This window comes from Sorangium sp. So ce363, assembly GCF_051520435.1.
Lineage (GTDB): Bacteria > Myxococcota_A > Polyangia > Polyangiales > Polyangiaceae > Sorangium > Sorangium cellulosum_B.
Genome location: NZ_CP150333.1, coordinates 9,581,729 through 9,639,399, shown reverse-complemented (window position 1 = coordinate 9,639,399; position 57,671 = coordinate 9,581,729). Strand labels below are relative to the sequence as shown.

At 71.9% G+C, this 57,671-nt stretch carries 42 protein-coding genes (1 of these 42 cut by a window edge); 13 read left to right on the top strand and 29 right to left on the bottom strand.

Features of this window, described 5'->3' with window-relative positions; translation table 11 throughout:
- Positions 1–116 precede the first annotated feature (116 nt).
- Together WMF12_RS36240 and WMF12_RS36235 are read left to right on the top strand one after the other, a co-directional pair.
- Positions 117–722 (top strand): 5-formyltetrahydrofolate cyclo-ligase, encoded by a 606-nt coding sequence (locus WMF12_RS36240; RefSeq protein ID WP_437741276.1) that lies wholly within the window; start codon positions 117–119, stop codon positions 720–722.
- 1 nt (position 723) lies between these two features.
- Positions 724–3,345 (top strand): hypothetical protein, encoded by a 2,622-nt coding sequence (locus WMF12_RS36235; RefSeq protein ID WP_437852561.1) that lies wholly within the window; start codon positions 724–726, stop codon positions 3,343–3,345.
- 447 nt (positions 3,346–3,792) lie between these two features.
- Here the strand turns inward: WMF12_RS36235 and WMF12_RS36230 are convergent, their stop codons facing one another.
- Positions 3,793–4,122 carry a PilZ domain-containing protein gene (locus WMF12_RS36230; protein WP_044966576.1) on the bottom strand — a complete coding sequence of 110 codons (330 nt, stop codon included), beginning with the start codon at positions 4,120–4,122 and terminating at the stop codon, positions 3,793–3,795.
- 237 nt (positions 4,123–4,359) lie between these two features.
- Between WMF12_RS36230 and WMF12_RS36225 the strand changes: the two genes are divergently transcribed.
- Positions 4,360–4,536 carry a hypothetical protein gene (locus WMF12_RS36225; protein WP_157907138.1) on the top strand — a complete coding sequence of 59 codons (177 nt, stop codon included), beginning with the start codon at positions 4,360–4,362 and terminating at the stop codon, positions 4,534–4,536.
- Positions 4,537–5,359: 823 nt separating this feature from the next.
- Complete coding sequence (locus tag WMF12_RS36220; protein ID WP_437852559.1) at positions 5,360–7,177, top strand: hypothetical protein; 1,818 nt, start codon at positions 5,360–5,362, stop codon at positions 7,175–7,177.
- A gap of 189 nt (positions 7,178–7,366) precedes the next feature.
- Here the strand turns inward: WMF12_RS36220 and WMF12_RS36215 are convergent, their stop codons facing one another.
- From WMF12_RS36215 to WMF12_RS36200, 4 genes are all read right to left on the bottom strand, one after another.
- Positions 7,367–13,024: an AAA family ATPase gene (locus WMF12_RS36215; RefSeq protein ID WP_437852557.1), complete on the bottom strand. Its 5,658-nt coding sequence runs from the start codon at positions 13,022–13,024 to the stop codon at positions 7,367–7,369.
- A 568-nt stretch (positions 13,025–13,592) separates the two neighbouring features.
- The gene (locus tag WMF12_RS36210; RefSeq protein WP_437852555.1) at positions 13,593–15,647 is read right to left on the bottom strand and encodes a M3 family metallopeptidase; all 2,055 of its coding nucleotides are present in this window, start codon (positions 15,645–15,647) and stop codon (positions 13,593–13,595) included.
- 225 nt (positions 15,648–15,872) lie between these two features.
- Positions 15,873–17,012: an acyl-CoA dehydrogenase family protein gene (locus WMF12_RS36205; protein ID WP_437852553.1), complete on the bottom strand. Its 1,140-nt coding sequence runs from the start codon at positions 17,010–17,012 to the stop codon at positions 15,873–15,875.
- A gap of 73 nt (positions 17,013–17,085) precedes the next feature.
- A complete protein-coding gene (locus tag WMF12_RS36200) occupies positions 17,086–17,643 on the bottom strand; it encodes a CAP domain-containing protein (RefSeq protein ID WP_437873928.1) in 558 nt (185 codons plus the stop codon).
- 402 nt (positions 17,644–18,045) lie between these two features.
- Here WMF12_RS36200 and WMF12_RS36195 point away from each other — a divergent pair, with 402 nt between their 5' ends.
- On the top strand, positions 18,046–19,236 hold the full coding sequence (locus WMF12_RS36195; RefSeq protein ID WP_437852551.1) for a hypothetical protein: 1,191 nt from the start codon (positions 18,046–18,048) through the stop codon (positions 19,234–19,236).
- Between the two features lie 94 nt (positions 19,237–19,330).
- Here WMF12_RS36195 and WMF12_RS36190 read toward each other — a convergent pair whose 3' ends face one another.
- Positions 19,331–20,374, bottom strand: a complete 1,044-nt coding sequence (locus WMF12_RS36190; protein ID WP_437852549.1) for an AraC family transcriptional regulator — start codon at positions 20,372–20,374, stop codon at positions 19,331–19,333.
- Positions 20,375–20,451: 77 nt separating this feature from the next.
- Here WMF12_RS36190 and WMF12_RS36185 point away from each other — a divergent pair, with 77 nt between their 5' ends.
- Positions 20,452–21,477: a Rieske 2Fe-2S domain-containing protein gene (locus WMF12_RS36185; protein WP_437852547.1), complete on the top strand. Its 1,026-nt coding sequence runs from the start codon at positions 20,452–20,454 to the stop codon at positions 21,475–21,477.
- A 283-nt stretch (positions 21,478–21,760) separates the two neighbouring features.
- Here the strand turns inward: WMF12_RS36185 and WMF12_RS36180 are convergent, their stop codons facing one another.
- The 5 genes from WMF12_RS36180 to WMF12_RS36160 form a co-directional block, all read right to left on the bottom strand.
- A complete protein-coding gene (locus WMF12_RS36180; RefSeq protein ID WP_437741267.1) occupies positions 21,761–22,231 on the bottom strand; it encodes a response regulator in 471 nt (156 codons plus the stop codon).
- A gap of 634 nt (positions 22,232–22,865) precedes the next feature.
- Complete coding sequence (locus WMF12_RS36175; protein ID WP_437741266.1) at positions 22,866–24,248, bottom strand: sigma-54-dependent transcriptional regulator; 1,383 nt, start codon at positions 24,246–24,248, stop codon at positions 22,866–22,868.
- Between the two features lie 135 nt (positions 24,249–24,383).
- Positions 24,384–25,859 carry an ATP-binding protein gene (locus WMF12_RS36170; RefSeq protein WP_437852545.1) on the bottom strand — a complete coding sequence of 492 codons (1,476 nt, stop codon included), beginning with the start codon at positions 25,857–25,859 and terminating at the stop codon, positions 24,384–24,386.
- 132 nt (positions 25,860–25,991) lie between these two features.
- The gene (locus WMF12_RS36165; protein WP_437852543.1) at positions 25,992–26,993 is read right to left on the bottom strand and encodes a flavin-nucleotide-binding protein; all 1,002 of its coding nucleotides are present in this window, start codon (positions 26,991–26,993) and stop codon (positions 25,992–25,994) included.
- Positions 26,990–27,613, bottom strand: a complete 624-nt coding sequence (locus tag WMF12_RS36160; RefSeq protein WP_437741262.1) for a glutathione S-transferase family protein — start codon at positions 27,611–27,613, stop codon at positions 26,990–26,992. The genes WMF12_RS36165 and WMF12_RS36160 overlap by 4 nt, the downstream gene beginning before the upstream one ends.
- Before the next feature lie 147 nt (positions 27,614–27,760).
- Here WMF12_RS36160 and WMF12_RS36155 point away from each other — a divergent pair, with 147 nt between their 5' ends.
- Entirely contained in the window at positions 27,761–28,663 is a 903-nt protein-coding gene (locus WMF12_RS36155) for a LysR family transcriptional regulator (RefSeq protein ID WP_437852541.1), read from the top strand.
- A 41-nt stretch (positions 28,664–28,704) separates the two neighbouring features.
- Here WMF12_RS36155 and ahpF read toward each other — a convergent pair whose 3' ends face one another.
- Together ahpF and ahpC are read right to left on the bottom strand one after the other, a co-directional pair.
- Positions 28,705–30,267, bottom strand: a complete 1,563-nt coding sequence (ahpF, locus tag WMF12_RS36150; protein ID WP_437852539.1) for an alkyl hydroperoxide reductase subunit F — start codon at positions 30,265–30,267, stop codon at positions 28,705–28,707.
- Positions 30,268–30,350: 83 nt separating this feature from the next.
- On the bottom strand, positions 30,351–30,914 hold the full coding sequence (ahpC, locus tag WMF12_RS36145; RefSeq protein ID WP_437710813.1) for an alkyl hydroperoxide reductase subunit C: 564 nt from the start codon (positions 30,912–30,914) through the stop codon (positions 30,351–30,353).
- Between the two features lie 133 nt (positions 30,915–31,047).
- Between ahpC and WMF12_RS36140 the strand changes: the two genes are divergently transcribed.
- Together WMF12_RS36140 and WMF12_RS36135 are read left to right on the top strand one after the other, a co-directional pair.
- Positions 31,048–32,013, top strand: coding sequence for a hydrogen peroxide-inducible genes activator (locus WMF12_RS36140; protein ID WP_437741259.1), 966 nt, complete (start codon positions 31,048–31,050; stop codon positions 32,011–32,013).
- A 110-nt stretch (positions 32,014–32,123) separates the two neighbouring features.
- Entirely contained in the window at positions 32,124–32,984 is an 861-nt protein-coding gene (locus WMF12_RS36135) for an EI24 domain-containing protein (protein WP_437852537.1), read from the top strand.
- 55 nt (positions 32,985–33,039) lie between these two features.
- Here WMF12_RS36135 and WMF12_RS36130 read toward each other — a convergent pair whose 3' ends face one another.
- The 5 genes from WMF12_RS36130 to WMF12_RS36110 all read right to left on the bottom strand — a co-directional run bounded on the left by WMF12_RS36130 (position 33,040) and on the right by WMF12_RS36110 (position 38,938).
- Positions 33,040–34,209, bottom strand: coding sequence for a prohibitin family protein (locus tag WMF12_RS36130; protein ID WP_437852535.1), 1,170 nt, complete (start codon positions 34,207–34,209; stop codon positions 33,040–33,042).
- Between the two features lie 68 nt (positions 34,210–34,277).
- Positions 34,278–36,185, bottom strand: coding sequence for a PAS domain-containing protein (locus WMF12_RS36125; protein ID WP_437852533.1), 1,908 nt, complete (start codon positions 36,183–36,185; stop codon positions 34,278–34,280).
- Positions 36,186–36,300: 115 nt separating this feature from the next.
- Positions 36,301–37,086 (bottom strand): ABC transporter permease, encoded by a 786-nt coding sequence (locus tag WMF12_RS36120; protein ID WP_437748080.1) that lies wholly within the window; start codon positions 37,084–37,086, stop codon positions 36,301–36,303.
- Between the two features lie 5 nt (positions 37,087–37,091).
- Positions 37,092–37,898 (bottom strand): ABC transporter permease, encoded by an 807-nt coding sequence (locus tag WMF12_RS36115; RefSeq protein WP_437741253.1) that lies wholly within the window; start codon positions 37,896–37,898, stop codon positions 37,092–37,094.
- Positions 37,895–38,938, bottom strand: coding sequence for an ABC transporter ATP-binding protein (locus WMF12_RS36110; protein ID WP_437741252.1), 1,044 nt, complete (start codon positions 38,936–38,938; stop codon positions 37,895–37,897). The genes WMF12_RS36115 and WMF12_RS36110 overlap by 4 nt, the downstream gene beginning before the upstream one ends.
- 115 nt (positions 38,939–39,053) lie before the next feature.
- Between WMF12_RS36110 and WMF12_RS36105 the strand changes: the two genes are divergently transcribed.
- Entirely contained in the window at positions 39,054–41,453 is a 2,400-nt protein-coding gene (locus tag WMF12_RS36105) for a protein kinase domain-containing protein (protein WP_437852531.1), read from the top strand.
- 56 nt (positions 41,454–41,509) lie between these two features.
- Here WMF12_RS36105 and WMF12_RS36100 read toward each other — a convergent pair whose 3' ends face one another.
- Positions 41,510–42,691 (bottom strand): FIST signal transduction protein, encoded by a 1,182-nt coding sequence (locus WMF12_RS36100; protein ID WP_437852529.1) that lies wholly within the window; start codon positions 42,689–42,691, stop codon positions 41,510–41,512.
- 133 nt (positions 42,692–42,824) lie between these two features.
- Here WMF12_RS36100 and WMF12_RS36095 point away from each other — a divergent pair, with 133 nt between their 5' ends.
- Positions 42,825–43,580, top strand: coding sequence for a PP2C family protein-serine/threonine phosphatase (locus WMF12_RS36095; RefSeq protein WP_272104357.1), 756 nt, complete (start codon positions 42,825–42,827; stop codon positions 43,578–43,580).
- Positions 43,581–43,612: 32 nt separating this feature from the next.
- Positions 43,613–43,930, top strand: coding sequence for a hypothetical protein (locus WMF12_RS36090; protein ID WP_437741249.1), 318 nt, complete (start codon positions 43,613–43,615; stop codon positions 43,928–43,930).
- Between the two features lie 63 nt (positions 43,931–43,993).
- Here the strand turns inward: WMF12_RS36090 and WMF12_RS36085 are convergent, their stop codons facing one another.
- The 6 genes from WMF12_RS36085 to dnaB all read right to left on the bottom strand — a co-directional run bounded on the left by WMF12_RS36085 (position 43,994) and on the right by dnaB (position 54,368).
- Positions 43,994–46,051, bottom strand: coding sequence for a PrkA family serine protein kinase (locus tag WMF12_RS36085; RefSeq protein ID WP_272104360.1), 2,058 nt, complete (start codon positions 46,049–46,051; stop codon positions 43,994–43,996).
- Positions 46,052–46,311: 260 nt separating this feature from the next.
- Entirely contained in the window at positions 46,312–47,508 is a 1,197-nt protein-coding gene (locus WMF12_RS36080; RefSeq protein WP_437852527.1) for a YcbK family protein, read from the bottom strand.
- A 273-nt stretch (positions 47,509–47,781) separates the two neighbouring features.
- Positions 47,782–48,771: an L-threonylcarbamoyladenylate synthase gene (locus tag WMF12_RS36075; RefSeq protein WP_437852525.1), complete on the bottom strand. Its 990-nt coding sequence runs from the start codon at positions 48,769–48,771 to the stop codon at positions 47,782–47,784.
- A gap of 801 nt (positions 48,772–49,572) precedes the next feature.
- Positions 49,573–52,377, bottom strand: a complete 2,805-nt coding sequence (locus WMF12_RS36070) for a hypothetical protein (protein ID WP_437852523.1) — start codon at positions 52,375–52,377, stop codon at positions 49,573–49,575.
- 44 nt (positions 52,378–52,421) lie between these two features.
- Entirely contained in the window at positions 52,422–52,850 is a 429-nt protein-coding gene (locus tag WMF12_RS36065; RefSeq protein WP_437852522.1) for a hypothetical protein, read from the bottom strand.
- Between the two features lie 15 nt (positions 52,851–52,865).
- On the bottom strand, positions 52,866–54,368 hold the full coding sequence (gene dnaB / locus WMF12_RS36060) for a replicative DNA helicase (RefSeq protein ID WP_437741241.1): 1,503 nt from the start codon (positions 54,366–54,368) through the stop codon (positions 52,866–52,868).
- Between the two features lie 496 nt (positions 54,369–54,864).
- On the opposite strand from dnaB, the gene WMF12_RS36055 reads away from it, so the two are divergent.
- Positions 54,865–55,791 (top strand): PfkB family carbohydrate kinase, encoded by a 927-nt coding sequence (locus WMF12_RS36055; RefSeq protein ID WP_437852520.1) that lies wholly within the window; start codon positions 54,865–54,867, stop codon positions 55,789–55,791.
- A 115-nt stretch (positions 55,792–55,906) separates the two neighbouring features.
- Here WMF12_RS36055 and rplI read toward each other — a convergent pair whose 3' ends face one another.
- The 4 genes from rplI to pth all read right to left on the bottom strand — a co-directional run.
- The gene (gene rplI / locus WMF12_RS36050; RefSeq protein ID WP_437741239.1) at positions 55,907–56,359 is read right to left on the bottom strand and encodes a 50S ribosomal protein L9; all 453 of its coding nucleotides are present in this window, start codon (positions 56,357–56,359) and stop codon (positions 55,907–55,909) included.
- Between the two features lie 10 nt (positions 56,360–56,369).
- On the bottom strand, positions 56,370–56,690 hold the full coding sequence (rpsR, locus tag WMF12_RS36045) for a 30S ribosomal protein S18 (protein WP_012239546.1): 321 nt from the start codon (positions 56,688–56,690) through the stop codon (positions 56,370–56,372).
- A gap of 3 nt (positions 56,691–56,693) precedes the next feature.
- Complete coding sequence (gene rpsF / locus WMF12_RS36040) at positions 56,694–57,233, bottom strand: 30S ribosomal protein S6 (RefSeq protein WP_437852518.1); 540 nt, start codon at positions 57,231–57,233, stop codon at positions 56,694–56,696.
- A gap of 108 nt (positions 57,234–57,341) precedes the next feature.
- Positions 57,342–57,671, bottom strand: partial view of an aminoacyl-tRNA hydrolase gene (gene pth, locus WMF12_RS36035; RefSeq protein WP_437852516.1) — the 3' portion only. Its footprint extends 342 nt past the window's final position; the window shows 330 of its 672 coding nt (coding positions 343–672); its start codon lies off the right edge, out of view; its stop codon occupies positions 57,342–57,344.

Below are 57,671 nucleotides of genomic sequence, written 5' to 3'. Positions count from 1 at the left end.
CCGTGCAAGAGCGCCACACCTGGGGCCAACTGCGCCACCTCACACCGATTTCGCACATGGCGGTTCCCCGGCCCGGGGCGGCTCTCTAGGATGCGCGCCGGAGGAACCACCGAGCCATGGACCCCGACGCCGAGGCCGCCCTGCGCTACCGCGCCAAAGCCGAGCTGCGGAAGCGCGCTCGGGCCGTCCGCAGCTCCATCCCCCTCGACGCCATCCTCGAGCGATCGCGCCGGATCCAGCGCGCGCTCGCGGAGCTGCCGGCCCTCGCCGCGGCCCGGCGGGTCGCGCTCTTCTACCCGATCGAGGGGCGCAACGAGGTCGACCTCAGGGAGCTCGATCCGCTGCTGCGCGCCCGCGGCGCACGGGTCGCGTACCCCTCCATCGACCCCGAGTCGCGCGCCATGACCTTCCGCTTCGTCGAGGACCCCGAGGCCATGGAGGAGCGCGGCCTCGGCTTCCGCGAGCCCGACGCGACCGACGAGGAGGCCGCCGCGCTCGACGTCATCGTCGTGCCCGCCCTGCAGATCGACGCCCGAGGGCACCGGATCGGCTACGGCGTCGGCTACTACGACAGCACCCTGCCGCGCTTCTGCCCCCCGGCGCATGCGGTGGGCGTCGTGTTCGACTTCCAGCTCGTCGCCGAGGTGCCGGCGACCCCGGGCGACGTCCCGCTCGGGACCATCGTCACCGACGCCCGCGTGCTCGCCGCCGAACCCGCCTAGGATGCCCAGGGCGCAGGTGGGAGAGGACAGCGCGAGCGACAGGCCCGTCCTCCTCGCGGCCATCGCCTCGGGCGCGATGATCGCCCAGCAGGTCGCCGGCCGGGCGACCCGGGACGCCCTCTTCCTCGCCAGCTTCGGCGCGGCCGACGTCCCCAAGGTCATGGCCGCCGGCGCGGCCCTGTCGTTCGGCGCCGTCGTCCTGCTCTCGCGCGCGCTCCTCCAGCTTTCCCCCGCGCGCGTCGTTCCGGCCACGTTCGTTGCGAGCTCCGTGCTCCTCGCCCTGGAGTGGGCCCTCGCCCGGCGCGCGCCCGGCGCCGCCGCCCTCGTCTTCTACCTGCACATCGCCGTCTTCGGCGCGACCCTCATCTCCGCCTTCTGGTCGCTCGTCAACGAGCGCTTCGACCCCCACACCGCCCGCCAATCCATCGGGCGCATCGCGGGCGGCGGGACCGTCGGCGGCGTGATCGGCGGCCTGTTCGCCTGGCGCGCCAGCCGCCTCATCGACGCTCCGACGATGCTCCTGGCCCTCTCCGCGGTGAGCGCGCTCACCGCCTGGGCCACCCACCATCTGGGCGCCAGCCTCGCGCGCGCGGCCGGCGCCACCGGCGGGGCGGGGCGCACCGAGGTTGAGGCGGGGCGCACCGAGGTTGAGGCGGGGCGCACCCAGGTTGAGGCGGGGCGCACCCAGGTTGAGGCGGGGCGCACCCAGGTTGAGGCGGGGCGCACCGAGGTTGAGGCGGGGCGCACCCAGGTTGAGGCGGGGCGCACCGAGGTTGAGGCGGGGCGCACCCAGGTTGAGGCGGGGCGCACCGAGGTTGGCGCCGGCGGGGCGGGGCTCGCCGCGCTGCGCGACAACAGCCACCTGCGCGACCTCGGCCTGCTCGTCGGGCTCGGCGCCGTGAGCGGCGCGCTGTTCGACGTGGCCCTCAGCGCCGAGGCGGCCGCCGCGATGACCGACCGCAACGCGCTGCTCTCGTTCTTCGCGCTCTTCCACCTCTCGGTGAGCGTGCTCTCGTTCCTCGTGCAGTCGCTCGCCGCCACCTTCTCGCTCGACCGGCTCGGGCTCGCCGCCACCATCGGCATCCTCCCGGCCGCGGTCGTCGCGAGCACCCTCTCCCTCGTGGTCGCGCCGCGGCTCTGGGCCGCCTCCATCGTCCGCGCGACCGAGGCGGTGCTCCGGAACTCGCTGTTCCGGTCGGGCTACGAGCTGCTCTACACGCCCCTGCCCCCGGACCAGAAGCGGTCGATCAAGACGCTCATCGACGTCGGCTTCGACCGCATCGGCACCGCGGCGGGCAGCGGCCTCGCGATGGCCCTGCTCGTGCTCGCCCCGGGCGGGTCGCTCTCGCTGCTGCTCGGCCTCGGCGCGGCGGCCGCGGGCGTCACGCTGCTCTTCACGCCTCGGCTGCACCGGGGTTACGTCGCCGCGCTCGAGGGCAGCCTGCGCTCCGGCGCCGTCTCGCTCGACCCGACGAACGTCGTCGACGCGACCACCCGCCGCACCCTGAGCGGCACCGTCGACGCGCTCAGCCGCGACAGGGTCCTCGTCGAGCTCGCCGCGCTCCGGAACGCCGCGGCAGCGCGGCACGACGCCGGGCGCGCCTCCGCCGACGGCGAGCGCACGTCGCACCCTGGCCCGCCGCTCTCCGGCCGCTCGCCGCTCTCCGGCCGCGCGTCGCTCTCCGGCCCCGCTCCCGGGGACTCGCCGCGGCCTCCGGCGGGTGATCGCAGGGGCGTCGACGGGCCGCTGTCCGCGCGCGCCGCGTCGGCCGCGCTGGCGTCCGATCCGGTGCTCGCCGCCACGGCCGACCTGCGCTCCGGCGATCCCGAGCGGATCCGCCGGGCGCTTGTCCGGGAGCCGGACCCCGCGCTCGTGCCGCACCTCCTCCCCCTCCTCGAGCGCGAGGGGCTCACCTCCGAGGCGATCCGGGCGCTCCGCGCCGTCGCCCCCCGCGCGACCGGCCAGCTCGTCGACGCGCTCCTCGATCCGTCCGTGAGCGTCGCCCTCCGGCGCCGCATCCCGCGGGTGCTCCAGGCCTGTCCCACCCAGCGCGCCGCCGACGGCCTGATCCTGGGCCTCGCCGACGAGCGCTTCGAGGTGCGTTTTCAGTGCGGCGTCGCGCTCGCGCGGCTCCTCCAGCAGCGCGCGCCGATCCACCTGCGGCACGACGACGTGATCGAGGCGGCGATGCGGGAGATCGCGATCGGTCGCCGGGTGTGGGACGCCCAGCCCCCCAACGTCGCGCCCTCGGTCGAGGCGCCGCTGGCCGAGCGATTGCTCGTCGAGCGGACGAGCCGCAGCCTGGAGCACGTGTTCCGTGTCCTCTCGCTCTGTCTCGAGCGCGAGCCGCTCGAGATCGCCTACAGGGCGCTCCACGCCGACGACGCCCATCTCCGCGGGACCGCGCTCGAGTACCTGGAGAACGTCCTGCCGGCGCCCATCCGCGAGAGCCTCTGGCCGTACCTGGGCGCCCGCGCGCCCGCCCCTCCCGAGCCAGGCGTCGCCGAGCCGCGCGCGCCGCGCCTGCCCGAGCACGCGCTCGACGAGCTTCGCCGCTCTGCCGCCAGCATTCCGCGGGCGTCGATCTCCGCTGCGCGCCGACGACGTGAGCCACGCACGTAGCGCGTGCCCCACCGCTCGTCGCTCCAGCGAGCGACAAAAAGAAAAAAGCGTCGCCGGGGCCTAGGGGGGGAGAGGCCGCACCAGCAACGCTCGTCCGTGAACTAGCAGCTCACATGCCACTGCGAGAAGACGGAAATAGATTTAAAATTCGCATAGATGTCCCGGGCACATCCTCCCGGTGTTGCAATCCTGCGATTTCACCCTTGCAGGCGAGCATCGTGTCGGGGACGTCCCCCACCGGTCGTCTCAAGGCGTTCACCCCCGGCCGTCTGCCCCATCTCCAGCGGTTTCCGCCCCCCTCTGCACCATCCAGAGCCGCAGCAGAGCGGCGGTCTCCCGCACAGGAGACGGGCCCAGATCGGCGTTTTCGGCGCGCAAGCGCACTCCGGTGCGCTGAGCACCGAAAACGTCGAGGTGGGCCCGTATCCGAAGCGGGAGACCGTCGCTCTAATGGAGGGGTTCGTGGCGGTGGGCGCGCTGGTCGAGGTGCTCGGCGATGGTGAGCCGGTCGGCGTCGCTCATGACGACGAAGCGGACGGCGAGCAGGTTGTCGCGGTCCCAGACCGGGCGGGCGCGCAGCCGGATGGGGCGCCCGACCCCGAGGTCGAGCTCGAACGGGGTCACGGCAGGCAGCGCCCGGCCTGCCAGCGCGGGCGCGCGCTCGACGACCATCCCCGTGGGGGAGAGATCGATCGCGCGACACCGGTGCCGGTGGCCATCGACGAGCGCCGAGACGGGGAAGTCGACCTGCGCGCGCGCGCCCTGCCTCCGATCCATGGGAGCCTCCTTGGTGTCCTCGTGACGCGGCGAGCCTAGGTCGCGGGGCTCGTCCGGGCCAAACATCGGGCGGGCGAGCCGCGCCGTCCGCTCGCGGCGCCGGGGCGCGATCTCGGCGCGGTCCGCTCGCGGCGCCGGGGCGCGATCTCGGCGCGGTCCGCTCGCGGCGCCGGGGCGCGATCTCGGCGCGCGCGGGATCGGTGCGATATGCTGGCCCGGCGAAAGGAAGGTGTGGCGATGCCCACGTGCCGGGAATGCGATAACGAGGTCGACGAGCTCAAGACGATCAAGGTCGGAAGCAAGAAGAAGAAGGTCTGTGAGGACTGCGCCGACCGCGCGGCGCAGGAGGGCGCGATCGCCGAGGAGAGCGAGGCGGTGGTGCAGCAGATGATGGGCTTCAAGGGGAGGCGCTGACCGCTCGCCCGCTCGCGCGCCCGCCGATTCCCGCCCATCTCCCCCGCGCGGCGAGCAGCGCGATGCCGCGCGGACGCCGCCGATCTCCCCGTCGAACGCCGGCCCGTCGTCCTTCTCCACGATCTCCCGCGAGCCCGTGTCGCGCGCGTCGACCGCGGCAGGCCAGCCGCGACGCGCATAGCGGATCCTCCGCCAAGCGATCGAGCAGGGCTGCGAGCTGTTTTCTTGCTTGCGGTGCAGCGGTGTCGCCGAGGAAGCGCGCGACCTCCCTCGGGTCACAGGCGCCGCGGCCGAGATAGCGAATGCAGGGGTGAGGTAGGTAAAGGTCGTTGACCGACATGGAGAACCCTGTCGCATTGGGGGTTCACCCACATTTCCCGGGGATTTCGTCTGCATTCAAGCGAGCGAACGGCCACTTCTCTATACCTTCCTTACATCAGCGGACGGACTGCGCATTGCAGTTTTGCATCGAAAATTTGCAACCGTGATGTGAAAAACGGCCGAGGTGTGCGACCTAATTGGGTGTTCGTTTCGTTTTCGAAAGCATTTCGTCTTGACCCGTCGTGTTAATCCGGGAATAAGTTGTTTCACGAGAGCGCCGGTATCCACCCCTCTGGTGCTGAATGGTCTGCACCGATGGTTCGCGGCGCGAAGGCACGCAGCGGGAGGCTCCTCTTCTGCCCCCTGATGCTTTCGCCCGTTACGGTCCTGTTCACCACAGGGGTTCGACGACGCCGGGGGAGAAAAAGCCATGCATTCGATTTCTCAAGGCTTTGGGTCGCGGTCGTTTGCCGCCGGTAAGGTCATCGCTTCCCTGATAGCGATGTCTATCGTCGGCTTCGGCTGCGCGCCGCTCGACGAGGACGTGACCGCAGAGGAGCTGGACGCGGAGGAGCAGGCGGCCGGCACGACGTATCAAGTCGGTCCCACGCGCACCTACAAGACCATCGGTGAGGTAGCCAGCAGACTGCAGCCGGGCGACGTGGTGGAGGTCGACGGCAACGCGACGTACTCGGGTGACATCAGGCTCACGAAATGGGGCACGCCCACCTCGAAGATCACGATCCGCGGCGTTCGCGTCGGCGGGAAGCGCCCCGTCCTGAGGGGCGGCACCAACACGATCGAGATCAACGCGAACCACATCGTCTTCGAGGGGTTCGATGTGACGGGCGGCACCTCGAGGTGCATCTTCCAGCACGGGCACGATGTCACGATCCGTGACTCCGTGATCCACGATTGCCCATCGCACGGGATCCTGGGCGCCGACAGCGATTCGGGTACGCTGTTGGTGGAATACGTGGAGGTCTATAAGTGCGGTGCCGGTACGACGAAGCACCCGATCTACATCGCAACGGATGAGACCGCTTACCCGGGTTCCGTGTTCCGGATGCAGCACAGCTATGTCCACGATGCAATCGGTGGCAACGCGGTGAAGACCCGCGCGGAGCGGAACGAGATCTATTACAACTGGATCGAGGGCGGGCTCTACAAGGACCTCGAGCTCATCGGCCCCGACGGGCAGGATCCGGGGCTCGCGCGGGAGGACTCCGATGTGGTCGGCAACGTCTTCCGCAAGACGCATACGCAGTTCGTGATCCGCGTCGGCGGCGACGGCACGGGCGACACCAACGGGCGGTATCGGTTCGTGAACAACACGTTCCTGCTGATGGCGGGGTCGAGCGCGGCGATCCACCTGTTCGATGGCATCGAGAGCATCGAGCTGCACAACAACATCTTCCATCGCGTCGGGGGCGGGAGCGTTCAGGTCTTCCGTGACGACGCGAGCTGGACGACCGGCAGCCCGCTCATCAAGGGCGTCAACAACGCCGTGCCCACGGGCACGACGGTGCCTTCCGGCTTCACGGGGACGCTGATCGTGAGCGATCCCGGCTTCACGAGCATCGGCAACCGCGACGTGACGCTGCTCTCGACGAGCCCGCTGCGGAACGCGGGCGTCAGCTCGACGACGGGGATCTCGGGGCGCACGTTCCCGTCGCCGCTCGCGATGCCGCTGTACCACCCGCCGAAGGCGGGGCTCGCGGCCGTCGGCTCCGCGCAGCGGCGGACGGCCGTGGGCGCGGTCGACATCGGCGCGTTCGAGTTCGGGACGACGACCACGACGCCGACGCCCACGCCGACGACACCGACGCCCACGCCGACGACGCCCACGCCCACGGCGCCGGTGTGCTCGGTCGTCAACGCTGGCCAATGGTTCAATTCGCAGCTGCCTTCGACCCAGCGGGGCACCTTCACGGCGACCTGGGACGTGACGCCGAGCGCGTCGAAGATCGACGCCGTGGTCGGCCTCTCGAGCGGCTCCGCGAGCCAGTGGACCCAGCTCGCCGCGATCGTCATCTTCGACGAGGAAGGCAATGTCCGGGTCCGGAACGCCTCGAGGTACCAGGCGCTCCGGGTGTTCCCGTACACCGGCGGGACGACCTATACGGTCCGGATGGTGGTCGACGTGGCGGCGAAGCGGTACTCGGTGTACATCCGGCCGAAGAACGGCACCGAGGTGCAGCTCGCGAGCAACTACGCGTTCAGGTCCGAGCAGGCCAGCGTCGCCTCGCTCGCGAACTGGGCGATGACGCAGACGATCGGAACGGCCACGCTGTCGGCCTGCAACTTCAAGATACAGTGATGGCACGGGGGCCGGCGCGATGCGCGCCGGCGCTTCTTTGGGGCGGCCGTCCGAGGGGGCCCGGCGCGGGGAGACGGTGTTCTTCGCGCGGCGCGGGGGCCCCGCCGGGGTACGCGCTCACCCGGTTCCTGATCGGGCGGCTCCGGCCGCGAGCGATGTCGAGAGGCTCCTCGCCAGGCGTCGAAGAGCTCAGCCGTCCTTCCGCGGACCGGAGCATGGGAGCTCGACCGTGAACGCAGCGCCTTCGCCGAGCTGGCTCTCGACGCGGATCGAGCCGCCATGCGCCTGGACGATCGAGCGGGAAATGTAGAGCCCCAGGCCGAGCCCACCATAGTGCCTGGTGGAGACGGCGCGCGCGAAGCGCTCGAAGATGCGCGCCGTCTGGGCCGTCTCAATGCCGATGCCATGATCCTTGACGACGAGCCGCGAGATCCCTGCGTCGTGACCGATATGGATCTCGACGGGCTTGCTGGCCCCGAATTTGATCGCGTTGGAGAGCAGGTTGGTCACCACCTGATCGAGCCGCGACCGATCCCAGAAGCCCACCGCGGGCCCCTCGTCGTGGATCGACACCGCGCACCCGGCCCGCGCGAGGTTGAGCTCGAGGCGCGTGACGACCTCGCGGACGACGGCCGCGAGATCGACCTCCGCGAGGTCGAGCGGGAGCTCGTTCGTGTCAATCTGGGAGACCTCGAGGAGCTCGTCGATGAGGCGGTTCAGCCGCTGGCCCTGCGCGTGGGCGAGCTCGATGCGGTTCCGCAGGGTCGAGGACTCGAGGGGCCCTGCGGCGCGACCTGCCTTCAGCATCGCCTGGAGCGCGAGCGTGAGCGACGTCATCGGGGTGCGCAGCTCGTGGGACGCCACCGACAGGAACTCCTCGCGCAGGCGCAGCGCCTCCACGGTCTGGCGGTGGAGGCGCGCGTTGTCGATCGCGATCGCCACGCGGCGCGCGAGCTCCTCCGCGAGGCGGAGGTCCGCGCTCCCATAGCGCCCCGGCTTGGCGGAGCCGAACGTGATCGCCCCGATCGGCTTTCCCCTGGCGATGAGCGGAACGGAGAGCGCGGACTGAATCCCCATCGCGCGGATGAGCCTCGCATGCTCGCCGTCGGCGCAGTTGGCCCGGATCTCGGCGTCCGTGAGCGTCGGCAGGAGCACCGGCTCTCCCGTCCGCATCGCGCGGGCCGCCGGGCTCCGCGAGCCGGGCCGGAGCGGATTGAGCCTCGCGAGCTCCCCAAGGAACACCTGCTCGGCCGGATCGGCGTTCATCCCCGCGATCCGCTTCACCTCGGCATCTTCGATGACGTCGATCACGAAGGAGTCGGCGAGCTCGCGGACAGACAGCGAGGCGAGCCTTCCCAGGACCTGCTCGTAATCGATCGACCCGTTGAGGAGCACGCTGGCCTGGGCGAGGAAGGCCATCCGGCGCTCCGCCTGCTCCGCCGCCGCCCGCGCCGCCTGCTCCTCGGCAAGACACAGGGCGCTGTTCAGCGAGATGGCCGCCTGGGCGGCGAGGAGCTCGAGCACCTCCGTGTGCTCGCTCGTGAAGGCGCCGGTGACGAGGTTGTTCTCGAGATAGAGCATACCGACGAGCTCAGCCTGCCTGAGGATCGGCAAGCACAAAACCGATTTGGGCCGGGTCCGGGCGATGTGCTCGTCCGAAGAGAACGTCGGCGCCTCGGCGGCGTTCGCGAGGAGGACGTGCCGCTTTGTCCGCGACACATAGGTGATGATCGAGGCCGGCAAGAGCGGCGAGGGCGTCGCCGGCAGCGAGCGGAGGAGCTTCACGGAGGCCGCCTCTTTCTCGTCGAGGAGGGCCTCGGCTTCGATCGTGAGGCCGCCTTTTCGGCAAAGGATCACGTATCCCTTCTGCGCCCCGGCCTGCTGGATCACGACCTCGACTAGCCTGCTCAAGAGGTCGTCGAGCACGATCTCGCGCGAGATGGCCTGCGACGCCTTGACGACCGACAGCACGTCGAGCCGCTCGGCCCCGACCGCGAGCGTGGCGGTGGGCGCGAGCGACCTCCGCTCGACGAGCCCTGGGTAGAGCCTGTCGAGCTGCCTCACCTTGCCGTCGGCCCCCCAGCGCACGTAGCGGGCGCGGGCCTCGCGCAGGTACCCATCCGCGATCTGGTCGAACCCGCGCGCGCGGTAGAAGCGCGCGGCCGTCTCGTAGGCGATTGCCTCGTTGTTGACGAAGCCGTTGTCACGGGCGGAGCGGATTGCCTGCTCGTACAGGTGCGCCGCCTTCTCCGCCTCGCCGCCGAGGCGCGCCTCTTCTGCGGCGACCAGCGCCGCGCGGCTCCCGAAATTCTCGGGGCAGCTCGAAGCCCAGGCTTCGAGCTGCCGAAGATGAGCGAGCAGCGCTTCGCGGTACGACCGCCGATCGTCAGGCGAAGCCTCGTCATGATGGGCGGCCAGCGCCAGCGCGCGATAGAAATGGTACTCGGCCCTTTCAAAAACGAACCCGGTTATCCACAGGATCGGCTCTGCCACCGCAGCGGCCGCCAGGGCGGACGCATAGTCGCCGGCATAGAACCGCGCCTCCAGCTTGCGGATCCAGTACCAGCACTTGGCCATCAGCAGGGACGGGTCGCCGGCGAGGTGCGCCTCGAACTGGTTTTCGTCGAATTGCTCGTCGTTGAACGAGGAGAACGACGGCGAAAGCCCGCGCAGGGTGCGGATGAGCCGCTCCTTGCCGACGCCGACGTCGATGAAGAGCCCGAACCTCGCCTTCCGTGTGAGGGCGAGCGATCGCTCGGCTTCCCGTTGCGTCTCATCGAGCGGTTCCCCTCCGGCAAGGAGCAGCGTGACCACACACTCGGAGATGCCGCCGGCAATGGCCAGGTCGCCGGTCTCCACGGCCGTGCCGAGGGCGCGCCGGAGCCACTCGATGCCGCCGCGAAGCGGTTTTGTCCAGGGATTGATGGCCATCCCGAAGAAGGCGTAAACGAAGGCGCGGAAGCGGAGCTGCCCGCGTTTCTCCAAGAGATCAAGCCCGAGCTTGCCGAAGCGAAACCCCGCCTGATAGTCGCCGAAGAACGGGCCGAGAAGCGAGCCGAGATATGTATAAGCGAGGCACGAGCCGTCGCAGTGGCCATGCTCGAGGCTGAGGTTGACCATCCGACAGGCCACGAGGCAGAGGAGCTGTTCGTCGCTATATGCCGCCGGCATCATGAGCACCGTGAGGACGTCCATTGTCGTCTGCCAGCGCGCGTCTGTCACCGGCGGCAGGTCGAGGAGCTCCTCGATCGGGCGACTCCCGAGCTGCCCCTGCATCGACTCGTATTCGTGCCGTACGTCCTCCCTCGTCGGCTGCGGTGACCACTCGATTCCGATGCGCCGGAGATAGTGCAGGCCGGCGTCGATCGCCCGATCATTCCGAGTCTGTGTCGCGTAGAGAACGATCTGCACGCAAGCGACGGCGCCCGCGTCGATGAGATCCTTGGCCTTACGCGCGAGCGTACGGAGCCGCTCTTCCGCCGCCTCGAACGAGCCCGTCAGGTACTCGCACTCGGCCCGGTTGAGCTCCAGCGCGAAGGTGAGCTCGTACCGTCGGTCCCAGCTGTCTCCTGCCAGCAGCGCCGAGCCGGCGGCGAGGTACCTGAGCGCCGAGGCGTAGGCCGTCGACCTCTTGGCGCGTTTGCCGGCAATGAGCTCGAGCTCGGCCACCCGCACGCGCTCGTCTCGCGACGTGATCAGCGCGGCGCCGCGGTCGAGCTGGTTCACGATCTCGAAGATCTTCTCCTCGAGCTCCTCCGCCGCGGTCCGCGACAGGAGCAGCCTGCCGATCTCGAGGTGCGCCGCGGCGCGCTCGCCTTTGGGGACGAGCGAATAGGCTGCCTCCTGGACGCGGTCGTGGGCGAATTGGTACGCGCCCTCCAGGCGGAGGATGAGCCCGGCGCGCACGGCCGGCGAGAGATCCTCATAGAGATCCTGCTCCGAGCGGCCGAAGGCGCGGGTCAGGATGGAGATCTCCGCGGTGCTCCCCACACAGGCGAGCTGCCTCAGCGCCTTCTGGGTTCGCTCAGGGAGCCGCGCGAGCTTCTCGACCATCAGGTCGATCACGTTGTCGGTGACGCCCTTGGCGTAGATCTTCGCCATGTCCCACCGCCACGCCTCCGCGAGCGCGTCGAGCTCGATCAGGCGCTCGTCGTGGAGCGCGGTGAGGAGCTGGATCACGAAGAAGGGGTTGCCGGCCGTCTTCTCCTCGACGAGGCGCGAGAGCGGCGCGGCGCGCTCGCGGGAGCAATGGAGGGTATCGCTGATGAGCGCGGTGAGGTGCTCGCTGGAGAGCGGGCCGAGCACGATGTCGGCGACGCGCGCGCCCTCCTTCCGCACCCTGTCGAGCGCCAGCGTGAGCGGGTGCGAGGGGGGCACTTCGTTGTCACGGTATGCCCCGATAACGAGGAGATGGCGCGCCTCGGCGCGGGTCATCACATCCTGAAGGAGCTCGAGGCTCGCCGGGTCGGCCCACTGGAGATCGTCGAGAAAGAGCGCGAGCGGGTGCGGCCTCCGGGCGAAGACGCCGATGAAGCGCTGGAACACGCGCTTGAACCGGCTCTGCGCCTCGGCCGGCGGCAGCGAAGGGACGTTCGGCTGCCGGCCGATGATGAGCTCGACCGGCGGGATCACGTCCACGATGAGCTGCCCGTTCGCGCCGAGGGCCGAGAGGAGCCGCTCTTTCCAGGCGGCGATCTTCTCCTCGCTCTCGGCGAGGATCTCGTCAACGACCCCGGTGAACGCCGCGACGATCGTGGCATAGGGGACGTCGCGCTTGTATTGCTCGAACTTCCCCGAGGCGAAGAAGCCCCGCTCGCGGACGATGGGCTTCTCAAGCTCACGCACCAGCGCCGATTTACCGATGCCGGCGTGGCCGGAGACCAGCAAAAGCTCGGGGACTCCATCGCGGACAACGCGCTCGAAGGCGCAGAGCAGCTCGGAAATCTCCCTGTCGCGCCCGTAGAGCTTCTGCGGGATCTGGAAGCGGTCGGATACGTCCCGCTCGCCGAGGGGGAACGGCTCGATCGTGCCGCGGGAGCTCCATGGCTCGAGGCACCGCTCCAGATCGTGCCGGAGCCCGCGAGCGCTCTGATACCTGTCCTCGGCCTCCTTTGCGAGCAGCTTCATCAGAATGGCCGAGACGACGTCCGGCACCCAGGGCGCGCTCTCCGCGGGGGGGATGGGCGAGCGGGCGATGTGGCAATGCACCCACTCCAGGGGATCGGTCGCCTGGAAGGGCAGCTCGCCGGTGAGCATCTGGCAGAACGTCACCCCCAGCGAGTAGAGGTCGCTCCGCTCGTCGGGCGCTCGGTTCATTCGTCCGGTCTGCTCGGGCGACATATAGGGCAGCGAGCCCTCGATCTGCCGGAGGCTCCCGCTCTCCTGCCGATGGCACGGCAGCGTCGAGGCGAGCCCGAAATCGATGAGCTTGACTTCGCCCGTCGTGGGGTGGACGAGGATGTTGTCGGGCTTGAGGTCTTTGTGGACGACGTTCCGCTGATGGATATCCGCCACAGCCGAGACGATCCGGATTGCGAGCCGCAGGAACTCCGCGATGTCCATCGGCGGGCGGACCGCCCGATCGAGCGACTCGCCGCCGAAGTCTTCCATGACGAGGGCCGGCCTGCCTTCGTAGGTCTCGAGGGCGATCGGCCTCACGGCGGCCGGGATATTCAGCGCGCTCTCGATCGAATATTCGTTCTTCAGCCACGTGAGGTGCTGCGAGCGGTGCTGCGGGGCGAGGACCTTGAGGACGACCGGCTGCCCGTCTGCGGCGCGGACGCCGCGATAGAGCACAGCCCCCTTGCTCGTGGAGAGGACCTCCTTGATGACGTACGTCGTATCCATCCTTTTCCCACCAGCCCAGGAGCCACCTCGGCCGGCATTGCCCCGTGTATCCGTGAGTATCGTCGCGACCCCCTGAGAGCACGTCTAGCAGCAGTTGGCCTGATTTTTGCTGTTGAACCCGGCCGGCGGCCTAACATCGGGCGGGCTGATGGGGGCGGCAGCAGCGGCGGGATGGTGGGTTCAGTGGTGGGCAGCAGGGCGGATTTCGCCGCCGCGTGGGACAGCCGACGCGTCATCAGCCGCACCATCGTCACAGAATGCGGCTCTCATCCTCGCGAAACGCGACGTCGAGCACCCAATGGCACTGGTTCTCGATCGACCAGTGGTCACGGATCAGGGATGCCATCGTTTTGCACTGGTCCGCGCGCGGGAGCTGATGAAGAAGTGTGCTTGCGCGCGGCGCCGGTAGCGCGTGTCCTGAGGCTGAGGTGTCGGGGAGCCGTGGGGGGCCGTGAGCGCCTTGGGAGCGGGGCCCGCGGCCCGTGAGGGGCCGTGGGGGCGTCGTGGAGGACCGCGGCGCTGGGGGGCCCGGGGAGCCGCCCGAAGGCTCAGGGCCCGCCCAGGGGGCTCAGGCGAGCCCGCTGCGCTGGAGCAGGGCGTCGAGGGTGGGCTCGCGGCCGCGGAAGCTCCTGTAGAGATCCATCGGGTCCTGCGTGTCGCCGAGCGCGAGGATCTGGCTCCGGAACGCGTCGCCCACCTTCCGGCTGAACAGACCCTCTTCCAGAAAGCGGGAGAAGGCGTCGGCGTCCAGCACCTCGGCCCATTTGTACGAGTAATAGCCCGCTGCGTAGCCCACCGGGCTCGAGAAGAGGTGCGAGAAGCCGGCGATCATGGCGTAGCCCTCGGGCAGCGGGACAGGCGAGTAACGCCCGAGGACCTCGCGCGCGAACTCGACGACATCGCCCTGCTCTCCGGTCCAGTCCATGTGGAGCGCGAGGTCGATCTCGGCGAAGCCGAGCTGCCGCATCGTCGCGGCGCCCGCGCGGAACGTGCGGGCCGCGCGCATCCGCTGGAGCAGGTCGTCTGGTACCGGCGCGCCCGTCTCGTGGTGGCGCGCGAAGAGGTCGAGCGCGTCCCGCTCCCAGCACCAGTTCTCCATGATCTGCGAGGGGAGCTCGACGAAGTCCCAGGCGACGTTGGTGCCGGCGAGGCTCCGGATCGGCACCCGGCTCGAGGCGTGGTGCATCATGTGGCCGAACTCGTGGAACAGCGTCTCGACCTCGCGGTGGTTGAGCAGCGCGGGGCGGCCGCCGACCGGCGGGGTGAAGCTGCCCGCGAGGACCTCGAGGTGGCGCGCGTCCTCGCCGGCCGCGCGCCCGTCCTCGCTCGGCGCGCCCGTGACGAGCCCGTGCATCCAGGCGCCGTCGCGCTTCTGCTCGCGCGGCACGAAGTCGAGATAGAAAGCGGCGCTCTGGGCGCCGTTCGGCTCGACGAGCTGGTAGGCGCGGACGCTCGGGTGCCACGTGGGGGCGGCCTGCCAGGGCGCGATGCGCACGCCGTAAAGGCGGTGGGCGATCTCGAACAGGCCGGAGACGACGCGATCCAGCGGGAAATACGGGCGGAGCGCCTCGTCGTCGAAATCGTAGCGGGCGCGGCGGAGCTTCTCGGCGTAGTAGGCGACGTCCCACGGCGCGAGCGGCGGCGCGTCCGGGCCCTCGATCTCGCGGCGGAAGGCGGCGAGCTCCTCCTTCTCGCGGGCGAAGACCGGCTCGGTGCGCGCCCGCAGCGTGTCGACGAAGCGCCGCGCCGCGGCGCCCGTCTTCGCCATCCGGTCCTCGAGCACGAGATCGGCGAAGCTCGCGTAGCCGAGCAGCCTCGCCTTCTCCCCGCGGAGCTCGAGGATGCGGCGGATGAGCGGCCGGTTGTCGTGGTCGCCCTCGGTCGCCCGCGTATTGAAGGCGCGGTAGAAGCGCTCGCGGATAGCGCCGTCGTCGAGGTGCGTGAGCACGGGGATGTAGCTCGGCGCCTGCAGCGTGAAGCGGTAACCCTCGATGCCCCTGTCCTTCGCGCCCTGACGAGCCGCCTCGACCGCGCTCGGCGGCAGGCCGGCGAGGCGGGCAGCGTCCTCGACCACGAACTCGAAGGCGTTCGTCGCGTCGAGCACGTTCTGCGAGAAGCGCAGGGTGAGCGTGGCGAGCTCGACGTCGATCTCGGAAAGGCGCTTCTTGCCGGCCGGGTCGAGCTCGGCGCCGCTCCTCCGGAAATCGTCGAGGGTCTTCTTCAGGAAGCGGTGCCGTGGGCCCGTCAGCGCCGCGGCCTCGGGCGTGGCCGCGTACGCCTTGAGCGCGCCGTAGACGCCCTCGTTGAGGGCGATGCCGCTCAGGAACTCGCTGACCTCCGGCTGGACGGCGTTGTACGCGGCGCGCAGCGCGGGTGTGGTGGACGTCGATTCGAGGTGCGAGACGACGTTCATGGCGCGGTCGAGCCGCTCGGTGACGGCCTCGAGCGCGGCGAGGGTGTTGTCGTACGTGCGGGGGCCGGGCGCCGCGACGAGCGCGTCGAGCCGGGCGCGGGCGTCCTGGAGCAGCGCGCGCACCGCGGGCTCCACGTGCTCGCTCCGGATGCGATCGAACGGGATCTCGAAGCCGAGAATGAGCAGGGGATTGTCGGTCGCTTCGGTCATATCGTTCCTGGTTGGGCTTGAGGGGCCGGCGGACGGGCGCGGGCCGGCGACCCTCGGCCGGTCCGCGCAGCCCTACCTTGGTAAAGGCGCCGGCGAGGGTTGGCCAGTAGTTCGTCGTCCAAGTTCTTCCATGTTGGATGGGAAGGGGCCGAGCACCCTCCCCGGGGGCCTGATGCCACGGCGAGGGAGGAGCTTGGTGAGACGAGGTGAAGCGCGGGCGAGCGGCTAGACGCCCAGCCACCGCGCGACGATCGTGGCGAGCACGTCGGACGTCCCCGAATGGATGCTGCCGCCCAGGGCGTCGTCGATGGCGGAGGGGAGGCCGCTCTCCTCGAGGTAGCCAGCGCCGCCGCGGAGCCGGAGGTCGTCGAGCGCGGACGTCACGGCCGAGTCCGCCGTGTGCCACTTCGCGAGCGCGGCCTCGGCCTGGCCGCGCTCGCCCTGGTCCAGCGCCCACGCGGCGCGGTAGATGAGCAGCCGCGACGTCTCCAGCCGCAGCTTCATCTGCGCGAGGCGGTGCGCGACCGCCTGGTGGCGGGCGATCGCCTGGCCGCCGATCTCGCGCTCGCGGGCGAAACGGACGGCCTCGCCGAGGGCGCGCTCCATGGCGCCGAGGCGGAAGGCGAGGATGAGCGCGCGCTCGAAGGTCATCGCGATCTGGAAGACGGCGAGGCCGGCGCCGGCGCGGCCGAGGAGCGCGTCGTGGCCGACCTCGCAGCCGGCGAACGAGACGGGCGCGAGCCGCGCGCCCCGGAGGCCCGCGGTCGCGAGCGGCGCGCCGGGGAGGATGCGCGCGGCGCCCTCGCCCGCGGCGCGGGGGACGAGCAGCGCGGTGAGGCCGCGCGCCGGGGCCCCTCCGGCGCGGCCGCCGCCGTCGCGCGCGATCGCGAGGTACACGTCGGCCCGGTCGGCCCAGGTCACGTACCGCTTGTCGCCGGTGAGCCGGTAGCCGGCGTCCGTGCGGTCGGCCCTCGCCTGCACCGACGCGACGTCCGAGCCCGCGCCGGCCTCGGTCGCGGCGACCGTCGCCATGCACGCGCCGCTCGCCATCCGCGGCAGCCACGCGCGCTGCTGCGCGGGCGTGCCCACCCGCGCGAGCAGGAGCGCCACGCCGAAGAGGTGCGCCCCCGCGGCGAGCAGGACGCCGCCGTCGCGCAGCGTCGCGCCGAGGCCCTCGTAGGCGAGCGCCGTCGTGACGAGGTCGAGGCCCTCGCCGCCGAGATCGCGGGCGATCGGCAGGCCGAGGGCGCCGCCCCGGGCGAGGACGCGCATGCGATCGTCCGGGGCCGCGGCGTCGGCCTCGGCGCCGAGGGCGCGCATGCGGTCGTGGACGGCGCGCTGGGAAGGGGTCCACCCGAAGTCCATCGCCGCTGCGATACCAGAGCCGGCGAGGGGCGGGGAGGATGACGAGGACGGCGCGCGCCGCCGGCGCGCGGGCTCAGTAGGGGCGCTCTCCGGCGAAATTGCCGGGAGGATCGTAGTTGCACACCCAGATCTGCCAGGTGCCACCGCCGAACGGCGAGCCGGTCGTGCAATCGGCGACCCCGCAGCCGAGCCGCAGGGAGTCGGCCCATACCACCTGAGTGTAATGGCCGCAGGTGGAGCTGCAGGCATTGCTCGCAAGGTCGTAGTTGGCCGCCTCGTCGACCCACGAGGCGACAACATCCTCCGGTGTGGGTGATGAGCCGGTCGACGCGAAGATGTTTTCTCCATAATCGCTCGCGCTATGGCCGAACATGCACTGGGCGGCATAGGCCTGAGCCACCGCGGCGATCTCGGGCGACCACAAGAGAGGGGGCACCGGCTGATCGGCGGGCGGGTCGACGGCGGCGCGCGCGGCATTGTGGGCCGCCGTCATCCCCGTCATCCTGGGCGGCTCGCCGGCGGCCTGGCCGCTCGTCGGGCTCTCGTCGTCGGACGAGGCGCCGCAACCGGCCGTCAGGGCGAGCACGAGAGAGAGCTGCACGAACCGGGGGAGCCGTGGGCCGAGCGTCATCACGGGGCCATTGTCCTACGGCTCGGCCGAGCTCTGCAACGGCGATTCGATGATGGCTGGTTGAACCCACGACGTGCCGTGTCATGGCGCGCCCTCTGCCCTCCCCTGGACGGCCGCGAGCGGGCGTTCTTCCTACCTCTGCCGTCGACATGAACATCAACAGATCTCGTCGTGGATGGCTCCCGTGCTGACGGGCTTCGCCCTAGGGTGACGTCGAGACGAGCAACAATTCCGCAGCATGGGCCTTGTCATGTGGGTCGATCTATGAACTATTGTCGCCCTGCTTCGGAGGCGGCTGCAGGCCGAGCTCGGAGGCGAGCGTGCTCCCTCATGGGGTTTCACCGCTCTCCGTGGCAGTCCCGCACCAGCGGCACGCCCGACAAAGAACGAAGGAGTTTCCCGATGAATATCCGTGTGACGTGGCGAATCGCGGCATTCCCGCTGGCGCTGGCGGGGCTCTCCGTCATCCCGGCGATGGGGTGTGACAAGGTCTCGGAGCTGCAGAGTGACATCTGCTGTCGCGACTTCACGCCGGGCGCCGATCTCGCCACGGTGGAGTGGGGTCTCGAGGGCGAGGCCGAGCTCAATTATGGTGCCTTCATGCAGTCCGTGTCGGACTTCACGGGCGCCGCGGGCGCCATCGTGGCGGACGTGACGAGCGCCTGTCAGGCGATCGCGCTGGACCTCGGCGCGGACGTGGCGACGATCACGGCGACGAAGCCGAACGAACGGGCGGAGCAATGGTGTGAGCTCGCCGTCGACGCGCTCGGGGACGCGACGGCCGACCTGTCGATCACCTTCCAGCCGCCGAGCTGCACGGTCGACGCGAGCGTACAGGCGAACTGCGAGGCGAGGTGCAGCGCCAACGTCGAGTGCCAGCTGACCCCGGCGGAGATCGTCGCGCGCTGCGATCCCGGTCAGCTCTCGGGGCGGTGCGAGGGGAAGTGCACCGGCTCGTGCGAGGGCTCGGCCAACCTGGCGGTCCACTGCGAGGGGACGTGCCAGGGGACGTGCGAGGGCACATGCGACGGCGATTGCTCCGCGACGACTGCCGGCGGCGACTGCCGCGGCGAGTGCCAGGGCACCTGCACGGGCGAGTGCCGTGGCTCGTGCTCGTTCGCGGCCGAGGCAGAGGTGCAGTGCAACGCCGATTGCTCGGGCTCGTGCGACGTCCAGTTCAAGGCGCCGAAGTGCAGGGCCGAGCTCAAGCCGCCGAGCGCCGAGTGCCAGGGGTCCGCGGAGTGCAGCGGCTCCTGCGAGGCGAGCGCGAGCGCGAAGGCCAGCTGCAAGGAGCCCGCGGTCAACATCGAGGGTGGGGCCGACGTCGAGGCGGCGATCGCGACGCTCAAGGCGAACCTGCCGCGGCTCCTCGTCGTCGCGCACGCGCGCGGCGAGCTGCTCCTCGCCAGCGCCGAGGCGGTGGTCCAGGCGGGCGGCAACCTCGAGGGCGCGGCCACCGGCAGCGTGAAGGCGGGGGCGTGCCTCATCCCGGCCACCAACGCGATCACGCAGGCGGTCGAGAACATCCAGGCGGGCATCACGGGCAGCGGCAGCGTGATGGCGAAGCTGGAGATCGCCCCCCCCGGCCCGTGAGCGCAGGGCCCGTGAGCGCAGGCCCGGCAGCGGCGCAGGCCGCGGCCGGGCGCGCGTGAAGGAGCCCGTCAGGCCAGCCGCTGGCGCAGGCCGCTCACCGCGGCGCTGCGCCCCTGGTCCGGGCGCGGAACGCCTCCGGCGTCACGCCGGTCCAGCGCCGGAACGCCCGGTGGAACGCGCTCGGCTCGGAATAGCCGAGCAGATACGCCACCTCGCCGATCGCCATGTCCGCGTCGAGGAGCGCCGCAGCGCGGCCGCGCCGGACCTCGTCGAGCAGGGCGTGGACCGACGTCCCCTCGTCGCCGAGGCGGCGCTGGAGCGTCCGCGGGCTCATCCGCAGGCGCGCCGCGAGCGCGCCCAGGTCGGCCCCCTCGCGCAGCCGCTCGCCGAGGAGCGCGCGCACGCGGTCGGACAGCGCCGGCGGCGCCGCGCCCGGCAGGCGCGCCGCGGCGGCGCTCATGTGGCGCTCGAGGAACGCGGCGAGCGCCTCGTTCGCGTGCGGTAGCGGACGGGCGAGCTCTTCGACCGGCAGGACCAGCTCGGTCGCCGGCGCCCCGAACAGCACCGGCGAGCCGAGCCGCCGCGCCTTCTCCTCCGGATCACCCTCCGGCGCGTGGCGAAAGCGCACCGCGAGCGCCTGGATCGGCGCGCCGCACATGCGCCCGGCGTTCACGAGCGCGTCGAACGCGAACATCTCCGCGAGCTGGCCGTGGGCCGGCCGGTCGGGCCCGAAGGGCACGAACCCGAGGTGCGCGCGGCGCCCGCGGATCTCCAGCGTGTAGCGCTCGCCCTCGTTCCAGATCTGCTGGTAGCGGAGCATCCGGCGGAACGACTCTCCGAGCGTCGGGCTGCTCATGGCCAGGAAGCCGAGCGCGTCGAAGTGCTCCGGCTCGAAGCGCGCCGCGAAGTCGAGGCCGAGGTGCGGATCGGCGGACGCCGCCACGGCCGCCTCGATGAGCGCGTAGAACGCCGCGAGCGGCACGCGGGCGTCCGGATCGGCGAGCGCCGCGCCGGCGAGCCCCGCGGCCTCGAGCAGCGCCCGCCGATCCGCCCCGCGCTCCGCGGCGTGGTCCGCGAGCTGCGCGGCGGTGCGGGCCCAGATCGTCGGGGCGGGCGCCCGCGGGGCCTGGCGCCGCATGTCAGCCCTTGTGGCGCGCGCTGTCACTGCTCCCCGGCCGGGCCGGCCCCAGGCTTCCGGGCGATCGGAGGAGCATCATGCGAAAGCACGGCATCGAGGAAGGTCGCGGCGCGTTCGTCGAGGGCGCCTGGTACATCATCGCGGACGCGGCCTGCGTGGGCAAGCGGCCGGTCGCCGTCGAGCGCTTCGGGACGCGGCTCGTGCTGTTCAGGGACGAGCGCGGCGCCCTGGTCGTGGCGCGGGCGCGCTGCCCGCACCGCGGCGCGGACCTCGGCCTGGGGCGGGTCGTGGACGGGGCGATCGAGTGCCCGTACCACGGCTTCCGGTTCGCCTCGGACGGGCGCTGCGTCGCGATCCCGTGCGAGGGGCGCGGCGCGAGCGCGCGCGGCGCGGGGGATGCGCTCGCGCTGACCCGGTACGAGGCGCGGGAGCACCGGGGTTTCGTGTGGCTCTTCTGGGGCGAGCGGCCGGCCGAGCTGCCGCCGGTGCCCTGGTTCGATGGCCTGCCGCCGGACGAGCGGCACGCCCACACGGCGTCGATGGACTGGGACGTGCCGTTCGCGCGCGCGATGGAGGGCATGCTCGACTTCCACCACCTGCCGTTCGCGCACCGCCCCTGGGTCCCCGGCGTCGGCGCGATGCTCGACCCTTGCGAGGTCCGCGTCGAGGGCGACGTCATCCACGCCGAGGCGGTGCTGCGCCACGACGACGGGGAGCCCTGGGACGGTCGTCGGGGGTGGAGGTTCGAGATGGAGGTGCGCTTCCCGGGCGTGGTGCGCCTCTCGTTCGGGAAGCGCGTGGTGGGCATGGCGGGGTGCGCGCCGATCGACGCGGAGCGGACGGCGATCGTGGGGCGGTACTACGTGCCGATCCCGGTGATCGGGCGGCTGCTCGCGTGGCTCGGGTTGCGGGCGGAGTTCTGGCTGATCCAGCCGGGCGACGAGCGGATGCTCGCGTCCTCGGAGCCGCGCGACGCGGATCTCGACGCGTGCCGCTTCGTGCGCGCGGACGCGGGGATCCTCGCGTGGCACAAGATGCGGCGGGCGCGGCTGAAGGCGCAGCGCGCGGGGGAGCCGCGCCGGCTGCCGGTCGAGGCGGGGTGAGGCGGCGCCGGGCGACTCACGATCGCACGGATCTGCTCCACGACGATGTTGAAAACCTATCCAACGGTCAACTGGCGCGCTCCTGACAAGGGTTGTGGGTAGGCCAGCTGCTCGTCGATAGGCGCTCCCACCTACGCGCCATCTCGTGATGTCCGTGATCGCGAGATGCTCCCCAGCAGGGTGCCGGCTCCGATGAGCGCTTTGGTGATCGGCGTCGTGGCAAGTGCCGCGGGCCCATGGGTGTGACCGCGGCGTGGGGCGGCGCGGGTGGCTGCGTGGTGCGTCAGCCGCGCATCGAGACGAGCGTCTGGACCACGAGCCGCAGATCGTCCACGTCGAGCGGCTTGTCGAGCACCGCGTCGGCGCCCAGGCGGTAGGCCTCCGCGTGTGTCTCCGGGTCGCCGAACGCGGTGATGAGGACCACCGGCGTCGTCCAGTCGTCGCGGCGCAGCCCGGCCAGCAGATCGAGTCCGCTCGCGCCTGGCATCCGGATGTCGCTCACCACGACATCGACCGGGCCGCCGTTCCCGGAGACGAGCGCTTCGCCCATCAACTCGAGGAGGTGTTTGGCGTCATGCGCCTCCAGGACCTCGTAGCCGTCGCGGCGGAGGGCGGTGGCGAGGAGCAGCCGCAACTCCCTGTCGTCTTCGGCGAGCAGCACGCGGATGGGGGGCGCGCCGGGGTGGACGCGCGGCACCGGCTCAGGGGGCGTATTCAGGATCGAGGCAAGACCGCGCATCGAGTCGGGGGGCATCGGGCTCTCTCCTTGGTGAGAGGCCTGTATTGCAGGCCGCGTGCCGCCCACCGGCGGCCGTCCCGAACCGACCGGGGTTGGGGTGGCTGGAACCGACCGGGGTTGGGGTGGCTGGAACCGACCGGGGTTGGGGGGCTGGCCGGAACCGACCGGGGTTGGGGTGGCTGGAACCGACCGGGGTTGGGGTGGCTGGAACCGACCGGGGTTGGGGGGCTGGCCGGAACCGACCGGGGTTGGGGTGGCTGGAACCGACCGGGGTTGGGGTGGCTGGAACCGACCGGGGTTGGGGGTGGCTGGAACCGACCGAGGTTGGGGTGGCTGGAACCGACCGAGGTTGGGGTGGCTGGAACCGACCGGGGTTGGGGTGGCTGGAACCGACCGGGGTTGGGGGTGGCTGGAACCGACCCGGGTTGGGGAGGCTGGCCGGAACGGCTGGAACCGACCGAGGTTGAGGCCGCAGGCGCCGACCCAGGTTGCGGCGGACGACCCAGGTGGCGGCGGACTGCAGTGGGACTGGCGGCGACCCCCCGCGTGGGCCATCCGGGGTGGGGCGTCGTTCCCCGCCCGGGGTATTCCTCCGCGCCTCGGCGTGGGCTTCGAGCTTCAGGTCGCCCGACCCACCCCGCCCACCCTCTCAGCTCCCCTTCGTCCCCCCGGCGCCCGGCTCCCACCGCTCCAGCTTCCGGTGCAGCGTCTTCCGGTCCAGCCCCAGGATCCTCGCCGCCAGCGTCTTGTTCCCGCCCGCCGCCTCGAGCACCCGCAGGATGTACCGCCGCTCCACCTCCTCGAGCGGCACCAGCTCGGACGGGTCGTCCCCCGCCACGAGCACGTGCGACGGCCGGTGCTCCCGGATCTTCGCCGGCAGGTCCTCCACCGTGATCTCCGGGTACCCCGTGAGCGCCACCGCCCGCTCCATGCAGTTCTGGATCTCCCGCACGTTGCCCGGCCACGTGTACGCGAGCAGCCGCTCGGCGGCCGCCGGTGACAGGCCGACCACCTCCTTGCCCCAGCGCGTGGCGAAGTCCTCGATGAAGCGCTGCGCGAGCAGCAGCACGTCGCTGCCCCGCGCCCGCACGGGCGGCAGCTCCACGTGGAGCACGTTGATCCGGTAGTACAGGTCCTCCCGGAAGCGGCGCGCCTCGACGGCCTCGTCCAGGTCGCGGTTCGTCGCGGCCACGATGCGCGCGTCGAACGGCACCTCCGCGCTCCCGCCCACCGGGCGCACCCGGCGCTCCTGGAGGGCGCGGAGCAGCTTCGGCTGCACCGCGAGCGGCAGCTCCCCGATCTCGTCGAGCAGCAGCGTCCCGCCGTTCGCCTCGACGAACAGCCCGGAGCGCGCCGCGCGCGCGTCGGTGAACGCCCCCCGCACGTGCCCGAAGAGCTCGCTCTCGATCAGCGACTCCGGCACCGCCGCGCAGTTGATCGCCACGAACGGCCCGTCCTTGCGGCGGCTCCGCGCGTGCATCGCCTTCGCGACGACCTCCTTGCCCGTCCCGCTCTCGCCGGTGATGAGCACCGTCGCGTCCGCGTCGGCGATGCGCTCGATCAGGTCCTGCACGCCCCGCATCGCGGCGCTCCGGCCGATGAGGTCCGGGAACCCGCCGGGCCCGGCCACGGCGCGGCGCAGCCGCCGCACCTCGGCCTTGAGCGCGTGGTGCGCGATCGCCCGCTCCAGCGCCAGCGCCAGCGCCTCGATGTCGACCGGCTTGGTCACGTAGTCGTACGCGCCCGCGCGGATCGCCTGCACCGCGGTCTCGATGCTGCCGAACGCGGTGATCACCATGACCGGCACGTCCGGCCGGATCTCGGCCGCCCGTCCGCAGACCGCGATCCCGTCCATCCCGCGCATGTTCAGATCGGTCAGGATGACGTCGAAGCCCTCGTCTGCCTCGAGCAGCGCGAGCGCCTCCGCCGGTGAGGTCCGGGTCGTCGCCTCGACGCCGCGTGACCGCAGGTCCGCCGAGAGCCACGCGCACATCGCCTCGTCGTCGTCGATGATCAGCGCTCGCCTGCCCATCGTCACCTCGATGGCTCGCCCGCCATCTCTCCTCGATAACTCGCGTAGTACAGCGCCCCGCCCGCGGCCAGCCGCGGCGCGGCGGCCGCCCGGTCAGCCCGCCCTCGCCCTCAGCCCGCGGCCGCCGGGCTCGCGTCATCCTGCGTCATCCTGGCCGCTCGGCGGGAGGTACACCGTGAACGTCGAGCCCTTGCCGAGCTCGCTCTCCACGTCGATCCAGCCCCCGTGCTCGCGCACGATCCCGTAGGACACGCTCAGCCCGAGGCCCGTGCCCTCGCCGACGTCCTTCGTGGTGAAGAACGGCTCGAAGATGCGGAGGATGTTCTCGGGCGCGACCCCCTCCCCGCCGTCGGTCACCCGGACGGCGACGTGCTCGCCCTCGGCGCCGCCGTGGTCGGCCGGCGGGCGCGCGCGGGCGCGCTCCACCCGCACGGTGAGCTCGCCGCCCCGCTTCATCGACTGCATGCCGTTCATGATGAGGTTCGTGAGCACCTGCTGCATCTGCCCCGAGTCCACCTCGGCGCGCGCCGCCCCGCCGCTCGCCTCGTCGAGGCGGAGCGTCACGCTCCGCTTCCGGGCGAGGGGCTCCAGCAGCGCCAGCGTCTGGCGCGCGATGTGCGCGAGATCGGCCGGCGCCTTCTGCGCAACCCGGCGGCGCGCGAAGTCCAGCAGCTGCCGGATGATCTTCGTCATCCGGTCCGCCTGCTCGGCGATGATGCGCGCGCTCTCCGCCGCCTCCTCCTGCGGCAGGCCGCGCGCGATCATCTTGGCGCGGCCGCCCACCACGTTGAGCGGCGTGCCGAGCTCGTGCGCGAGCCCCGACGCCAGCTTGCCCACGGTGGTGAGCCGATCCGCGTGCCGGAGCTGCTCCAGCGCCGCGATGCGCGCGGTCGTCTCGCGGCCCGCGCGCTCGCGCGCCTCGGCCAGGTGCTCGCACATCGCGTTGATCTCGTGGGCGATCCGCCCGAGCTCGTCGCGCTGCGGCAGGAGCAGCGGCCCGCCGAGGTCGCCCTCCCCGATCCGCCGCGCCTTGTCGACGAGCCGCCGCGTCGGGCGCCCGACGAGGACCTGCCCGAAGGTCATCGCCAGGAGCCCGCTCAGCGCCGCGAGGGTGATGATGGTGGCCACGGTGTTGACCACGCTCGCCTGGACGTACGCTTCTTCCTCCTCGAGCGACTCGGAGATCTCGATGGCGCCGACGCGCTCGGGCTCCACCCCGACGGGCGCGTACGTGTAGAAGCGCCCGCTCCTGTCGCCCTTGCGCTCGATCCGGAACACCTCGGTGCCCCGCGAGAGCTCCTCGATCTCGGCGGCGGGCAGCGCGGGCGCGAAGCGATCCCCGGCCGGCGCGTCGAGCCACACCCAGCGGAACCGCACGCCGTCCTCGCGCTCGCTCATCTCGTCGAGCAGCTGGAGCGCCTCCCCCATCCCGTCCCGGCGCCACGTCTCGACCACCGCCGCGCGGAGCGCGATGCCGATGAGGTGCTCGTCGCGCCGCATGTCCGCCTCGAAGAGCGCCCGCTCGCGCCGGACGGAGAGGTAGCCGTACAGGCTGAGCGCCGCGCACATGACGAGGACGAGGGCGAGGGTGAGCTTGCTGGCGAGTCGCATGAGGTCGCGGGTAGGATGCAGGACGCGTACGCGTTCTCAAGGTGCCCGTCCGCACGCTGACCCGCCCGGGCCCGCCCCGGATCGCCCCGATGGGGCAAAACTCCCCTGGACGGGCCCCCGCGGGCCGCGGCGTCACCCGCGCGCCACGTCCTCCCACGAGCCGGTCGCCGCGAGCTGCGGCGCGGGCACCGGCGCCGACCAGCGCAGCGGCAGCGCGTCCTCCCGGAAGGCGCCCTCGGCCACGTGGAACCGCAGGAGCCGCTGGGCGCCGGTGAAGGCCGAGAGCTCCGGCCCGTCCCAGAGCACCTCGGCCTCGCCGGTCAGCGACAGCACCCCGCCGGAGGCGAAGTCGACGAAGAGCACCCCGGCGCTCGGGCAGAGCGCCAGGTTGCCGAGCGTGTTGAACGCGAAATTGCCCGTGAAATCCGGCGAGGTCAGGACGGTGTGGCCGTCCTCCTCGGTCACGCGCACGAAGCCCGGCTTGCCGCCCCGATGGGACACGTCGGCGCCCTCGATCGCGTCGCCTCCCCGCGCGGCCGGCGCCGCGGTCGCGATGAAGAACGTGTCCGCGCGGCGGATCAGCGCCGCCGCGCCGGCGGACAGCGCCGGCCTTTCCGCGTGCGCCGGGGGCGCGGCGGCCGCCTCCGGCGCCCTCACGAGCTCGGGCTCTCGCGCCTGGATGTACTGCGCGCAGTTGCCGAAGCTCTGCCCGACCTCGACCACGAAGCCTCGCTCGTCGGCCGCCGTGATCGTCCCGTTCATCCGGTTTCGGCGGCGGGTCTCCAGCTGGATGCCGAGGAGGCCGACGGGCGCGCCGGCCACGAGGTGCGGGCCGAGCGCATCGCCGGCTCCCGGGCGAGCGTTCACCGCGAGCGTCCGCGGATCCGGGGACGAGATGAACCCCGGCGGCCCCACGACGATCGAGGCCCACGGCCGGCGCTCCGCGTCGAGGGCCCCGACGAGCAGGAACGGCAGCTGCGCGAACAGCTCGCGGTGCTGGTCGGGCATGAAGTCCCGGATGATCCGGCGCCCGGCCTTCTCGGCGCGCTCGCGCGCCCCGGCCCGCGCCTGTACGGCCATCTCGCCCGGGTGATAGGGCGAGCCCTCCCTGGTCCACCCGGGCAGGGAGGTCACGACAGCGCCTTCTTCATCGGCACGAAGCCGGGCAGCCCCTCCACGCGGGCGAGCCACGCGCGCAGGTTCGCGTACGGATCGAGCGACACGCCGCCCTCCGGCGCGTGCGCCGTGTAGGTGTAGATCGCGATGTCCGCGAGGGTCGGCTCGTCGCCGGCCAGGAACCGCTGGTCCGCGAGGTGCTGGTCGATCACCGCGAAGAGCTGGGCGGCGAGCCCCTTGGCCTGCTCGACATCCAGCTTGCGGCCGAACACGCTCGCGGCGCGCGCCGCCGCGGGCCCCGCCACGAGCTGCCCGGCGGCCACGGAGAGCCACCGCTGCACGTGCGCCGCCGCCACCGGATCGCGCGGGAGCCAGCGCCCCGACGGGTCGTACCGCGCAGCCAGGTACACGAGGATCGCGTTGCTGTCGGCCAGCGTCACGTCGCCGTCCTCGATCACGGGCACCTGACCGAACGCGTTCTTGCTCAGGAACTCGGGCGTCTTGTGAGCGCCGCCCTTCAGGTCGACGTCGACCCTCTCGAACGGCAGCCTCAGCAGCGACAGGAACAGCTCCACGCGGTGCGCGTGTCCCGAGAGCGGATAGCGGTAGAGGCGGATGGGGCTGGCAGGGAGGGTCATCGAGGTGTCCTTTCGGCTGTGGATGTCAGCGGGAGCGGCACAGTCCGCGTGGGGCTCCCGCGCTCGCCGAGCCAGGATGCCCATTCCCACGGCCAAGGGTAATGCTCGTCCTTGACAAGGGACCATTCCGGAAACTGGAATAATCCGATGGACCGCCTCGACTCCATGCGCGTGTTCGTCGCCGTCGCCGAGGAGGAGGGCTTCGCGCCGGCCGCGCGGCGGCTGTCCATGTCGCCGCCGGCGGTGACCCGGGCCATCTCTGCGCTCGAGGAGCGCATCGGCACGCGGCTCCTGCACCGCACCACGCGCGTCGTCCGCCTGACCGAGGCGGGCGCCCGGTACCTCGCGGACTGCAAGCGGATCCTCGGTGAGATCGAGGAGGCCGAGGCGTCGGCGGCCGGGTCCCATACCGCGTTGCGAGGGCAGATCGGCGTCACGGCGCCGGTCCTGTTCGGGCGGATGTTCGTCGCGCCCGCCCTCTTCGATTTCCTGGCTCTCCATCCGCGCGTGTCGGCGTGGACGCTGCTCGTCGACCGCGTTGTCGACATGGTCGACGAGGGGCTCGACGTCGCCGTCCGGATTGCCCATCTGCCGGACTCGTCGCTCAGCGCGATCCGTGTCGGCTCCGTGCGGCGGGTGGTCTGCGCTTCGGCGGAGTACCTCGCCGCGCGGGGCGAGCCCAAGGCGCCGGCCGATCTGGCGCGTCACGACACCATTGCTTTCTCTTGGACGGGCTCCCCGGTGGAATGGTCGTTCGGGGTGGGCTCGCGGGTCGAGAGGGTCTTTCCGTCATCGCAGCTCCTCGCCAATACGGCCGACGTCGCCATTGCAGCGGCCGTGGCCGGGCGAGGGCTCGCGCGGGTGCTCTCGTATCAGATCGACCCGGAGCTGCGCGCCGGGCGCCTCTCGATCGTGCTCGCTGCGCACGAGCCCCCGCCGGTCCCTATCCATGTCGTCCACCCGGAGGGCCGGCGGGCGGCGGTCAGGGTGCGCGCGTTCGTGGATTTCCTCGTCGATCGGCTCCGGTCCGAGGCGTGGCTGAGCTCGTGATCGCAGACGGGCTCGCGCGTCGAACCTCGGCCGGAGGGCGCTCAGTCCGCCGGCGCGGTGGCGCGGATGAGGTGCTCGAAGGCCCCGAGGGCGGCCTTCGCGCCGTCGCCGAGGGCGACGACGATCTGCTTGAACGGCGTGGTCGTCATGTCGCCGGCGGCGAAGAGGCCGGGCACCGACGTCTGCCCGCGGTCGTTGACGACGACCTCGCCGAGGCCGTTGAGCTCCACCGTCCCCTTGATGAACCCGGTGTTGGGGAGCAGGCCGATCTGCACGAACACGCCCTCGACCCCGATCTGGTGCTGCTCCTTCGTCTCGGTGTGCTCCCAGCGGAGCCCGACGACCTTCTGCCCGTCGCCCACCACCTCGGTCGTGCGCGCGCGCGTGACGATCTCGACGTTGGGCATGCTCTTGAGCTTGCGAACGAGGACCGCGTCGGCGCGGAGGGCGGGGGCGAGCTCGAGCAGGGTGACGTGGCCGACCACGCCCGCGAGATCGATCGCCGCCTCGACGCCGGAGTTGCCGCCGCCGATGACGGCCACTCGCTTGCCCTTGAACAGCGGTCCGTCGCAGTGCGGGCAGTACGTCACGCCCTTGGTCCGGTACTCGGCCTCGCCGGGGACGTTCATGTCGCGCCACCGGGCGCCCGTCGCCAGGACGACGCTCTTCGCGCGGAGCGTGGCGCCGCTCGCCAGGCGCAGCTCGAACGGTGAGCCGGGGGTGATCGACGCGACGCGCTCGTGCTTGATGAGCTCGACGGGGTACACGCGCACGTGTTGCTCGAGCGCCGCCGCGAGCTTGGGCCCGTCGGTCTCCACGACCGAGATGAGGTTCTCGATGGCGAGGGTGTCCATCACCTGCCCGCCGAAGCGCTCGGCGACGATGCCGGTGTCGAGGCCCTTGCGCGCCGCGTAGATGGCCGCCGAAGCGCCAGCGGGCCCGCCGCCGACGATGAGCATGTCGAACGGCTTGCGCTGGTCGAGCGCCTCGGCGCGCTTCTTCACGGCGGAGCCGTCGTCGAGCTTGGCGAGGATCTGCTCGATCTCCATCCGACCCTGGCCGAAGGGCTCGCCGTTCAGAAAGACGGTCGGCACGGCCATGATCTTCCGCTGCTCGACCTCGCCCTGGAAGAGGGCGCCATCGACGGCGACGTGGCGAACCCTCGGGTTCCTGGCCGCCATCAGGTTCAGCGCCTGCACGACGTCGGGGCAGTTCTGGCACGATTGAGAGAAGTAGGTCTCGAACCGAAGCTCGCCGTCGAGCCGCGCGATCTGCTCGAGCGCCTCCGCGCTCACCCGCGGCGGATGGCCGCCGACGTGCAGGAGCGCGAGGATCAGCGAGGTGAGCTCGTGACCGAGCGGGAGCCCCGCGAAGATCACGCGCGGCTCCTCGCCAGGGGAGTGGACGCCGAACGACGGCGTGCGCCCTTCGCCCTCGCGCCGCTCGTGGAGCTCGACGAGGGACGAGGCGCTCGCGACGTCGCGCAGGAGCGCGCGCATCTCCTCCGACCCCTGCGAGTCGTCGACGAAGGCGGTGACCGCGACGGGACGGGTCAGCCGTCCGAGGACGTCGCGGAGCTGGGTCTTGATGGAGTCTTCGAGCATGGCTGCGTTCCTTCCGGCGAGTACGAGCGGGTCACGAGCGGTGTCGGGCGTCGCCGCGGCACGCGCGGCGACGCCCGAACGCCTCAGATCTTGCCGACGAGATCGAGCGACGGCTTGAGGGTCTTCGCGCCCTCGTCCCACTTCGCCGGGCAGACCTCGCCCGGGTGCGTGGCGACGTACTGGGCCGCCTTGACCTTGCGGAGCATCTCCGCCGCGCTGCGGCCGATGCCGAGGTCGTGGATCTCGTAGACCTTGATGACGCCGTCGGGGTTCACGAGGAACGAGCCGCGGAGCGCGAGGCCCTCCTCCTCGATGAGCACGCCGAAGTTGCGCGACAGGGTCGCGGTCGGATCGCCGACGAGCGGGTAGTTAACCTTCTTGATCGCCGCGGACGTGTCGTGCCACGCCTTGTGCGCGAAGTGCGTGTCGGTGGAGACGCCGTAGATCTCGACGCCCAGCTTCTTGAACTCGCCGTGGAGGTCCGCGAGGTCCTCGAGCTCGGTCGGGCACACGAAGGTGAAGTCCGCGGGGTAGAACACGAAGAGCGACCACTTGCCGAGGACCGACTCGTGCGAGACGTCCACGAACTTCCCCTGGTGGAACGCGGTGGCCTTGAACGGTTTGATGCGGGTGTTGATGAGCGACATTCTCTCTTCCTCGTTTCGGGGCGGGGGCGTCTCGTGCCTCCGCGCCGTCGAGAGGCAACGTGGTCGTTCTGCGCCGGCGGTGCAAATCGAACGATTTTATGAATCGTTCACTTTTTGTGATACTCCTCCGGCCATGGACCTCGAGCAGGTGACGCTCACGCAGCTCCGCTACGCCGTGGCGGTGGAGCAGACCCGCAGCTTCCGCACCGCGGCCGAGCGCTGCCACGTCTCGCAGTCCGGGCTCAGCATGCAGATCCAGAAGCTCGAGGAGCTCCTGGGTACCGTGCTGTTCGACCGCAGCAAGAAGCCCGTTCTGGTGACCGAGGAGGGGGCGCGCGCCATCGCTCAGATGCGCGAGATCCTCCGGGAGACGGAGCGGCTCGGTCAGATCGTCGCCGGCGACGACGCTCCGGCGGGGCGCTACCGGCTGGGGATCATCCCGACCCTCGCTCCCACCGTGCTGCCCCTGTTCCTCGATCCCTTCGTGAAGGCACACCCGCGCGTCGAGCTGTTCATCGAGGAGCTGAAGACCGAGGAGATCATCGAGCGGCTCGCCGCCGACACCCTCGACGCGGGGCTCGCTGCGACGCCGCTCCACGCTCCGGGGCTGAGCGAGACGCCCCTCGGACACGAGGCGATGGTCGCCTACCTCCCCGAGGGCGACCCGCTGCTCGACCGCAAGTCGGTCACGCAGGCGAACCTCAGCGATCGCGAGCTGTGGGTGCTCCCGGAGGGGCACTGCTTCCGGAGCCAGGTGCTCTCGTATTGCAGGAGCGGCCAGGCGAGGCCCCCGCGCGGCGTTCAGCTCGAGAGCGGCAGCTTCGAGACGTTGATCGGCCTTGTCGACACCGGGCTCGGAGCGACGGTGCTACCCGCGCTCGTGGCGCAAGGGCTGCCCGCCGAGAAGCGCCGCGCCCGCGTGCGGCCCCTCGCCCGGCCGATCCCGCTCCGGGAGATCGGGCTCGTCACGTCGCGGACTCAGCTGCGCAGGCGCGTCACCGAGGCGCTCGCGGCCGCGATCCGCGAGCACCTCGGCCGCGCGCTCGGGCCCTCGCCCCCGGGCGGGAGCGTGCTCGATCCGCTGCTCCCCGAGGGCTGACGAGGCAGGCTCGGAGGTCATCCACGCATCGACGATGAGGCAGCCTTCACTGCACGGCAGGCGGAAGCTCGTCCAGGGGCGGATGCCAGCGCGCGGAAGGTGTTGACCGGATGCACGACCGCTGGGACGTTCGTGGCCGGATGATCACCCCCGATGTTCCCCGCGGCTCTCTCACAGCGGCCGCGCAGCGCCCGTCCGCGGGGCTCGTGCCGCTCGAGCGCCCCGGCTTCGGCGCGGGCCTCAAGGCCATGCTGGGCGGCTACGGTTACCTCTTTCGCGCGCCGGACCTCTGGCCGCTCGCGCTCGTCCCCACGGGCATCGCGCTGGTGCTCATGGTCGTGCTCTCCATCGTCGGCGTGAAGCTCGCGCCCTCGCTCGTCGAGCTGATCGTGAGGGAGCCGGGGGCGGGGTGGCCCTGGACCGTGCTCATGGCCGTGCTGCGGATCCTCTCGCTCGCGGTGGTGCTCGTGGCCGCCCTCGTCATCTCGTTCGGGCTCGCGAAGCCGCTCTCGGGGACCGCGCTGGAGCGGATGGTGCGCAGGGCCGAGGCCGATCTCGGGGCGCCCCCGTGGCCGGAGGTCGGCTTCTTCGCGGACATGTGGCGCGCGCTGCAGTCGTCGCTCGTGGCGCTCGCCTTCACGCTCCCGATCCTCATCGTCCTCGGCGTCGTGGGTCTCCTCTTCGCGCCGGCGAGCGTCGTCGTCGTCCCGCTCCAGCTCGCGGTGACGGCGCTCGCGGGGGCCTGGGACCTCTGCGACTGCCCGCTGTCGATCCGCGGCGTGCCCGTGGCAGAGCGGATCGCTTTCGTGCGCCGGAACCTCGCCGCGGTGATGGGCTTCGGCTTCGGCCTCGCGCTGCTCTCGTTCTTGCCTTGCGCGCTGCTCATCGTGCTCCCGGCCGGCGTCCTCGGGGCGGCTCGACTCGTCGTCACGCTGGAGCGGTGGGAGGCCACGAACCGAGCGCCGCGCTGAGCTCGAGCGATAGAAGCCTGGAGCTGGCGTCGTCGCCCCGGCTGCCCGGAGCTGCTCATGGCGCTCCGGCCGGCGCCTGTCCTGACGGCTTCTCCGCGGGCTTTGCGCCCCTGTCGCCTTCATCGCCGCCCGCACCGGGCGTCGCCCCGCCGCCCGTCGCCGCGCCGGCCGCGGGCGCCGCTCCAGCAGCCGGCGCCGCCTCACCCCCTGGCGCCGTCTCCTCGAGAAGCTCGGCCAGCTTCTGCTCGGCGTCCTTGTCGAGCGCGCTCTTCATGTCGAACGTCAGCATCGGCAGCGGGCCCTGGTTCATCGCCGGCAGGCGCCCGTTCCATCGCTCGAGCGCGCGGTACTGCAGCACCGCCGGCGTCGTCGACAGCCGGATGATCGTGTTCGCCTTGGCCTCGGAGCGCGCGCGGATGAGCAGCGCGTCCGCCTCGCCGCGGGCCCGCTCCCGCGCCGACTCGGCCGCGCCGCGCGCCGTCGCGATCGCCTGGTCGGCCTCCGCCCTCACCTGACGCACCCGGTTCTCGGCCTGGATCGCCTTCTGCGTCGCCTCCATCGCCTGGTTGATCGCCGCGGCCACGTTCTCGGGAAGCCTCAGCGCGCCGTTGATCGTGAGCTGATCGATCCGGATGCCGTCCTTCTCGAGCACCAGCTCGAGCTCCTTCGTCACGTCGTGGATGAGCCTCGTCTTGCCCGACCCGTAGATCTCCTGGACGGGCATCTTCGACGCGACCGAGTTGAACGCCTCGCGCACCGCGTTGCGCACGTAGCGATCGGCGAGCCTCATCAGGTCGTTCTCCCGGAAGCGCAGGTACAGGTGGGGCGCTTTCTCCGGGTCGATGTGGAACGACATCCCGATGTCCGCGCCGACGTTGACGCCCTCGGAGGACGAGAACGTGATCGACTCGTCGACCGTTCGGCCCTCGTGCGCCGACGCCGTCCAGACCACGTTCTGCACGCTCGTCGGAAACTGCACGATCTGCTCCGTGAGCGGGTTGTAGAACACCCAGCCGGTCACGACCGGGATGTCGCTCACGCCGCGGTTCGAGCCGGCGAGCTTGACCCGGATGCCCACGTGCGCGGCGTCGATCCGCGTCACCGTGGTGCACGCGACGAACAGCATCGCCACGAGGAGCACGAGGCCGAGCGCGACGCCGCGGACCGCGCCGGCGACGCCGCCGCCGCTCGAGCGGCCGAATTTGATGGAGGGGATCTTCGCCATGGGCGAGGTTCTACCTCAACCCCTGCGCCTTACGAGGAGGTCGAGGGCGCTCGCGCCGGCGGCGCCGCTCACCCGTCGCGCGAATCGCGCGTCCCCTCCGCGTCGTCCGCGCGCTCGCGCCCCGCCCTGCGCTTGCGCCGCCGCTTGACCGACACCCCGCTCGACTGCATCGCGAAGAGGAGCGCCTCCCGGAGGTTCGAGAGCGTCTTGATGTTCGACAGATCGAGCCCCAGCGACACCACCGTCTGCGCCACCTCGGGCCGGATGCCGACGACGATGCCCTGCGCCCCGAGCAGCGCCACGGCGTCGATGAGCCTCAGCACGTGATCGGCCGTGGCCGCGTCCACGGCGCTCACCCCGGTCAGATCGATGATCGCGTGACGGCAGCGGGTCCGCGCCACGGCCTCGAGCAGCACCTCCATCATCTGCTGGGCGCGCTCCTCGTCGAGGACGCCGAGCACCGGCATCGTCAGCACCCCCCTCCAGACCTCGATGATCGGCGTCGACAGCGCCCGGATCGCCTCCTGCTGCTGCTCGATGATCGCGAGCCGCTCGTTCAGCACGGCCTGCTGGCGCTTCTTCTCGGTGATGTCCGTCGCGCCGCCCGCCATCTGGAACGGCACGCCCTTGTCGTCCCACTCGGCCATGCCGCGGGCGAACACGTCGCGGTACTCGCCGTCCTCGTGCCGCAGCCGGTACTCCAGCTCGAACGGCCGCCGCTCCTCGAGGTGAGCCCTCAGCGCGGCCTGCATCGCCCCCTGATCGTCGGGGTGCACGCGCTCGAAGAAGCTCGCGAACGTCCCGCCCCACGCCTCGCGGCGGACGCCGATCATCTGGAGCATGCGATCGCTCCACTCCACCGTGTCCTCGCGGATGTTCCAGAACCAGACGCCCTCGTTCGACGCCTCCGCGAAGAGCCGGTAGCGCGCCTCGCTCCTCCGGAGGGCGGCCTCGGCGCGGCGCAGCTCGGCCACGTCGGTGGTGCCGCCGATCCACCGGAAGATGTTCCCTGCGGCGTCGCGCTGCGGCAGCGCGCTGACCACGTGCTCCCGGTACGTCTGATCGCTCGCCCGCCGCAGGCGGAACTCCGTGTGGTACGGCTCGCCGGTCGTGAGGCTCCGGGTCCACGCCGCCACCGTCTTCGGGACGTCGTCCGGGTGCAGCACCGCGAGCCAGCCCTCGCCGATCATCTGCTCCTCCGTGCGGTCGAAATAGTCGAGGACCGCCCGGTTCACGAAGTTCAGCTGGCCGTCCGGGCGCGCGGTCCACACCTGGAGGGGCATGGCGTTCCCGAAGAACCGCAGCTGCGCGTCCAGGTCGCTGAGCGGCGCGTCCAGCAGCCCAGCCCCGCTCGCCGGGCCGCCGGCCCCGCGCACCCGGCTCGGCGGCGGCGCGTCCCGCCCGTCCGGCTCCTCCACCTCCTCCTGCCCCGCCCAGGAGGCGTCCCCGAGCGCGCGGAGGAGCGGCTCTTCCAGGTCGAGCGTGCGCTCCGCGCGGCTCTCCGCGACCCGCGCGCGCACGAGGCGGAGCAGCTCCCTCCGCACCTCCTCCTCGATCCGGCCGCGCAGGTAGTCCTTCGCGGAGGCCCGCGACTCGGCGAACCTCACCGACTCCGCCGACAGCTCCGTGATGTCCAGGAAGATCCCGAGCGGCGCGCAGGGCCTCGGCGTGATGCGCAGCGCGAGGGCCGCGTCGAGCCGGTGCTCCTTCGCCTCTCCCTCCGCGTCGACCCGCACCGTCACCGCGTGCGGGATCGCGACATCGAACGCGCCGCTCATGCTCCGCGTCGCCGCCGGTTCGCCGACCTCGAAGTCCATCGTGAGCCGCGATGGCCTGCCGAGGACCTCGAGCTCCCGCTCCTCGCGGCGCCCGACCGGGAGGAGGGCGATCACCTGGCGGCGTATCACGTCCTCGGTCATCGCGAGATCGACGATGCTCCGACCCAACTCCTCGAGCGTCAGCCCTCCGTCCTTCACCGCGTCTCCTTCCCGATCCCGCTCTCCCCCCGGTGTCCGTTAGCCCTCCTCGCGCCCGGAGGGCAATCGTGTGACGTTAACGCACCGCGCCGCTCGCCGGAAGCCCTCGCGAGGCTCAGCTCGACGCCGACGTGTACCGGCCTATCGCCCGCTTCCACACGCCGCGCGCGACGGCGCCGAAGATGAGCGCGCCGAGCGCCGCGGCGGCGGCCGTGCGCGGTGCGATGGTGCCGAGCATCGCCTCCGCCGGGTACGTGGTCATCAGCCCGAGCGGGACGATCACGGTGAAGACGACGCGCCAGAAGCCGCTGAAGATCGTGACCGGCCAGCGCGCGAAATCGAAGATGGAGTTGAAGAGGTAGGCCAGGTTGTCGAGGCGCACGACCCAGAACGCGGCGGAGATGACCAGGATGCACATGGAGTAGAGCACCAGCGTCGCCGTCACGAGCAGGCAGAGCGCGAGCGCGACGTGGGCGGGCGCGGGGGCGCGCCCCATCTGGGCGAACGCGTAGGCGAAGATCGCCACCGCGGCCGCGGCGTCCACGACCTTGCGGATCTCGAACCGGGCCGTGGAGACGAGGAACTGCGCGTCGGCCGGCTTGAGCAGCGTGAAGTCGAGCGTGCCCTTCCGGATCTGGTCGACCACGCTGATGAGCGACGGGTTCACGGCCCCCTCGAGGATGCCCTTGAGCAGCGTGAACCACCCGACGACGACGAGCGCCCGCTCGTACGTCCAGCCCTGCACCGGCGGCCGGGCCGCGAGCGCGATGTGGAGCGGGACCAGCCCGACCACCGTCCACACGACGGTCATCACCGCGCCGAGCAGGAAATCCCACCGGTACTGCATCCCGAGCGCGATCGACACGCGCAGCTGCGTCGCGAGCAACCGGAGGTAACGCACGCCGCTCACCCGCCGAACGCCGAGAACCGCCGGATCCCCGCGCGCCACGCGACGAGCGCGGCGGCGGCGGACGCGGCGGCGAAGGCCCACTGCACCGCGAGCTCGGTGAGCGCGCGGCCCGGATCGAGCAGGCCGGTGATGAGCTCGACAGGGAACGCGAGGCTGTAACGGAACGGCAGGACCCGCGCGAGCTCGGCGAGCCACGAGGGGAACAGCTCGATCGGGACGAGGTAGCCGGCGAAGACCATGAAGGCCGCGAGGTAGACGTCGAACACCGCGGTCGAGCTGTCGATCACGAACGCGAGCGAGCCGATCAGCGCCATCGTGAAGAAGTTGATCGCCCAGGCGCCGGCGAGGGAGAGGACCCAGAGCCCGAGCTCGAGCGCCGTCGGCTGGAACCGCTCGCCCGACGTCGCGACGAGCGCGATGACCGCGATGGGCAGGCAGAGCGCCGCCCGGAGCGGCAGCGCGGCGAGGTTCTCGGCGGCGTACGAGAAGAGCGGGTGGATGGGCCGGAGCAGGCGCTGCGAGAGGGCGCCGCTCTTGATGTCCATGTTCATCTCCCAGACGAGCCACGAGCCGGTCAGCTGCCGGACGATGAGGATGGCCAGGAAGTACGCGGAGAAGTCGCGCGCCCCGAAGCGGCCGACCGGCGCGCTCGCGGCCACCGCCGACCAGAGCGCGAGGCTCACGAGCGGCATCGTCGTCGTGAGCATCCAGATCAGCATCTCGGCCCGGTACGCGAGCGCGGCCGCGATCCCGACGCGGAGCAGCGTCGGGAACGCCCGGGCGGCCCGAGCGAGCCCGCTCATGACGCGGCCCCGCCCGTCGAGCCCGACGGCTCGCTTTCCGGCTCCGCCGAAGGCTCCACGCCCGAAAAGAGCTCGCGCATCACCTCCTCCAGGGGAGGATCCTCGACCGTGAGATCCGAGATGTCGGTGTGGCCGAGCAGCCAGGACATGGCCTCGCGCAGCTCCGCCTGCGGCACCTGCAGCACCGCGCAGCCAGGATCGAGCGAGAGGACGGCGCCCACCCGCTCGAGGAGCGCCTGGTCGACCGGGCTCTTGAAGTGCAGCGCGATCCGCTTGTGGGGCCGCATGCTGCGGACGAGCGCCGCGAGGTCGCCGTCGTAGCGCAGCCTGCCCTTGTCGATGACGATGACCCGCGGACAGAGCGCCGCCACGTCGTCCATGTAGTGGGACGTGAGCACGATCGTCGCCCGCCGCCGCTCGTTGTAGCGGCGGATGAACTCGCGGACCCCGAGCTGCATCGCCACGTCGAGCCCGATCGTCGGCTCGTCGAGGAACAGGATCTCCGGCCGGTGCAGCAGGGCCGCGGCCAGCTCGCACTTCATGCGCTCGCCGAGCGAGAGCTGCCGCGTCGGCTTCGTCGCGATCTCGGCGATGCCGAGGAGGTCTTCCAGCTCACCGAGGGTCTCCTTGAAATCCGCGTCGCCGATCCCATAGATCGCTCGGTTCACCGCGAAGGTCTCGGCGGGCGGGAGGTCCCAGAGCAGCTGCTGCTTTTGCCCCATCACGAGGGTGATCCGCTTGAGGAAATCGGGCTCACGGTGCCGCGGGACGAAGCCGGCGACCTCGACCTTGCCGCCCGACGGGTGGAGGAGCCCGGAGAGCACCTTCAGCGTCGTCGTCTTCCCGGCGCCGTTCGGGCCGAGGAAGCCGACGCGCTCGCCGGGCGCGATCGAGAACGAGAGGTCCTCGACGGCGTGGACGACCTTGGTGCGGCGCCGGAAGAGCGAGCGCACGGAGGCCGAGAAGCCGGCGGCGCGCTCGTGGACCTGGTACGTCTTGGAGAGCGACTCCACCACGATGGAGCTCGACGCCTCTGCCATGGGCGGCGGAGACTAGCACCTCCGTGCTGGAGCTCCCGCGACGGTCGGCGCTCGACCGGCCGATCCCGTGGGCTAATCTCGTGACGCGGGGGGCAACGGCCACCGGAATTCCCCTATGCCGCAGAGCTTCAAGGACGACACGATCCACGACCTTCCGCTCGCGGCGAGCGGCGCGCGGCAAGCGGCCGACTCCGCGGACGCCGTCGCGACCGGCCCGCGGCAGGTCCTCGCAGGCCGGTACGAGCTCCTCGGGCTGGTCGGCATCGGCGGGATGGGCAGCGTCTACCGCGCCCGCGACCTGGAGCTCGAGGAGCTCGTCGCGGTCAAGGTGCTGCGCCGGGAGCTCAGCGTCGCGCCGGAGGTGACCGAGCGGTTCCGGCGCGAGGTGCGGCTCTCGCGCAAGGTGACGCACCCGAACGTGGCGCGGGTCTTCGACATCGGCGAGCACGAGGGAGACCGGTTCCTGACGATGGAGTTCGTCGACGGCGAGCCGCTCGCCGCGCTGCTCGCGCGCGAGCGGCGGCTCGGCATGACCCGCGCGCTGGACGTCGTGGAGGGCGTCTGCGCGGGCCTCCACGCCGCGCACCGGGCCGGCGTCATCCACCGTGATCTCAAGCCGGACAACGTGCTGCTCGGGCGCGACGGGCGCGTCGTCCTGACCGACTTCGGGATCGCGCGCGCGGTCGCGAGCGGCGAGGCGGGCAAGACGCTGGGCGCCGTCATGGGGACGCCGGCGTACATGGCGCCCGAGCAGGTGCAGGGCGCCGACGACGTCGACGCGCGCGCCGACATCTACGCCCTCGGGGCGATGCTCTTCGAGATGCTCACGGGCGAGCGCGCGTGGCAGGGCGACGCGCCGCTCGCCGTCGCCGCGGCGCGGCTCTTCGCCGACCCGCCGGATCCGCGGCTCCGGCGCCCCGACCTGCCCGACGCGCTCGCGCGCGTGGTGCTCCGCTGCATGGCGCGCGAGCGCGGCGGCCGGTATCCGTCCGTCGAGAGCGTCGTGCACGACCTCGCCTCGCTCACGCGCCCGGCCACGGTGACGCCGCCGGCGTTCACGCCGCCGCAGGGGCGGACGGCGGTCTCCGGGGTGACCCCGGGGGCGAGCTCCGGGGTGGCCGAGCACGGCGGCAAGAGCGTCGTGGTCCTGCCGTTCGCGAACCAGGGCCCTGCGTCGGACGCGTACCTGGCCGAGGAGCTGACGGACGATCTCGTCGACACGCTCTCCATGACGCCGGGCCTCCGGGTGAGGCCGCGCGGGGCGCTCGGGCGGCGCTCGTCCTCCGAGCTCGATCCGCGCGAGGTCGGGCGCGAGCTCGGGGTGCAGGTGGTCGTCGGGGGCTCGGTGCGGCGGCGCGACGGGACGGTGCGGATCAACGCGCGGCTCATCAGCGTCGCCGACGGGTTCCAGCTGTGGGCGAAGCGCTTCGATCGCCCCGAGGCGGAGGTGCTGCGGATCAACGACGAGGTGGCCGAGGCGGTCGCGGAGGCGCTGACGCTCGACGGGGCCGCGCCGAACCGCACGGCGCCGAGCGATCCCGTCGCGCTCGACCTGTTCCTGCGCGGGCGCCACGAGTACCGCAGGTTCTGGCCGGAGCACCAGGAGCGGGCGATCGCGCTGTTCGAGCAGGCGCTCTCGCGCGCGCCCGAGGATCCGATGATCCTGTCGGCCTACGCGCTCGCGCGCTCCCGCTTCTGGTTCTTCACGGACCGCGGCGGGGAGCTGGCCACGGAGGCGGCGTCGCGCGCCGTCGCCGCGGCGCCCGGGCTGCCGGACGCGCGGCTCGCGATGGCGTCGGTGCGGTTCCAGCGCCTCGACGTGGTCGGCGCGATGCGGGAGCTCAAGGCGGCGCTCGCGTGCCGCTCGGGCAACGCCGAGGCGGAGGGCCTCATCGGCCACATCCTGCTCGAGTGCGGCGCCTTCGAGGAGGGCGCGCGGCGCGCCCGGTCCGCGCTGGCGCGCGATCCCGAGGTGGTGCTGGCGGCGCAGGCGCTGGCGCGCGCGTACACGCTGCTGGACAGGTGGTCGGACGCCGACGACGTGATCCGGGCGCATCCCACGGTGGGGAGCGGATCGGGCTACACCGTCCTGCGGATGCGCCGCGCGCTCTGGCAGCGCGACCCGGAGGTGGTCGAGAAGCTCTCTCAGAGGCGCGTGAGCGAGGCCTTCCCGGACCTCCCCACGCCGTTCGCGCAGGTGATCGATGACCTCATCGAGGGGCGGCTCTCGGACGTCCGGCCCGTGCAGGTCGAGGGGGAGCGCCCGGCCGTCACGGCGCTGCGGCGCACGTCGTTCATCCGGCAGCTCCAGGCGGAGTTCGCGGCCTTCCTCGGCCAGCGAGAGCTCGCGCTGGCCGCGCTCGAGCTCTCGCTGGCCGACGGCCTGTTCGACCTGATCTGGCTCGAGCGCTGTCCGGTCCTCGCGCCCCTGCGCGACGAGCCGCGGTATGCGGCCGTCCACGCGGCGGTGCAGCGGCGGGCCTCCGCGGTGGTCGCGGTCTACCGCGAGCGCTGAGACGCGGCGCTCGGCTCGACACGCGGAAAAGCGTGCAGCTCGGCACGGAAAAGCGCTCAGCTCGGCGCGCGAAAAAGCGCGAGCACGCCGGTATAGAGGGCGAGCCTTGCCTGGCCCCGGGCCCAGGGGGCGATCTCGAAGCTCGAGTGCATGCCGGCGATCGGGAGATCGGCGAAGCGCTGGCGCAGGATGCGCGCCTCGACGTCGGGCGTCCCGTACAGGCCCTGGCCGCGCCCGGCGCAGGTCAGGTAGAGCGCGAAGCGGGGGGCCGACCCGAGCGCGCTCCGGGACACTTGCCGGGCGATCCCCTCGAGCCCGGAGCGGCCGGCGGCGGCGTCGCGCACCGCGAAGGCGAGGCGCGCGCCGGGCCTCGCTTCGTCGCCGAGCAGGAGCCCCCGCCGCGACGGATCGATGCCGCGGACCGGCCGCAGCACGTAACGCACGGAATCGGGCGCCTCCGCCTCGGCGTCGCCGCGGTCGGCGCCCGGCGCGGCCGGTGGATCGAGCGGCGGGTCGGCCAGCGCGGCGAGGATGAGCTGCTGCGCGCTGGGCGGCTCGCCGAGCGTGGCGGTCGCGGTGGAGAGCAGGTCGAGCGCCGGCCGCCCGCCGGCGCGGAGCACGACGCCGCCGCTCGCCTCGTCGATGCGGTGGAAGCCGGAGAGCAGCCTGGCGGCGGGCGAGGCGTCGACGAGCGGCGGGGCGAACCCGGTGATGGCGAGGCCCGTCGCCGGGCCCTCGATGAGCTCGCCCTGCGACGTCACGCCGATGGCGGAGCCGGAGGCCGTCCCGGCGCCGAAGAGGCACGCGTTCGGCGCGGACAAGGCGAGCGCCTCGATCCGCTCGGGCGCGAACGCCCCGGGCCGGGCGAAGAGGATGGCCGTCGCGGAGCGCTGGCCGACGGTGCGGGCGAGCGTCTCGCGCAGGAGGCGGCTCGGCTCCTCGGCGCGCTCGGGCAGCGCGAAGGGGGTGACCTGCCCGCCGGACCACAGCACGCCGCTCGCGCCGGTGTCCCCCTCGATCTCGCCGCGCTCGCTGAGCACGCCCGCGGCCGGCACGACGCAGGCGGGGACGCCGCGCCAGGCGCCACGGACGAGCTCGGCGACGCCCGAGGCGCGCTGGGCGAGCTGTCCGGAGACGAAGACGACCCCGCCCGACGGCGACGGGACCGCGCTGCGCAGGTCCGCCAGGTGCTGGAGAAGGCCATCCGGCCCACAGGTCGCGGAGAAGCTTCGTGCCATGGCTGGCTCGCCCATCTTAATCGAGCCTCCGACCACTCGACAGGCCCCGCTTAAGAAGTTTATCGTGCGACAGTCGCGCCGGCGCCTCGGGGATTTCCTCACGGGACGGCGAGCGAAGGACCGGGCAAGCTCGATGAGGATCCAATCATTTGGCCGCACCGATGTCGGGCGCCACCGGCGCGCCAATGAGGATGCGTTCTTCCGGGACGACGAGCTCCGGCTCTACATCGTCGCGGACGGCATGGGCGGGCACGCGGCCGGCGAGGTCGCGAGCGCCGAGGCGGTCGAGACGATCTACGGCATGGTGAAGCGGGGCCTGCCCGCCATCGGCGATCCGAACGAGCCGCTGACGCAGCCCAAGGCGCGCGCCGTGCTGCGCATCCTCGAGGGCGCGATCCAGGCGGCGACGTACATGGTCTTCGCGATCGCCGAGCTCGATCGCGACAAGAGCGGCATGGGCACGACGATCAGCGCGGCGCTCATCGTCGGCGGCGCGCTCGTGACCGGCCAGGTGGGCGACAGCCGCATCTACCAGGTCCGCAACGGGACCGCGGTGCAGATGACCGAGGATCACACGCTGATCGCGTGGCAGATCAAGAACGGCCTCATCTCCGTGGACGAGGCCAAGAGCTCGCCCCACCGCAACGTGATCACGCGCGCGGTCGGCAACCGGGACTATGTCGAGGTCGACACCTCGATCGTCGCCGTCGAGGAGGGCGATCGATACCTGCTCTGCTCCGACGGGCTGCACGGGTATCTCCACGCCGAGGAGGAGGTCGCGAGCATCGCCTCGAAGGGCGGCGACGTGGCGGTCGACCTCTTCATCGACCTCGCGAATCGGCGCGGGGGGCGGGACAACATCACGGCGGTGCTGGTCGAGGTGGGCTGACGCGCCCGCGCGAAAATGGCTAGGCTGCCCGCATGGCGCTGAAGGACAGACTGGTCACCGAGGGCATGAGGCTCGCCGCGAACCCGAACGTGGCGAAGTTGATGCAGGACGAGCGGTTCATGCGGCTGTTCATGACGGCGATGAGCGTGCCCGGCCGGGTCTCCTCGTTCACCGCGGAGCAGAAGGAGACGTTCGCCAAGGCGATGGGCCTTTCGACCGTCGAGGAGGTCCGCGACCTCAAGCGGACGGTGGCCTCCCTGGAGCGCGAGGTCGCGACGCTGGAGCGCGAGATCGCGAAGCTCCGGCGGGACGGGGAGCGCGAGCTCGCGAAGGTCAGGCGCGAAGGCTGAGCCTGGGGGGGCGAGCGGCGCGGCGCGCGCTGCCTGGCAGCGCCGCCGCGCCCCCGCGACGGGTCACTTCGTGTCGCCGCGCGCGTAGATGCTGGCGACGTAGTCGAGCACGTCGCGCGCCGAGACCTCGTTGTACCCGAAGTACTTGATCATCCGGGTCTTGATGATGTCGATCTTCTCCTGCGTCTCCTTGTCGATGACGCTCGACACGAGGGTCTGGAGCTTGATCGCGTCCTTCTGGTCCTCGAACAGCTTGAGCTCGAGGGCGCGGCGCAGCCGGTCGTTCGTGTGCCACTCGAACTTCTTGCCGTCGACCGCGAGCGCGCCGATGTAGTTCATGATCTCGCGGCGGAAGTCGTCCTTGCGGTTCTCGGGGATGTCGATCTTCTCCTCGATCGAGCGCATCAGCCGCTCGTCGGGCTCGACGTCCTCGCGGGTGAAGCGGTCCTTCACCTTCTCCTTCAGGGTGTAGGCCTTGATCGAGTCGATGTAGTTCGCGGCGAGCTTCTGGATCGCGTCCTCGTCGGCGCTGATCGCCCGCTGCACCTCGTTCTTGACGATCTCCTCGTACTCGCGCTTCACCATCCCGATGCACTCGGTGAAGCGCTTGCGCTGCTCGTCGTTCGTGATGAGCGAGTGGTGCCTGAGGCCCTTCTCGAGCTCGCTCATGACCATGAAGGGGTTGATCGTCCCCTCGCCGAGGTCGTTGACGAGCGCGTTCGAGATCTTGTCCTGCACGTAGCGGGGGCTGATGCCCTCCATGCCCTCGCGCGACGCCTCCTTGCGGAGCTCCTTCACGGTGTCCTGCGTGTAGCCGGGCAGGACCTTGCCGTCGTAGAGCTTCATCTTCTGGACGAGCGAGAGGTTGTGCTTCTTCGGGTCCTCGAGCCGGGTGAGCGCGGCCCACATCGCGGCGACCTCGAGCGTGTGAGGGGCGATGTGCTTGCCGCGGATCTTCTCCTTGTTGAAGTCCTTCTCGTAGATCCGGATCTCCTCCGACACCTTCGTGATGTACGGGATATCGATCTTGATCGTGCGGTCGCGGAGGGCCTCCATGAACTCGTTGTTCAGGAGCTTCTTGTACTCGGCCTCGTTGGTGTGGCCGATGATGACCTCGTCGACGTCCGTCTGGGCGAACTTCTTCGGCTTGATCTTGTGCTCCTGCGACGCGCCCAGCAGGTCGTAGAGGAACGCGACGTCGAGCTTCAGCACCTCGATGAACTCGACGATGCCGCGGTTCGCGATGTTGAACTCGCCGTCGAAGTTGAAGGCGCGCGGGTCCGAGTCCGAGCCGTACTCGGCGATCTTGCGGTAGTTGATGTCGCCGGTGAGCTCGGTCGAGTCCTGGTTCTTCTCGTCCTTCGGCTGGAAGGTGCCGATGCCGACGCGGTCCTTCTCGCTGAGCACGAGGCGGCGCACGCGCACGTGCTGCATCACCTTCGACCAGTCGCCGCCGTACTTGTCCATCAGGCGGTTGAAGATGAAGCGGCACGCGGGGTCGAGGTCGCCCTCGGTGCGGACGTGGTGCTGCGCGCTCGAGAGGCCGAGCTCGCGGAACGCGCGGTCGCGCCACGCCGGCGGGACGAGGCGCAGCGGCTCCTCGTGCATCGGGCACTTGAAGCGGGCGCTCTCCGTCCCGGCCATGCCGACGTCGTCGAGGTTCACCCAGTCGAACGTGTAGAGCGCGCCGTCGGGGGTCGTCGAGTAGTGCTCGATGCCCTTCTTGAGGAGCCGGGCGATCGTCGACTTCGACGAGCCGACCGGGCCGTGCAGCAGGATGACGCGCTTCTCCGGGCCGTACCCCTCGGAGGCCGCCCGGAGCACGTGGACGAGCCGCATCAGCGGGATGTCGAGCCCGTACACGGCGTCGGCGCCGCCGTGCATCTCGTCCTTGAAGAAGTTGTACCGGATGAGCTTCTTCTTGTTGTCCGTGTACTCCTCGATGCCGTAGCGGATGATCATGTCGTACGCCCGCTGGAACGCGTTGCGCGTCACCTGCGGGTTCTGGCGCACGATCTGGAGGTACTCTTCGAACGTGCCCTCCCACGCGAGATCGCGGTAGAGCGCGAAGTCCTGCATCGCCGCGATCTTCTCAACCATCCCTGTCCGCAACTCGCCCATTTCGCACCCTTTTTCTCCAGGGCGACCGCGGGGCGGCCTTGGCCGCCGGAGGTGCGGGGGACAGATCTCGGCTCGCCGAGCTCCGCCCCCGTCTCGCGTCGCGCGCCCAGGGGGAAGACGCCAAGCTTAACACCGATCTCGGGGAGGCAAGTCACCGCGCCCCGAGGCGCGCTCCATCCTCCGGAACGGGAGCGCGCGGCGGAGCAGCCGGTCGCGCGGGTGGAGGTGCGAGGTGCGAGGGCGACCGCGGGGAGGCGACGTCAGCGAGGCGCGGCCCCGCCGGAGCGCGCTCCCTGCGCGCTTCCCCAGGAGAGCCCGCCGCTCTCGACGACGCCGGGCCAGGAGTCGACGTATTCCGACGGCTCGCCGGGGCCGGAGATGTCGATCCAGAAGACGCGCCCGGCGCCCGGGCGGCGCACGTCGACATGGACGAACTTGCTGTTCGGGTAGAACCCGCAGCCCACGTCCTCGAGCGTGCGGCAGAACTGAAACAGCGCGGTGTTCGGGACGCCCATCACGAGGATGTCCATGGCGCGCCCCTCGGCGTGCTGGCTGTGGTGCGTGCCGGAGGTCGGCCTGCGCGCGGCCGGCGCGTCGCCCGCCGGCCGCGGCCTGTACCCGCTGAAGATGTGGATCCCGCGGCGCGGGAAGGCGTCGGCGATCTGCTGGAGCAGCCAGAGCAGGCGCGGGTGGACGAGGCGGACCTGGGGCACCCACTCGAGCGCCCGCTGCCAGGTGTCGGCGTCGGGCTCGTCGGGGAGCTCTGCGCCCGGGTCGGGCGCGTCGGGCGGACGGGCCATGATCGACAGGCGATCCAGCGCGCCGGGCGCGACGGAGCCGTCGCAGCGCACCAGCTCGAAGGCGTCGTGCTGGCCGCCGTACCGGGCGAACTGGACCGGGCGTCTGCGGCAACGCCAGTCGAGCGGCTGCTTCTTCGGCGGATCCCAGAGCAGATCGAAGCCGTTCGAGGAGAGGCTCGGCCCCGTGGTCGCGAGCACCGGCGGGCTGAGGATCGGATCGAGCTGGCGGAACCACGCCGGCGCGGCCGGATCGAGGCGGAGGGTGCCGGGCGGCTCGAAGGGGGTGAAGGGGGACCAGGCGCTCGCGAACGCCGTGGAGCCGAGGGCGGGGGAGGCGAGCGCGTGCTCGCCGAGCGCGTCCGCGGCGTCCGGCCGCGCGCCGCCCCAGGCGAGCTGCCACCACGGCTGCTGCCGCCATTTCCCGTAGGCGCTGTTCAGGTAGAGCCGGAACGGTCCGGGGCGCTCGACGGCGGCGTTGTGGAAGGCGCGGAGGAGCGGCAGCTCCGGCGCGACCGTCTCGTTCAGGTTGAAGCTCGCGCGCTTCGGCGGCTCGTCGAGCAGGCTGGCGCCGGCGCGCTGGGGGGCGGCGACGAGCGACGCAGCGAGGCCGAGGGCGGTCGCGAGGCTGTGGACGGCGGCGCGGGACGTTGCCGGCATGGGATCGACGAGGGGCGCGAGTCGAGCGAGGAAGGTAGCTCACCCAGCGGGCGGGCGACCCTGATTTGCCACAAACCGCCAGCTCGGGGGATGAAAACACACCCGTGGGGGGGGGACCCTAGGCGTCAACCAAGCTTCGCGCCGCGTTCTCCTACATCCGAACGTTTACGTGGTCGTGGTCGTGGTCGTCAACGGTACGCCGTGAACGACCACGACCACGACCACGTAAACGACCACGACCACGTTGGTGACCGATGGGCGCGCGGCGCTTGCTCAGGGCGCCGCGGAGGCGCGCGTCAGCCTGTCCCGCACCGCGTCCCACGCAGGATCCTCGGGGACGGCGGCGATGACGATCACGTCGCAGCCGGCATCCTCGAGCCGGTGCAGCGCGGCGTAGAGCGCCGCGGCGTAGCCGGCGGGATCGCCGGGGAGGAGCTCGGCGTGCGGCCCGGTCGCGGTGCGGCTGCCGTGCTCGACGGCGCCGGCGCGCGACCCGGCCTGCGCGGCGCGATCGAGCTCGCCGCGGACGGCCTGGGCGGGGACCAGCGCGACCTGCGCGCGGGGGGCGTAATGGCGCGCGTGCGTCCCCGGGGACGGGGCGCGCTCGGCCGGGGCGGTGATCAGCCCGGCGGCCGCCTGGAGCGGCACGAGCGCGGCGATCGCCTCGGCCGTGACGTGCCCCGGGCGGAGCACCCGCGCCGGCGAGCGCGTGACGTCGACGATGGTGGACTCGATGCCCACGGCGGTCGGCCCGCCGTCGAGGATCGCGTCGATGCGCCCGCCGAGGCTCTTCTCGACGTGCTCGGCGGTGGTCGGCGAGATCTCGGTGGATCGGTTGGCGCTCGGCGCGGCGATCGGCAGCCCGACCGCGTCGAGCAGGGCGCGCGCGACCGGGTGGACGGGGATGCGGATCGCGACCGTCGGCCCGCCGGCGGCGACCACGTCGGTGACGCGGTCGGGCCGGCGCGCGACGATCAGGGTGAGGGGCCCTGGCCACATGGCCTGCGCGAGCCGCTCTGCGTCCGGCGGCCAGCCGTCCGCGAGGGCGCGCGCGGACGCGACATCGGGGACGTGGACGATCAGCGGGTTGCCGGGCGGCCTCCCCTTCGCCTCGAAGATGCCCCGCGCCGCGCGCGCGTCGTCGGCGCGCGCGCCGAGGCCGTACACGGTCTCCGTGGGGAAGGCGACGAGCCCTCCGCGGCGGAGGATCTCGGCGGCCCGTGCGATGGATGCCGCGTCAGCGGCGAGCCGCTCGGTTCGCATGCGCCGCGGTCCATGTTGCCCGGGCGCGCGGGAGGCAAACGAAAAGCGATCCCCTCCGGCCGCTCGTTTGGATGCCCCCCGCGAGGTCGCGATCTGGCGCGGAGGCCGCTCGCGAGCCGACGGCGAGGTCGCGATCTGGCGCGGAGGCTGCTCGTGAGCCGACGGCGAGGTCGCGATCTGGCGCCGAGGCTGCTCGTGAGCCCATGGCCTGGTCGCGACCTGGCCACTTGTATGAAAAGATCCATTTCTTGAGATCGGGACCTGTCTCCGGGGCCGAAAAGATCCTCCGCGATAGGTCGTGACCTATCCGCGGCCTCGCAAACGAGCGCCGGCGCTGGTCGTGACCTTTGGCACAGGTCTTTTCTCGACGTGCACGCCCCAAGGGCGCCGTATCGATCGCACAGAGCCATTGGCGCCGTCGGTGCGCTCGCATCGGAAGGGTGGGCAGCTTGCGTCGCCCTGGAGCTCCAGCCACCGGTCCTCTGGGCGTACTGGTTCCACCCACCAGGAGTCCGGCGAGGGATCCGGAGAGAGATTTCAGCGCAAAGTCGCGAAGCCGCAAAGCCGCAACAAAGAACAAACTTCGTACATCCTTGCGTCTTTGCGCTCTTGGCGTCTTTGCGTTGGAATCCTCTTTGCTCGCTTCTTTCGCGCACCAAGGACGATTTGAAAGCAAAGCTGGACAGCTACACGTAATGCCGCACAGCCGGGCCAGGCGCCGGCCAGCTTGCGGCAACGCGTGCTGCCCTCTTCATGCGGGGCTGTGCTGCCGTGCCCGGCGCGTCACCGAGCTCGCCGCGCTCACGGCGCCGCGGCGCGGCCGAGGGAGCGGCCGTCGCCGTCGGCGTCGATCCAGAGCGGCGCCGTCATTGCGAACGGGAGGATCTCGCCCGGGTCTCCCGCGAGCACCGGCTCGAGCGGCCGCCGCCCCCGGACGATCGCGACGACGAAGGTGTCCTCGGCGACGGAGATCGCGCCGTGCGCGCGCTGCCCGGTCCCGCGGTCGCCGCGCGCTGCGCCGGCGTCGGGCCGCGGCGGTCGTCGCCCGCCGCCGCCTCCGAGGACGACGGGGATCGCGATCTCGTCGAGGAGCGCGCCCGCGGGCGTCGTGCGCGCGCCTTCCAGCGGGATCGGCGCGCCGCTCGCGACGCCGCCGACGAGCACGTGGAGCTCGCGCGCGTCGACCCACGGGGCGCGCTCGACGCGGATCGAGAGCGACAGCGGCCCGCCTCGGGACCCGCGCCGCGCCGAGGCGACGCCGCCCTGGCGGGTGTCGCCGAGGCGCATCGTCACGAACGGGCCGTTCGTGATCACGACGTCGCGACGGCGCCGCAGGCCCGCGACGAGATCGGCCACGTCGAGCCGGCCCGGATCATCGGCGGCCACGGCGACGTAGGTGCGCGGATAACCCGCCTCCGCGCCGCGCAGCCCGTGGCTGTCGCTGGTCGCCGTCGGCGTGACCGGGTGGGACGCGCGGAGCAACGCCCAGAGCTCCTCGAGCGCGCGGTCCCGCGCGGCCGCGTCGCGCCCGGTCCAGACCTCGACGGCATCGGCGCCGGCGCCGGCGCCGTCCCCGACGATCTGCGCGAGCAGGCTCTGGCCCTGATCCGGCGCGACCTGCGGCGCCCAGGATCCGTGCAGCGGTGAGCCGCCGCCGTGCTGTCGGCTCACCTGGACGACGCGCTCGCCGGGCAGCGCGCGCACCTCGCGCAGGATCTCGCTCGCCGTCTCGTCGACCCACCGCAGCGCGCCCTCGCGGGGCGCGTCCGCCTCCCTGCCGAGCGGGAACACGCTGAGGCTCCCGAGCCCGGCGCCGCTCCGGCCGCTCGTGAGCTCCACGCCCGGGAGCGCGCGCAGCCGCGTCTCGAGCCGCAGGGCGGCGACGTCCCGCTGGAGATCCGAGGCGAGGTTGTGCTCGCTCGCCACCGCGCACTCCACGCCTTCCGCCGCGTTCCAGACGAGCCGCGCGGCCGAGGAGACGCCCGCGTCGGCGCTCCGCGCCGTGTGCTGCCGGAGGTCGCAGGCGATGTAGCCCGACGTGTCGACCACCCGCTCCAGCGTGAGATCGAGCCGCGACGTTCCGCCGTCCGCGATGTCGACCGTCGCCTCGGCGAGCGCGTACTCGGGCCCGCGCGAGGCGACGACCCGGACTCGCCCAGGGGGAAGGGCGACATCGAGCTCGCCCATGAGCGCGAGCCGGGGCGGCGAGAGGGCCTTGCCGGTCGCGGCGTCGAAGAGGCTGACCTTCGCCGGCGCGAGCGGACCGAGGGGATCGGGGTCCACGGCGGGCGCGGAGGCGCCGCCCTCGCGCACCCCGAGGTAGAGCCGCCCGGCGCCGGAGAGCGTGAGCCGCGCGGGGGCGATCTCGCCGGCGCGGATCCGGATCCGCGCGCTCCCCAGCGCGCGGCGGCCGCTCCCTTCGAAGCCGACGAGGTAGAGGCCGGGCGGCGCCTCGGCGGCGAGCGGCGCGCTATCGCCGGTTCGCAGCCACAGATCGAGGGTGGCGGCGGGCGGCGCGGCGCCGTCCTCGGCGATCGGCGTCAGCGTCGCCTTGCCGGCGAGGAGCGGGAGCGGCCCGCCGCGGCCGTCCACGAGCTCGAGCGCGACGCCGCCGGGCGCGCCGCCGCCGAGAAAGAAGAGCTCCGTCTCGACGGCGAGCGAGTCGCCGCGCGGCGCGATCGCGAGGATCCGCTGGTACGCGGCGCGCCCGCCGGGCGGGAGCGCGGCCTGCCGAGCGAACGTCACGTCGCTGAAGCCTTCGCCGCTCCGCGCGCGGACCGCCGCGCCGTCCACCGGGGCGAGCGCGTACGCGACGCCGGCCCCGACGCCGGCCAGGTACGGCGCCTCGTGCTCGCCGCGGAGCCCCGGCGCCATGCCGGGCGCGACGTGCTCCGCCGCGCCCCAGTGGACCACGTCGCCGAGGTCGAGCGCCTCGAGCGGGCGGTCGCCGTCGTTCCGGAGCGACGTCGTGATCATGACCGCCCGGTCGCGCGGCCCAAGCGTGTAGCGGGTGGTGACGGAGAGCGCGCCGCCGGCGAGATCGCGCCCGCGCACCTCGCCGCGCGCCTCGATCCAGGCGGCGCCGTCCTCGCCGCCGCCCGTCGTGATGTCGCGGTAGATCACCTGCCGCGGCGGCGCGCCGAGCCGCGTGACGATCTGCCCGAGCTCGTCGCGGCGCGCCCGCGCGTCCGCCGCGTCGACGAGGTTGCCGCCGCTCTCGGCGAGGCCAGCCCCGGGGCCGGGCTGATCGACGACCACGGCGATCTCGTCGTTCTCGAGCACGTAGTCGCCGGGCCGCCCCGCCGCGAGCGGACCGGAGAGCGCGTCCGCGGGCCCCGTGATCCGCCGGACGCGCGCCGGCTGCGCGGCGCCGCCGTCCCTCGGGCAGAGATCGCCCTGCTCCGCGCCGCCGCGGCCCCACCGGCAGAGCATGCCGAGGCGCTCGACAGCGCCGGAGGACACGACGACGCTGCCGCCCTGCACGGGCGGCGCGCAGGTCGCGGACGCGAGCGCGAGCGCGAAGAGGCGCGCCGAGCGGAGGGCGCGGCGCGCCGCGCGCCTCGCGGGGCTTCCGGGGGTGCGGGGGCACTCGGGCGAGCGGGTCATCGATCCTCTTCCGACTCCGATGCGCGGCCGCGGCGCGCCTTGGGTCAGGAGCGCTCGGTGGCGAGGACGAGGAGGGCGGCGAGCCCCAGGCCGACGCCGAGCGCCCGGCGAGCGGTGAACACCTCGCCGAAGAGCAGCGGCGCGAAGAGCGCGGCGATCGCGATGCCGCCGGCGAACACGATCGGCCCCGTCGCGGTCACCGGACCGCCGATGCGGAGCGCCATGAAGGTGAGCGTCGCGACGCCGCTGATGCACAGGCCGGCGGCGCAGGCCCAGAGCACCCCCTGGGCCGACGGAGGCGTCTCCGCGCCCGGGCGGATGAGGAAGAAGACGAGGATCCCGACGGCCGCGGTGCCCTCGAGGCACAGCGCGCCAAGGGCGTCTCCGATCCGGCCTGCCGCCGCGCGCAGCATCAGGTAGTGACCGGCCATGCAGAGCGCGGCGAGGAGGGCAGGGACATACCAGGCGGACATGTCGTGCGTCGCAGCCTACTCGTCGTCCGCCATCTCCGGGTAGTCGCCGGGCGCGAGGTTGTCGAACCGGGTGCACGACGAGGTGAACCGCGTGAGCACCTTGCCCGTCGGCCCGTTGCGCTGCTTGGCGACGATGAGCTCGGCGATGCCTTTGTGGTTGGTCGTCTCCGGGTTGTAGTACTCGTCGCGGTAAATGAAGATGATGTTGTCGGCGTCCTGCTCGATCGCGCCCGACTCGCGGAGGTCCGACAGCTGAGGGCGCTTGTCCTTGGTGGTCCGGGTCTCGACGGCGCGGTTCAGCTGCGAGAGCGCGATGACCGCCACCTTGAGCTCCTTCGCGAGCTGCTTGAGCCCACGGGAGATCTCGCTGATCTCCTGCTCGCGGCTGCTCACGCCGTCCCGCCCCTTCATGAGCTGCAGGTAGTCGATGACGATGAGCCCGATGCGCCGCCCCGAGTTGCCGTCGCTGGGCGGCCGGTCGTACTCGGCCTGGATGCGCCGCACCTTGGCGCGCAGCTCGAGGAGGGAGATGGCCGGCGTGTCGTCGATCCAGATGGGCAGGGTGGACAGGAACGAGGCGGCCTCCGTCAGGCGGCGCCAGTCGTCGGGCTGCAGGAAGCCCTGGCGGAGCTTGCCGACGTCGACGCGGCCCTCGCTGCAGACCATACGTGTCGCGAGCTGCTCGCGGGGCATCTCGAGCGAGAAGACGGCGGCGCCGAAGCCCGGATCGTGCCGCTCGACGCCGTGCCCCGAATGGTCGGGCCCCGGGGAGCTCACGGTGCGCGGCGACGCCACGTTCACGGCGAGGTTGAGGACGAAGGACGTCTTGCCCATGCCGGGGCGGGCGGCGATGATCGAGAGGTCGCCGTCGTGCAGGCCGGCCGTCTTGGCGTCGAGCTTCTCGTACCCGGTCGAGATGCCGGTGATCCGGTCGCCGCGCTCGGCGGCGGCGGTGATCTGCTCGAACGCGGCCTTGAGCACCTGGGCGATCGGCTGGGTCGCCGTCCCCTGGGGCGTGCGCGCGAGCTGGTAGACCGCCTGCTCGGCGCCGTCGATGTACTCCTGCACCACGCCGACGTCGCCGTACCCCTCGGCCGCGACGCGCTGGCACGTGGCGATGAGCTGCCGCACGCGCCATTTCTCGTAGACGACCCGCGCGTGCGCCGCGACGTGCGCGACCGCGGGGGTCGCGTCCGCGAGCTGGGCGAGGTACGCCGCGCCGCCCACCTGGGCAAGGCGCTCCCGGTCGCGCAGCCACGACGCGACCGAGACGATGTCGATGGGCGTGCCGGCGGCCGCGAGCTCCTGCGCGGCCTCATAGACGCGGCTGTTCGCCTCGCTGTAGAAGTGGTCCGCTTTCAGGATCTCGAGCACCCGATCGAGCGCGTCGCGGTGCAGCAGGATGGCGGAGAGCACCGCCGCTTCGGCGTCGAGGTCGTGCGGCGGCACGCGTCCGGCGACGATGGGAGGCTCGATCCTCTGAGGCCGCTGGCCCCGGCGCTCCATCATTCTCATCATCCGTGCTTCTCCTCCCCACCGATTCCCCCCATCCCGCCCCGAGCTTTTCCACAGGTGCCGAAATGGGCGACGCCCCGGAGGGGAAACGTTCCTCCGGGGCGTCGGGTGCAGGGTCGATTTCCGTCTACCAGAACATGGGCAGCCCTGAGAAGGGTTTCTGTTTGCATTGCAGTGAGCGTTCGTGCGGTCGGCATCCCAATGCGGGTTCCATGTCGAGGGGGCGCTTTTCCATCGTCGGAGGCATGATCGGAGGCAGGCTCGAAGGCTTGCTCGGACGCTTTCGCGGAGGCCTCCTCGGCGGTCGCTGCCGAGGCTCCTCGCGGCGAGGCGCCGCCGCCGGCGGCGAGGTATGGAAATTGAGCAACCCCGGTCTCATCGCCATTTCTTTTCGCGCTTGACTCAGCTGCGATGACGCTTCGCGCCTCGGCGTGAGCCATCGCGGGGAGCCGCCATTGTGGATCACAAAACACGCCATACAAGGATTGAGCCCGCCGAGGTGGTCTGCGTCGGTGAAGCGCTGTGGGATCTCTATGCGCCCGAAGGCATTCCGCTCGAGCAAGCGAAATTGCTGCGCCGTGTGCCGGGGGGCGGGGCGGTGAACACCGCGACGGCGCTCGTCCGGCTCGGGATACGCTCGGGGCTGTGCGCCGCGCTGGGCGATGACGCGATGGGGCGCGGGCTGAGGGACGAGGTCGCGGCGGCCGGCATCGACGTGGGACGGCTCTCGCTGAGCGCGGCGCGCACAGGCCTCATGCTCGTGGCGATCGAGCGCGGCGAGGCGCGCTTCGCCGGGTACAGGCAGGGCGAGAGCGAGGCGCAGGCGCTCGCTGCAGCGCTGCCGGAACGATGGCAGACCCGGGTCGTGCACTTCACCGGGATCGCGCCGGTGCGCGGGGCGAGCGGCGCGCTCGCGCGGGCGGCCGCGAGCGCTCGCCGCGAAGGGTGCGCCGTCGCGGTCGACGTCAACGCGCGCCCGCGGATGTGGCCGCGCGCCGAGCGCGCCGCGTCCGTTCCCGGCGCGGAGGCCGGCGCCGCTTCGGTTTCCGACGCCGGCGCAGGCGTGCGCGGCTGCTTCCGCCTGTTCGGGCAGGCGGACCTCGTGAAGTGCAGCGCCGGCGATCTCGACGTGCTGGGGACGACGGCGCGCGCGCTCCGCGAGCGCCTCCGCCCCGGGGCGACGCTGGTCGTCACCGATGGCGCGCGGGAGACGCTCCTGCTCGGCCCCGGGGGCGAGCGCGCCGTCGCGCCGCGCCCGGTGCGTCCGCACGATCCAACGGGCGCGGGCGACGCCTTCTGCGCCGGGATGCTGGCGAGCCTCGTCTGGGAGGAGCGAGCGCGGTGGGGGGACGCGGCGCTCATGCTGCGCGCGGTGGCGCGGGGGCACGACGTCGCGCGGGCGTGGGTGAGGCGGAAGCGCGGCTGAAGGGGACGCGGGGGCGCGGCCGAAGGGGGCGCGGCCGAAGGAGGCGCGCGGGTGCGGCTGGAGAGGGGAGGGGAAGCGCGGGAGCGCGGGTCGAGCCGCGCTCCCTGGCGCTGCGCTACTTGGCGGCGACCGTGACCTCGACCGACGCCGTGATGGACGGGGCGAGGCGGATCACGACGGGGTGGGCCCCGAGCGTCTTGATCGTGTCGGTCTCGATGCGGCGCCGGTCGACGCTGAAGCCCTGCGCGGCGAGCGCCTCTTCGATGTCGCGCGCCGTGACCGAGCCGTACAGCTTGTCGCCCTCTCCGACCGGGCGGCTGATCGTGATCTTGACCTGGTTGAGCTTGGACGCGAGCTGCTCCGCCTCGGAGCGCGTCTTGGCGGCGCGCGACTCGGCGACCCGCTTCTCGTGCTCGATGCGGGACACGTTCTCGGCGGTGGCGCCCACCGCGAGGCCGCGCGGGATGAGGTAGTTGCGCGCGAAGCCGGGGCGAACCTTCACGAGCTCGCCGCTCTTGCCGACGTTGTGGAGGTCCTCCGTGAGGACCACATGGATGTGGGTTGCCATGATCGACCTCCTACGCCGTGACGGTGAACGGCAAGAGCGCGATGTTGCGCGCGCGCTTGATCGAGAGGGTCACCTTGCGCTGGTGGCGCGCGCAGTTGCCGCTGATGCGGCGCGGGACGACCTTGCCGCGCTCCGAGATGAAGTACTTGAGCGCCTGCGGGTCCTTGTAGTCGATGACCAGCGCCTTGTCCGCGCAGTAGCGGCAGACGCGCTTCCGGCCCGTGCGGCGGCGCCCCGGGGCGTCCGCGTTCAGGTCGGGTGTGCGCCCGAAGTCGCGATCATCGTAGTCAGCGCCGCCGTTGCGGCCCATGTCGTTGTTGCGGCCGTTCATAGCTCAGCTCTCCTCCTCGTCGGCGGCGCCTTCCGCCTCAGCCTCTTCGGCATCGTCGAGATCGCCCGCCGGGGCCTGCTCGGAGCTCCGGTCGATGCGGCGCTCCGGCTCGAGCAGGCCGAGCTGGCGCTCGCGCGAATCGTCGCGGTCGTCCTCCAGCGGCGTGAGCTCGAGGCGCTCGAACTTCACGTCCTCGTCGGCGATCGTGACGCCCTGGACCTCGACGTCGTTGCGCACGAGCACCGTCTGGTACTTCAGCACGCCGTCGGAGAGGCGCAGGTTGCGCTCGATCTCGGCGACGACCTTCCCGCCCCCGAGGTACTTCAGGTACACGTAAACGCCGCGGCGGTGCTTGGCGATGTCGTACGCGAGGCGGCGGCGCCCCCACGTCTCGACCTTGGTCAGCCGGCCCGACTCGCGGCCGACGACCTCGGCGAGGCGCGACCCGATCCGCTCGGCGCCGTCGGCGTCGATGTCGGGTCGCAGGATGTAGATCGTTTCGTACTCTCTGGCGCGCCCGGGCGCCGTTACCTGTCGGCTCATTCAGTCTTCCCTCTCGGCCAATGGCCCCGGGGCGGTGCCCCGGAGCGAGGAAAGGAACAGCCTGTCGAGCGACGCACCGGCGAGCTCGGCAGGCTGTCCCGTGGAGGATCAGGGCTTCTGCGTCGGGGGGAGGGGACCCTTCCCGTCCTTCGCGGCAGGGGCTGGATCCGTCGACCCATCCCCCTCGCCCTTCTGCCTCTTGCCCGGCTTGGGCCGGGTGTTTCGGACGTTCATCGCGGCCTCGAAGCCGCGGGCGGCGACTTCTAGCACACTTTGGACAGCTTGCTTCAAGCAGTCGGGCAGGCTCGCGCGCTCGACGGCGTCGAACCCCGACAGGACGTAATCCGCGACCTCGCCCCGGAAACCCGCCGGCGGACGTCCTACCCCGAGGCGGACGCGCCCGAAGTCGCCCGTCCCGCCGTGCGAGATGATCGAGCG

Coding starts and splice junctions, on each gene's coding strand:
- WMF12_RS36240 (WP_437741276.1), top strand. CDS start 117: ATGGACCCCGACGCCGAGGCCGCCCTGCGCTACCGCGCCAAAGCCGAG.
- WMF12_RS36235 (WP_437852561.1), top strand. CDS start 724: ATGCCCAGGGCGCAGGTGGGAGAGGACAGCGCGAGCGACAGGCCCGTC.
- WMF12_RS36230 (WP_044966576.1), bottom strand. CDS start 4,122: ATGGATCGGAGGCAGGGCGCGCGCGCGCAGGTCGACTTCCCCGTCTCG.
- WMF12_RS36225 (WP_157907138.1), top strand. CDS start 4,360: ATGCCCACGTGCCGGGAATGCGATAACGAGGTCGACGAGCTCAAGACG.
- WMF12_RS36220 (WP_437852559.1), top strand. CDS start 5,360: ATGTCTATCGTCGGCTTCGGCTGCGCGCCGCTCGACGAGGACGTGACC.
- WMF12_RS36215 (WP_437852557.1), bottom strand. CDS start 13,024: ATGGATACGACGTACGTCATCAAGGAGGTCCTCTCCACGAGCAAGGGG.
- WMF12_RS36210 (WP_437852555.1), bottom strand. CDS start 15,647: ATGACCGAAGCGACCGACAATCCCCTGCTCATTCTCGGCTTCGAGATC.
- WMF12_RS36205 (WP_437852553.1), bottom strand. CDS start 17,012: ATGGACTTCGGGTGGACCCCTTCCCAGCGCGCCGTCCACGACCGCATG.
- WMF12_RS36200 (WP_437873928.1), bottom strand. CDS start 17,643: ATGACGCTCGGCCCACGGCTCCCCCGGTTCGTGCAGCTCTCTCTCGTG.
- WMF12_RS36195 (WP_437852551.1), top strand. CDS start 18,046: ATGAATATCCGTGTGACGTGGCGAATCGCGGCATTCCCGCTGGCGCTG.
- WMF12_RS36190 (WP_437852549.1), bottom strand. CDS start 20,374: ATGCGGCGCCAGGCCCCGCGGGCGCCCGCCCCGACGATCTGGGCCCGC.
- WMF12_RS36185 (WP_437852547.1), top strand. CDS start 20,452: ATGCGAAAGCACGGCATCGAGGAAGGTCGCGGCGCGTTCGTCGAGGGC.
- WMF12_RS36180 (WP_437741267.1), bottom strand. CDS start 22,231: ATGCCCCCCGACTCGATGCGCGGTCTTGCCTCGATCCTGAATACGCCC.
- WMF12_RS36175 (WP_437741266.1), bottom strand. CDS start 24,248: ATGGGCAGGCGAGCGCTGATCATCGACGACGACGAGGCGATGTGCGCG.
- WMF12_RS36170 (WP_437852545.1), bottom strand. CDS start 25,859: ATGCGACTCGCCAGCAAGCTCACCCTCGCCCTCGTCCTCGTCATGTGC.
- WMF12_RS36160 (WP_437741262.1), bottom strand. CDS start 27,613: ATGACCCTCCCTGCCAGCCCCATCCGCCTCTACCGCTATCCGCTCTCG.
- WMF12_RS36155 (WP_437852541.1), top strand. CDS start 27,761: ATGGACCGCCTCGACTCCATGCGCGTGTTCGTCGCCGTCGCCGAGGAG.
- ahpF (WP_437852539.1), bottom strand. CDS start 30,267: ATGCTCGAAGACTCCATCAAGACCCAGCTCCGCGACGTCCTCGGACGG.
- ahpC (WP_437710813.1), bottom strand. CDS start 30,914: ATGTCGCTCATCAACACCCGCATCAAACCGTTCAAGGCCACCGCGTTC.
- WMF12_RS36140 (WP_437741259.1), top strand. CDS start 31,048: ATGGACCTCGAGCAGGTGACGCTCACGCAGCTCCGCTACGCCGTGGCG.
- WMF12_RS36135 (WP_437852537.1), top strand. CDS start 32,124: ATGCACGACCGCTGGGACGTTCGTGGCCGGATGATCACCCCCGATGTT.
- WMF12_RS36130 (WP_437852535.1), bottom strand. CDS start 34,209: ATGGCGAAGATCCCCTCCATCAAATTCGGCCGCTCGAGCGGCGGCGGC.
- WMF12_RS36115 (WP_437741253.1), bottom strand. CDS start 37,898: ATGAGCGGGCTCGCTCGGGCCGCCCGGGCGTTCCCGACGCTGCTCCGC.
- WMF12_RS36110 (WP_437741252.1), bottom strand. CDS start 38,938: ATGGCAGAGGCGTCGAGCTCCATCGTGGTGGAGTCGCTCTCCAAGACG.
- WMF12_RS36105 (WP_437852531.1), top strand. CDS start 39,054: ATGCCGCAGAGCTTCAAGGACGACACGATCCACGACCTTCCGCTCGCG.
- WMF12_RS36100 (WP_437852529.1), bottom strand. CDS start 42,691: ATGGCACGAAGCTTCTCCGCGACCTGTGGGCCGGATGGCCTTCTCCAG.
- WMF12_RS36095 (WP_272104357.1), top strand. CDS start 42,825: ATGAGGATCCAATCATTTGGCCGCACCGATGTCGGGCGCCACCGGCGC.
- WMF12_RS36090 (WP_437741249.1), top strand. CDS start 43,613: ATGGCGCTGAAGGACAGACTGGTCACCGAGGGCATGAGGCTCGCCGCG.
- WMF12_RS36085 (WP_272104360.1), bottom strand. CDS start 46,051: ATGGGCGAGTTGCGGACAGGGATGGTTGAGAAGATCGCGGCGATGCAG.
- WMF12_RS36080 (WP_437852527.1), bottom strand. CDS start 47,508: ATGCCGGCAACGTCCCGCGCCGCCGTCCACAGCCTCGCGACCGCCCTC.
- WMF12_RS36075 (WP_437852525.1), bottom strand. CDS start 48,771: ATGCGAACCGAGCGGCTCGCCGCTGACGCGGCATCCATCGCACGGGCC.
- WMF12_RS36070 (WP_437852523.1), bottom strand. CDS start 52,377: ATGACCCGCTCGCCCGAGTGCCCCCGCACCCCCGGAAGCCCCGCGAGG.
- WMF12_RS36065 (WP_437852522.1), bottom strand. CDS start 52,850: ATGTCCGCCTGGTATGTCCCTGCCCTCCTCGCCGCGCTCTGCATGGCC.
- dnaB (WP_437741241.1), bottom strand. CDS start 54,368: ATGATGAGAATGATGGAGCGCCGGGGCCAGCGGCCTCAGAGGATCGAG.
- rplI (WP_437741239.1), bottom strand. CDS start 56,359: ATGGCAACCCACATCCATGTGGTCCTCACGGAGGACCTCCACAACGTC.
- rpsR (WP_012239546.1), bottom strand. CDS start 56,690: ATGAACGGCCGCAACAACGACATGGGCCGCAACGGCGGCGCTGACTAC.
- rpsF (WP_437852518.1), bottom strand. CDS start 57,233: ATGAGCCGACAGGTAACGGCGCCCGGGCGCGCCAGAGAGTACGAAACG.